Raw genomic sequence first — 57,671 nt, 5'->3', positions numbered from 1 at the left:
TCTTTGATTTCAAGGATACGAGTTGCAAGCGAGTCTACGAATACACGGTCGTGAGATACGAAGAACAATGTGCCTTTGTAGTTCTCAAGAGCCAAGTTAAGCGCTTCGATAGATTCCATATCCATGTGGTTTGTTGGCTCATCCATTAGCAGGATGTTTGGTTTATGCATCATGATCTTACCAAGAAGCATACGACCTTGCTCACCACCAGAGATAACCTTTACAGATTTCTTAATGTCGTCTTGACCAAATAGCATACGACCTAGGAAGCCACGAACAACTTGCTCGTCTTCGCCTTCTTGGCGCCATTGGCTCATCCAATCAAACAAGTTCATGTCTGTCTCGAAATCGTGTGCGTGATCTTGAGCGTAGTAACCGATGTTTGAGTTTTCAGACCACTTGTACTCACCTGTGCGAGGCTCAAGAGCGCCAGCTAGTGTGTTAAGTAGTGTTGTTTTACCCACACCGTTCTCACCGATGATAGCAACACGCTCACCTACTTCGAAAATACCGTCGAACTTGTTGTATAGGTCTTCTTCAAAACCTTGAGATAGGTTTTCAACCACAAGTGCGTTACGGAATAGCTCTTTAGACTGTTCGAAACGGATGAATGGGTTTTGACGGCTAGACGCTTTAACTTCGTCTAGTTGGATCTTATCGATCTGCTTAGCACGTGACGTTGCTTGCTTCGCTTTAGATGCGTTAGCAGAGAAACGAGATACGAACGTTTGAAGTTCAGCAATTTGTGCTTTCTTCTTAGCGTTGTCAGACAGTAGACGCTCACGAGCTTGAGTCGCAGCCGTCATGTACTCATCGTAGTTACCTGGGAATAGACGAAGTTCGCCGTAATCAAGGTCAGCCATGTGTGTACAAACAGAGTTTAGGAAGTGACGGTCGTGCGAAATGATGATCATTGTGCAGTTACGTTGGTTTAGCGTGTCTTCCAACCACTTGATGGTGTCCATGTCCAGGTTGTTCGTTGGTTCGTCAAGAAGCATGATATGCGGGTCTGCAAACAGTACTTGAGACAATAGAACACGAAGTTTCCAACCCGGTGCTACTTCGCTCATCAGACCGAAGTGCATTGATTCTTCAATACCTACCGCTAGAAGAAGCTCACCAGCTTTAGCTTCTGCCATGTAACCGTCCATTTCAGCGAACTGAACTTCAAGGTCAGCCACTTTCATGCCGTCTTCTTCGCTCATTTCTGGCAAAGAGTAAATGCGGTCACGCTCTTGCTTAATAGCCCAAAGCTCTTTGTGACCCATGATAACCGTGTCGATTACCGTGAATTCTTCGTAAGCAAACTGGTCTTGGTTTAGCTTAGCAACGCGCTCGTTTGGATCGTAGCTTACGTTACCAGCACTTGGCTCAAGTTCACCAGATAGGATCTTCATGAACGTCGATTTACCACAGCCATTCGCGCCGATTAAACCGTAGCGGTTGCCTTCGCCGAACTTAACTGAAATATTTTCGAAAAGTGGCTTAGCGCCGAATTGTTGGGTGATATTTGCTGTGGAGATCAATGCCATTACCTTTTTAATGTGAAAAACGCCGCAACGTTACTTGTTCAGGGCTTTAACTGCAAGTATTGATTGCAATTACTGGCCATTAAGTGAGTGATAACCTAGCCAAATCATAGTTTGAACTGACTCACATTTTTGGTTTTCTATTTATCGCCGTAAAACCGTCGATTTTAAGGAAAAACAAAATATCGAACAGCGCACCATAATGGGCGGTATATAACGTCCCAAATCATGCCAACCATTGAATATATCGTATGCTGATTGGTCACATTAAAAGCCAACCCGATCAACGCAACAGAAGACATAATAAAGATGCTCAAATACTAGCCTAATCCCTGACAATTTCATGACAAAATCGCTCGAAACAGGAATAAAGTACTCGCCCCCGACACGGGGTTGGATTTCACAAAGTCAGATTATCTAACTATAGTAATCCTAACCTCATAATTCTAAGAGACTTTTATGCGTTCACTATCGCGCTTCTTAATCCTCACTTTGGCCATTCTCTCTTGGCCTAGTCATGCCAACTTGGAATATGACTTACAATCTCAGCCGCAGGTATCCGATTCTGCTGTTGATCTCGATGATCGAATTGATTCGTTACCCGACCCCCTCTTTATGGAACCGTCGGACAGACGCCAAGTCAATATATTGCTCGCTGAAGTGCTACAAGTTCAAAAGCAGGAAATCAAAACCTTCGAGCAACAGATAAAAGCCTACAGAGCGAACAACGACGCCGATCAATGGTTTGCCGTTCAAACCAGTTACGTCACTTTGAATAGCTTGAATGTGAGCAAGCAACACCTGTTAGAGCAGACGAATTCCGCTAATAAAGAGCGCCTAACGGGTTTTGGCCCCTACGGCGTAACTCAATTTAAGCAAGAGTGGGAATTAACCAAGCTCAACATTGAGTATCTTGTTTACTTCCAAATTCGTAGTTTTAAAGCACTAGTTAAAGACATTTTTATTTCTCCAGTGCCTGTCATTTGGGCTTCTCTAAAGGTGCTGTTCATTTACTTCGGTTTAGTATGGTGGCTTGCCAACAGCACTCGCTTGATTGAGTTGTTTCGAGTTAACTTTCTCGAAGCGAAAACGAACCCTCCTTTTTTGGTTCGTGTGATTTGGTATATCAGCCGTGCTGAGCGTGCGATTGCTTGGTTAATCGCCATCACACTTTCTTTGAGAGTGCTTTCTAGCATCCCTAGCCTGCAGCACCTGATTTTCCTAGAGATATTCACGTGGTGGATTCTAGGCGGTTCGATTGCTATCAGCTTTATTCTTGAATTTGCGTATCGCTTAGGTCGCACATCAAATCAAGAAGTCATCGCGCTGAGACTATCGACTATTCGTCGCTATGTTTGGAGTATTATTGTTGCAGGTCTGACTTTGCAGATATCGAGCATCACACTGGGTAAAGGCACCATTTACAGCTGGATCTACAGTGCGCTGTTTTTCTGGTTTGTGCTGGTCACGATATCGGTACTGAGATTATGGAGAGCGAAAGTCTTCGATACGCTGCAACACATCTCTGATCGTCCGGTGTGGGTTAACTGGGCGGTAAACCGTAAGGAAACCTTCTTACTTAATATACTGGCGACGGCAATTGGAATCGTCTGGTTGAGTGTTTACAACTTCCAACATCGAATCATGGCATTGCTTTCTAGTTACACGTTGTTTAGTCAGGCCTTAGCTTATCTCTTTCGAATCGAAGTGGCTAAACAGTCGGATCTTGATAAAAACCAACAAAACTTGGTTCGAATCAAAGGAGACAAAACCTATGAGTACATTCTGCCGGGTAATATCGATAGCACCTTAATTGATTACGCAGGCGATGAGGTTAAGCAACTCTCTCGTTACTTGATGTCGGACAGCCCTGCTATTTGTATTGTTTCAGGTGAACGTGGTGTGGGCGCGACAACACTGCTCTATACCTTGCTGCATAAAGTATCCAACGCAGAGCCTGTTTACGTAAATTGCCCTTACGCGGGTTACCAAGAGTTGTTAGCGCATCTAGCTGTGAGCATCGGCTTGGAAGAAAAAGCGACTGAGATTCAGATCTTGGCGCACCTTCGTAAAAGCAAGACCACGTACTTGATTGCGATCGACAATGCACAGCGATTGGTTAAGCCAATGGTTGGCGGCCTGTCTGATTTGATCCGTTTAACCAACCTACTGCGTCGCTCTAAAAAGAACCACCGTATCGTGATTTCGATTGCTAAGTCGAGCTGGCGATTTGTCGATCGAGCGCGTGGTGAGCGTCTGCTGTTTGATTTGGTGTGTTTCCTACCTCGTTGGACAGAGAAACAAGTCGGTGAGCTTCTAAATAGCCGTATCAATACCGAACTTGAAAAGCCGTTATCGTTTGATGGTTTAGTTGTCCCTAAGCAGTGGGATCAAGATGACATGAGTGAAGAAGAACGCGCACGCCAAGGCTTCTATCGAATCTTGTGGCACTACTCTGATGGCAACCCTACCGTTGCGCTGCGATTCTTTAGGCTCTCTTTGAACCGCAATAAAGAGACAGATCAAGCCGTGGTACGTTTGTTCCATGTTCCTGAAGCGCAGGAACTCGAGAACATGCCGAAACCTATGTTGGCTGTACTTCGTTCTATCGTGCAATTGGAAATAGCTTCTCCGGAAGTGTTGTCTGAATGTACTCAGCTGAGCATTGCAGAGATAACCGGGATTCTACGTTATTTTGAAAGCCGTGGTTATATTGGTTGGCATGAAGAAAAGGCTCGAATTTCTGAGCACTGGTTCCGCCACATTACAAACGTTCTCGACCGTCAACATCTACTGGTGAAGTAAAATGAAGAAGTTATTTATCCTACTATTTGTTGGCTTGGCAAGTGCTGTCAGTTTCCCGACCTTTGCGACGGAAGAGTTAGCTAACGTAGAAAACATCTCAAAGATTGCGAGTTTGGTGCGTTGGAGCGGTGTGTTCTTCTCCATGATCGTTATTGCCGCAATGTGGTTGTTACTTAAGTTCATCAATTCGTTGGTGACCAGTTTTGGTAGTCAGTTCGTGCAATATCGAATGCTGCTACAGAAACTGCAGTCATTTACTCAGTTCTTTATTTACGTGAGCACCGGCCTTATTGTGTTCATGATGAGTTTTCGAATCAACGATCAAATACTGGCTTTGATTGGTGGTACCCTCGCCGTGTCGGTCGGCTTTGCGCTTAAAGACTTGGCTGCGTCATTCATTGCTGGTATCACGGTGATGATTGATAGACCTTTTCAAGTTGGTGACCGCGTCACGTTCGAAGGTAACTATGGCGACATCATTACCATTGGTTTGCGTTCTGTTCGAATGAGAACCCTGAACGACGACATTATCACGATCCCGAACAACAAGTTCTTAAACGAAGTAACGACCAGTGGTAACTATGGCGCGCTGGATATGCAGGTGGTGATTCCATTTTATGTCGGTATGAATGAAGACATCACCCTAGCCCGTGACTTGATTCAAGAAGCGGCGTCTTCAAGTCGTTACATCCACTTGCCGAAGCCTGTTACGGTTCTAGTCAAACAGACGATTACGGATAATTACTTAGCGATACAGTTAACTTGTAAGGCCTATGTGGTCGACACGGCGTATGAGAAGCTGTTTGAAACCGATATTACCTTGCGTGTGATGAAAGAGTTTAGAAAACACAATATCAACCCTCCGAAGATTTCAGTGACTGCACATTAACAAGATTGGCTTAACGCGCTTCTTTTTCTTAACGCTCTTCTTTTGTTGAGCAAGTTAACAATCCAGTCATCTACAAACAAAAACACCTCCGAACTTGTCTCAAGTGCGGAGGTGTTTTTTTATGAGGTTTTCGCTTAGACCTTAAAGTACTTTAACTGATCAGTAAGGTGTTCTGTAGTGTTGGCCATTTTCTGGCTATCCTCAGCTAACGACTGTGAAGCTTGCAGTACTTCGTTAGCCGCCAGATGAATCCCAGTGACACTTTCACTCATTTCGGTTGCTACCGTGCTTTGTTGCTCCGAGGCGGCGGCGATCTGCGCGACCATGTCGTTAGCGTTGTGAAGCTCATTCACAATCACATCCAGTTGTTGGCGAGTTTCGTTAGACGCGACAACACTGTGATCGACTTTCTCATTGCTGCTTTGCATTGCTTTAAAGGTACGCTCGGCTTGCTGAGTCAGTTTTTCAATCGTCGATTGAACTTCATTGGTTGAGTTTTGGGTGCGGCTTGCGAGGTTACGTACTTCATCTGCGACTACCGCGAACCCTCTTCCTTGCTCTCCTGCTCGGGCTGCTTCTATTGCCGCATTAAGCGCTAACAAGTTAGTTTGCTCAGAGACATCACGTATCACGCTCACCACTTGGCTTATCTCTGTGACACCAGATTGTAAGTCTCTGACGAGATCATTCGCGGTCGAAATGTTTTCTGAAACCTGAGATATGGTTTTAGACGTTACTTGCATGTTCTGGTCGTTCTGGTTTGCGTGTTCGACAACCTTATTGGTGCTAGCTGCAGTATTTTCGGCATTCACAGCGACATCAGAAATGGTGGCGCTCATCTCTGTCATTGCCGTCGATAGCAACTCAAGCTGTGCATGTTGTGAGTTAACACTGGTCGCAGCCTCTTCACTGGCTTGTGCAATGTGACTCGCCATGTTGCTGGATAAACCTGCTGATTCATTCGCTGTACGAAGCGTGCTTTGTAACTTGTTGAGCATGGTATCAATTTGATTACTCATATCGCCCAGTTCATCTTTGCGTGTCATGTTCATGCGTACACGAAGATCCCCATCTGCAATCTTATGGGTGTTGTCGATAAGCTTGTTAAGTGGCACAAGGATATTGTTAGAAATCGCGTAGCCCATAGCAAATAACAGGCCTGATAATACAACCGCGACCAGTCCCTCTTTGAGCGCTAGTGCATAGAAAGCGTCTTGAATATCCGCAACTAAGATTCCCGAGCCAACAATCCAATTCCACTCAGGGAATAGCTGTACATATGAGATCTTGTCTTTGAGTTCACCTTGCGGGCTCATCCATTGATAATCAAGAAACCCTTTCTCCTCTGGGGTACGTGAAATGGTAACCATCTCACGCCAGTGGTGTTTACCTGCACCATCTTTAAAGTTACCTGCGTTCTTGCCATTGAGTTCAGGTTTTAATGGATGGATAACAACGTTGAGTTGTTGGTTTAAGATCCAGAAATAATTGGTGGTGTCGTAACGAAGCGTTTCAATTGCTTGCAGCGCTTGTTTCTTTGCTACTTCTTCACCGAGCACGTTACGTTGGCTGTAATAGTAACTCGCTAAGCTGACCGCGGCTTCGACTTGAGCACTGAGTTTATCTTGGCGCTCTTGCATTGAGCTTTCACGTTGTTGCATTAGGTTGAAAGATGACGCCATTACCAATAGAACAACCGATAAAATGACGATGGAGATAAGTTTTGATTTAATAGAGAGATTACTTAATTTCATAGCTGACTGACTTTATTATATTTTTTGATTATGAATTTGGGGTCAATGTATCAAAAATCCGTACAGTTCAGATGATATGCATCAAGATCAAAAGATATACACTGTGTTACATATTCAAAAAGAGGTACTCGTCAAACAGTCAGAGGTTGAGATTTAGTTGGCGATAGTTTAGTAGTGCAGGATTTTCGTGCTTGGGCTGAAACGTTCATGTAACAGCCCAAGCGCAGTAGAGATATTATCGGGTGATAATATGGTTGGATTCGATTCGAGCTTAAAGCTAAAAAAATTATAGGTTTGAGACCAATAACTGTGGTGTCGCTTTTTGCTGAAGATAGATACTAAAGCGGCTTCCCTTGCCTACTTCTGATTCGACACGTATCTCTCCGCCCGTTTGGCTCAAGATACTTTGAGATACTGACAAGCCTAAGCCTGTACCGTCACGTTTGGTGGTGTAGAACGGTGAAAAGATGCGTTTCAATTGTTCTTCTTTGATACCGCACCCTTCATCTTCAACATGAACGATTGCACCATGAGACACGCCATTCTCTACCCAGTCTTCACTTGAGATAGTTAATGTGCCCTGTCCGTCCATGGCATGAATCGCGTTCATCTGTAGGTTAACCAAAATCTGCAAAAGTTGGTTTCGGTTAACTTCCACAGACGTTTTAGCATGCAGTTGTGAGACGTAGACAATGCCTTTCTTTTTCGCGCCTGTTTTTACGAGCGTAATACTTTCATCCACTATTGGATTGATATGTTGCCACGTAATTTCGTCTTGTACGCCGCCATGACGGCTATATTGAAGCAGGCTTCGTGTGATGTTTCGGATTCGGTCAATCTGCTCCATGATCGCGTGGACTTCTTCGTCTACACGAGCGACTTCGTCACCGAGTTCAAACTTCATCAACTCTACATTGCCAAGAATCACCGCCGTCGGGTTATTAATCTCATGGGCAATGCCCGCTGTTAATTCGCCTAGCGCGGCTAACTTTTCGTTGACCACCAGCTTGTCTCGAGCTTGGTTTAATAGTTTGATATGCAGTTCGAGTTCTTCGGTTTTCTCTTTCAAGCTAGCAGTACGAGAATGAACCTTACATTCGAGTTCAGACGCAGCTTGTTGAATCTCTTGATTACGTTCATGCAGCAAATCTAACATCTTGTCGAATTGCTTAGCGAGCAAAGTGAGTTCGTGTTGATCGTTTAAACCCAGAGTGCCAATTCGCTTGTCTTGCCCCATCTGCACTAGCTTCACCACTTTGTGAATGCGTTCAATTGGGTTAAAAAGATCACGCGCGCCACGGTGAACGATCAAACCAGAAGCCAGTAGCAACAACACAATCGTAATACTGATTTCACCAAGGTTGGTTAAGTATGTTTCCACTAATGGCCAAATCAAATAACCGGTATAGAGCATACCTATGACGTTATCGAATTGGTCATGAATCGGTTGATACGCAGTGATGTACCAAGCGTCGTAAACATACGCTCTATCTAGCCACTCTTTGCCTTCATTCAATACTTTAGAATGAACCTCGTGAGAAACACGAGTACCAATTGCGCGCCCTGCACTTTCTTCGCTGCTCAACGGTACATTAGTGCTGACACGTAGGTCATCAAGAAACACAGTAACGGTGCCAATACGACGATTGAACCCCTCGCGTTGCGGATAAATGAGGTTGCTGATCTGATCAACCAACTGTGTGCTGTTATTTAGGAGTATCCCGCCATCAAGAAAACCAATCACGTGATCATTCTTGTCACGAATCGACACAACGGTACGGCTAACTAAACCCCGAGTTTCAACATTTTGACTATTGAGCATTGGGACTTCGGCTTGCCTGGCAAGGTTTTGGTCTAAATCGTTGAGTTCGTTTTGGCTCAATACACTAAAGAACGATTCTTTGTGTGTCAGGTTGAGGTATTCAAGCTTTTTCTCCATGCTCTCGACGCTGCGCCAGCGTAGAAAATCGAGTTCATAGCGAGATTTGTTTTCAGAAACCCAACGTGTGAGCTCTTCTTTCGAAATATCACTCGTGAGTTTGATTCGGAAGTTGTAAGACTCGGCAAATGCTTGAACGTTATAGGCCTGTTGGTTCTGAATTAGATGGATACTGTTGTCGGCAACATCCAAACGCTCATCGACATCAATCAGAGCACCCTGCCACGTGTAATGTACTGACCAATACAGTGTTATAGCGACAAGCGCACATAAGGTAAGAATGATGGGAGCGGATGTTAGAAATAGCAGGCGATAACGCACCATGGTTTTGAACCGGAACGCCCACTTTGTCCACCAATGACGTCTAATCGGCATATTCAGAGCCTTCTGTGTTCCACTCTTTGTACTTACGCTCTAGTGTTTTACGTGCCACACCGAGATCTCTCGCAGCTGCAGACTTATTGCCATCATGGAAACTCACCAGTTGTTCTATGTGAGATTTTTCTACTTCTTTGAGTGTCCAGGTGTTCGGGTAACCCTCAGCTGCGTCTACATTATTCAAGTTTGGTATTTCTGCTCCATGTGACACCGTCACTGAAATGCTGGTTGGGGCTGGATCACCATTAATTTCGCGCCAATAGTGTGCTGGTGGCTTGTCTAAAAGAATGCATCTTTCGACTAGGTTCTTAAGTTCGCGAATATTTCCCGGCCATTCGTATTCATTCATTGCCAAGATATCTTCATGTGCCCAGTTTGGAACCGGCATACCCAGTTCACTTGATAAAAGACGAGTGAAGTATGGAACAAGCTCTATCAGATCAGACGGTCGTTCTCTCAATGGCACAACATCAATCTTAAGTACATTGAGTCGGTAGAACAGATCGCGACGGAAGTGGCCTTTATCGACCTCTTCTTGAAGGTTTCGGTTTGTTGCTGCGACGACACGTACATCGACAGCGATCTCTTTCTCACTGCCAACTGGACGAATAGTACGTTGCTCTAACACACGTAACAGCGCTGCTTGCATTGGCAGTGGCATTTCACCTATTTCATCAAGGAACAAGGTGCCACCACTTGCGACTCTGAACAGACCTTCACGGTTTTTCTTCGCGCCGGTAAATGCGCCAGAGGTATGCCCGAATAGCTCACTTTCCAGAAGTTCAGGCGCAATCGCTCCACAGTTGATTGGCACGAATGGCCCTGTTCGTTTGCTAGCTTCATGTACACCACGAGCAACTAACTCTTTACCCGTACCTGACTCACCTTCTATAAGAACTGATGCTCTCGACGGTGCAAATTGACTGATCAGCAATTTAAGCTGTTTAGTCTTGTCTGAATTGCCGATCAATTCGGTCTTGATATGACGGCTAACATCACGCTTCAACGCATACTGCATTCTTTGGTCAAGGCGCTTGTCCATACAACGCAGAACCGCTTGTATCATTTGTTCGAGGTTGAATGGCTTAAGAATAAAATCTGAAGCACCAAGCTTAAGCGCAGATATCGTCATCTCTAAATCAGCATAACCTGTCATGAAAATCACATCGGCACGTTTGTCGTTGTCGTTAAACGCCTCTTCCCACTCAATACCAGACCGACCTGGCAGATTGATATCAAGAACAATGAGATCAAAATGCTCGCTCGAACGCAGTATTTCGGCTTCTTCAACCGACCCCGCACTCGATACCTTGCCAAAGAACTTACCCAGTGCTTTCTTTAAGATAGCCTGCATACCCAATTCATCATCGACCACCAAGACGGAAAACGCCTGATACTGAGTCAATGTGTTCGGGTTGAGATTGGATGCAGATGAACTAGGTAAAGACATAATGATTAGCCGGTGAGAAAAGTTGGGACAGAGTGTACCAATTAACCTTTTCTCCAACAGGGACAATGTGCGACATTTTGTCCTAGCTCATGTTTTGATTCATTTTAACGGGGTAAAAGACTCAGTTTTGTCCGAAATAACAGCAATTTAAAGAAATCTGATGCATTATTTGTTGGCATTAAGATTGCTTATAAGGTGTAGATTTCTAATTACAACAATTAGCGTCTTATGCACATGCCCTCTTTGAGCCCTTTAAAATTGAAGGCATGTCATTCATTTATAACAGAATGGACATAATAATAATGAAAGCAATTCCCCTAACTATTGCAGCTCTATCTATCGTCAGTTACACGGCTAGCAGCGCGGAAGACACCACTCATATTAAGTTGGCGACAACCACAAGTACTTATCACTCTGGTCTACTGGACTACTTATTGCCTGAGTTCGAAAAAGATTCTGGTATCAAGGTTGATGTTCTAGCTGCGGGTACCGGTAAATCACTTCGCATGGGCGAAAATGGTGATGTTGATTTGGTAATGACTCACGCACCAAAAGCTGAAGCGAATTTCGTAGAAAAAGGCTACGGCGTTTTACCTCGTAAGCTGATGTACAACGACTTTGTGATTGTGGGCCCTCAAAGTGACCCAGCAAAAATTGAATCTCAAAAAGCAGTGGCAGATGTGTTCAAAGCGATCGCGACTAATAACGTGACGTTTGTGTCTCGTGGCGACGACTCTGGTACTCATAAGAAAGAGATGGGCATTTGGGCGCAAACTAAAATTGAACCAAACTTTGGTGGTTACCGCAGTGTTGGTCAAGGCATGGGCCCTACTCTGAACATGGCGTCAGAGATGCAAGGCTACACCATGACAGACCGTGGTACTTGGTTGGCTTACCAAAATAAACTGGATCTAAAAATCCTTTTCCAAGGTGACAAGAACCTCTTCAACCCTTACCAAGTGATTCTTGTTAACCCAGAACGCTACCCGAGCATCAACTACCAAGCTGCGAAAGTATTCAGTGATTGGCTGGTTAACCCTAAAGGTCAGAAACTGATTAACGACTTTAAACTGCACGGCAAACAGCTGTTTGTTGCGAGCGCAGAATAGTTGGTTGTAAGCGCAGAGTAGTTGGTTGTAAGAAATGAGTCGTTGCTTGTAAGTAAAGCGTAGCGTTGAAGGTGTAGTCAAAACCAACAAGCACTACACTTAGCTAAACAGTTAACGAAACACTCTTAAAAACAATAGCTGGCCAATTCAAGCTCAAATAGTTTGTGTCAGCTATGATTAACATCAGTCATTACCGATAAAGATCTATTATCGATTCACACGAGATACTTCATGACCCTATGGCAAACAACGATTGATGCAATGAACCTACTAGTGAGTTTTGACCACGAATTGTGGAAAATCGTCGCGGTATCCTTCAGCGTATCTTTGTCCGCCATCTCATTAGTGATTGTTCCTGCAATCCTTATGGCTTTCTTATTGGCTTATACTGAGTTCCCCGGGAAGTGGGCATTGTTATCGGTGATCAACACCCTGCAAGCTATCCCAACCGTGGTTATCGGTTTGTTGATGTACATGATGCTCTCTCGTTCTGGCCCACTCGGTGATTGGGAATTACTGTTCACCCAAAAGGCGATGATTCTAGGTCAGATGCTGATCTGTTTCCCAATCCTAGTCGCGATGATGCACGGCGCTCTCCAAGCCAGTGACCGCCGAGCGGTTGAAACGGCGCGCACGCTTGGCGTATCAACGACTCGTGTGGCGTGTACGTTAATTTGGGAAACGCGCTTCCCTCTTTTAGCTGCAACTATCGCTGCCTTCTCTCGTATCGTCACTGAGGTTGGTTGTTCAATGATGGTCGGTGGCAACATTATGGGGATGACAAGAAACATCCCAACAGCTATCGCTATGGAAAGCCACAAAGGCGCATTCGCTCAAGGCGTCGCCCTCGGTATGGTGTTATTAGCATTGGCATTAGCCCTTAACTTTTTCCTTTCCAGTGTGAGAGGAAAAGGCTATTTAAGAACTTAGGAACGCTGTCATGAGTATAAAAATAACAACGCAGCAAATTTCAATGCGCTACAAAGAGCGTGTTTTGTTCCATATTCCCGAATTGTCGATCGGCCCCAACGATGCCATTTATCTCAAAGGAGATAATGGTGTGGGTAAAACGACCCTACTTAAAATATTGTCTGGATTGATTCAGCCAAGCTCTGGCCGCATTCAGTCTCCAACACAAAGCTGGCAGCAGATCTTATTCCCTAGGCTCAAGTTCAAAGACATTATCTACCTGCATCAAACCCCCTATCTTTTTGATGGTTCGGTGTACCAAAATGTCGCTTATGGCATTCGCTTTAACAAAGAGAGCCAAAAAGATAAGCGAGCTCAAATAATTAATGCGCTGAGAATGGTAGGTTTAGAAACCTTGGCAGATGAACACATTTCTGTGTTGTCTGGGGGTGAGCGTCAACGCGTTGCAATGGCACGAGCCTGGATTCTTAAGCCGTCAATCTTGCTTATGGATGAACCAAGTGCCTCTTTAGACAAAGAATCTATTGAAAGATTGGTGATAATGGCCGAAGATCTTCTTCAAAGAGGCGCGAGTTTAGTTATCACGAGTCACCAAACTAACGCGTTAACCGACTTATGTAAGAAGCAATGGTGGATCAAAGACAATACTTTGACCGAATCGCCGCTTCTGCAAGTTATTCAGAAAGATAAAGCACAAGAGAATATTTATGCTGCTTCCAACGCAAACTAGTTGGGTTATTTTGGCTGGCGGACAGGCCAGCCGCATGGGCGGAAAAGATAAAGGACTTGTTGAGCTCAACGGTTCTCCGCTTATTCAATACGTTATAAACAAGCTGTCACAGCAAGATGTCAGCATCACCATCAATGCCAACCGTAACTTAGACAGTTACCAAGCATTTGCTCCGGTTGTTTCCGATTCCTTCCCTGACTATCCAGGTCCATTGGGCGGCATTCATGCTGGCCTTAAAAACGCGAGTACAGACTGGGTCGGCTTTGTCCCTTGCGACAGCCCACAAATCAGTGACGACCTTGTTGAGCGTTTTTGTTCTGCAGTTAAAGAAGACAGCGACATTCTTGTCGCGCATGATGGCGAATTTAAGCAACCTGTATTCACCCTATTCCACAAACGTGTTCTGCCAAAGCTAGAAGCGTTTTTGGAGCGTGGTGATCGTAAAATCATCTTGCTATACAAAGAATGTGTCACGGAATATGTCGATTTTAGCGATTCTCCTAACTGCTTTGTTAATCTGAACACGCCAGAAGAACTCACCCAATTCGGAACGCTTCAATAATGAAAGATTCAAAACAACGCCCTAACCTTCCTTTATTGGGCTTTGCTGCTTATAGCGGTACAGGCAAAACGACCGTACTTGAAGCTCTGCTTCCGCTGTTGACTGATGCGGGTTTAAAAGTGGGTGTTCTTAAACATGCTCACCACGATTTTGATGTCGATAAGCCGGGTAAAGACAGTTACCGCTTACGTAAAGCGGGCGCGAATCAAATGTTGATCGCTTCTCGTAACCGTCACGTGATGATGACAGAAACGCCAGAAGCCGAAGCTGATTTTGATTACCTTCTGACACGTTTCGATACCAACACGCTTGATCTGATTTTGGTCGAAGGCTGCAAGAACATTGCTTTCCCTAAAATTGAATTGCACAGAGATGAAGTCGGTAAACCTTGGTTATACCCGAACGATGACAACATTATTGCCATTGCTGCAGACAGCCAAGTGGAATCCGAGCTGCCACAAATGGCGATCAGTGACTTAGAAGCGATTCGTGATTTCATTATTGAATATGCTCAGTCGTTTGACGGTTCCTCGAAAATAAGCGAAACCGCTTCTTGTTCGTCTTCAAAAGACAACACGCCCGCAGTGTGTTGTGATTCGTTCTCTCCTGCAGGTTTAACCGTTACTCAAGGCCAACAAAAGATTGTTGATAGCATTGACGCGCTCGATCTCACAGAGAGTGTTGAACTATTGCAGGGCTACGGTCGTGTTTTGGCTGAAGATATAATCTCGCCAATCAATGTGCCTCAAAACACCAACTCAGCAATGGACGGCTACGCAATTCGTAGTGAAGATTTAGAACTGGATAGTTACCAACTGGTTGCTGAAGTTATGGCTGGTCACAGCTACGAGCAAACTGTTCAACAAGGTGAAGCCGTTAAGATCATGACGGGTGCACCAATGCCTGAAGGCGTTGATGTTGTTGTGATGCGCGAACAAGCCGTCCAAGATGGCGATAAGGTTAGCTTCCCAGGTGCGAAAATCTCAATTGGACAAAATGTCCGTATGGCTGGTGAAGATTTAGAAATCGGCCAACCTGTCTTTACTCGTGGTACACGCATCGAAGCACCTGAAATGGGCATGATGGCGTCGTTAGGTTTTGGTACCTGCCCTGTCCTGCGTAAAGTTAAAGTGGGTGTGTTCTCCACGGGTGACGAAGTTCAAGCTCCGGGCAGCGAGCAAAAACCAAACTCTATCTACGACTCGAACCGTTTTACTATCATCGGCATGCTTCAAAAGCTGGGCTGTGACATCGTTGATTACGGCATCATTGAAGATGATGAACAGAAGATGATGGATATTCTGCATTCAGCGTCGCTTGAAACCGATATGGTTCTGACTTCTGGTGGCGTGTCTGTCGGTGATGCGGATTACATCAAGCTTGCGTTAGATAAGCTAGGTGAAATCAACTTCTGGCGTATCAATATGCGTCCGGGTCGCCCACTGGCTTACGGCAAAATTGAAAACAAACCTTTCTTCGGTTTACCGGGTAACCCTGTTGCCGTGATGGTGTCGTTTATCAACTTTGTAGAACCAGCGATCCGTAAGCTACAAGGTCAAACCAACTGGACACCAGTTAAAGCGAACGCGGTAGCGACCGAACAATTACGTTCTCGTCAAGGTCGTACTGAGTTCAGCCGTGGTGTGTTCTCAATGAACGAATCAGGCGTACTTGAAGTGAAAACAAGCGGTAAGCAAGGTTCAGGTATTTTACGTTCAATGAGCGAAGCGAACTGCTTAATCGAAATCTCGCCAGCGGTTGATACGGTGAAAGTTGGCGAGACAGTGACGATCATTCCGCTACAAGGTCGCGTTTGATTCAAAGCTCAAACACCTAAATTGACTTGGCCGCTTTTTAATTGACTTAGAAGCTCTTTGCCAAAACATAGATGAAGCCCCTTTTATCGAGCTTTCGATGTTATGGGGCTTTCTTTTCTGTTCGTTTTGTAAAAGACAACCTGTTCGTTCCTTAAAAGACGAAAAGCTTAAATAGCGATAAGCCTGAAGAACGATAATCTTAAGATTTTTTATCATAACCTTGAGCCACGTACTGTTTTTATGTAGAGTGCGCGCAAAGTAATAATTCTATTGGAGAGCATCATGGCTCGTACCATTCTGTACACTTACAAAGACGAAGACAAAGAGTTACTGTTTTCGAAACAAGAACACCGCACGATCCAAGAAGCTGTTGCTGCAGCTGAAGGCATCGATATCTCTGAGTATCTAAAAACTGAGCAACAGCTTGAGTTGATTTCTGATACTAAAGCGGTTCGCAACTACCAAGACAACTACTTCCGCAAGCTTGGCTTTACTAAGCTTACGTTGAAGCAAAAAGACAATCTTGGTGTTGGTAAAAAGAAGAAGTAAGCCCTCTGGCTCTTTTGCTTGATATGTCGCTTCTGGCTTTTCGTTTGTAATTAAGATCTAAGCTCTTAGAGCTAAAGAAACGAAAACACTGAACTATAAAAAATGCCGCAACCTCGAAAGAGATTGCGGCATTTTTATTTATGCTTTTAACTATCTAACCTTAATTAGCTTAACGGTAAGTGACGATTACTTAATGTTAAGGAATGCTGCGCCACGAACGCCGCCTGAATCACCGTGCTTCGCTTTGATGATTTTTGGACATTTCGCTACAGACAATAGGTATTTAGGAACACGCTTTGGCATCTCTTCGTAGATAAGTTCAAAGTTTGAAAGTCCACCACCCAGTGCTACAACATGCGGGTCAAGTGCAGTAAATAGGTTTGCGAAACAGATAGCCAATAGCTCCATGAAACGGTCAACGTGCTCAGCTGCTTTTGCTTCGCCTTCGTTGTACGCTTGGATGATTTCAATCGCTTTCTTTTTCTCACCGAAGTAGTGCTCATAAATCAGTTCAAAGCCGCGACCAGATAGGTAGCTGTCTAAACAACCTTTCTTGCCACAACCACAGCCTAGTAACGGTGCGTTGTCGCCAAGGTGGAACCATGCATCAATAGGAAGACGCATATGGCCGAGCTCGCCAGCAACGTGGTTACGTCCTGAGAATACTTTGCCATCAAAAACCAAACCACCACCAAAACCAGTACCTAAAATTAGGCCCGCTACTGATGGTTCATCTTTCAATTCATCATCCCACGCTTCAGACAGCGCAAAACAGTTCGCATCGTTCTCGATTTTAACACTACGACCAATCAGCGCTTCTAAGTCTTTGCGTAATGGCTTACCTGTTGAAGCCGGTACGTTAACAACGAGCATAGTGCCGTCGTCCGCATCTTCCATACCAGGAAGACCAAGGCCAATTTTGCCTTCGCAAGAGAATTCGCTATCGTATTTTTTTACCAAACCGGCAATCGTATCAAGTAGCAGTTGATAATCTTCAGTAGGCGTTGGTACGCGTTCGGTTGCTACTCGCTCAAGTTTTTCATTGAACGCACCAAACTCAATTTTTGTGCCGCCAACATCAAAGCCGTAATACATGAAATCTCTCCAATTTTTCCCTAAATTCGGGCAAATAAATTTTTTAAATTAAACAACTAGGAAGCATTATCCATAACACTCCCCCTACAAACCGTGATAGATAACAAACTTATCTCGTGTTCGAATCTGTTTGAACAACAAGTCAGCACAAAGCGGTTAAAGGTTAGAGTGACGTCTCATTTTTAGTGTGCTCTATGAAAGCGTTCAGGCTTGGTTTGGTTGGATCGGACTTATAACGCGTCTTACTTAGCATATAGCTTTCGCGAAATGTCTCAAACCATAGCTGTAAAGTCTTAGCGCCCTGCTCTTCACCGGCTTGTTTCAAAACTAAGCTCGCTACTTCTGCAGTCGAGAGATGTTGTTCGTTGTCTGACTTACGCATCATGTATTGCGAAACCGATTCTGGTTCGATCGACAACACCGGTAAGTCTTGCAGATACTCTGAACGACGGAAAATACGTCGTGCTTCACGCCAACTACCATCAATAAAGATCAGCAGCAACGTCTTGTTCGAATCTCGCATTTCAGCAAGATCTGCAACCACACGCGATTTGTCATCGGTATAATCTTCAGGAAAGACCACGACTGGCTGATATTTATCGTCTTTCAGCACATCAAGCATCTCTTGATTCGGTTCAGTGCGGTGCCAAAGGTAGGCATAGCTGTCTTTAACGGTATCAAGGATTAAACGGCCGGTATTACTTGGTTTGAGTATTTCGTTGTCCGATAAGATCAACATGGTCGCGACGTTCGTATTTACGTCTGGTTGATGTTCACAGATACAGCTGTCTTGTTTGATTTTACAGAACTGACATCGAACCACTTTACACCCGCGCGCGTTAAACGGCTTGGTAGAAAGAGACAAACGGTGTTGATATAAACGGTGAAAAGCGTGGATTCTCATGGACAATAACGATAAATCTAGAAAAGTGGCACGATTGTACTTACAGTGTCCCTAGAATGATAGAAGGAATTCCCATGCAAGACCCATCACTGCTCCGCCTTGTTTGTTTTATTGTCGTTTTCGGACTGTGTGCGCTTTGGGAATACCGTTTTCCACGTAAAGCACTGACTCAAAGCAAATGGTTTCGCTGGGGAAACAACTTTGCGTTAGTCGCTTTGAACAGCTTTCTATTGGCCACTATAATTCCTATCGCAGCATTTCAAGCGGCGGTTATCGCACAAGAAAACCAATGGGGTCTGTTCAATACCCTGTCACTTCCGAAAGAATTGACCATTCTGATCTGTGTATTGCTCTTGGATTGTGCCATTTACCTACAGCACTTGGTGTTTCACCGTGTTCCTTGGTTGTGGAAGCTACATCGAGTTCACCATGCGGATCTAGATATCGATGTCACTACCGGAACGCGCTTTCACCCTATTGAGATGATTCTTTCAATGCTCATCAAGGTGAGTTTGGTGATCGCACTTGGTGTGCCTGTCATTGCTGTCGTGATCTTTGAAATTGTTCTTAATGCGAGCGCGATGTTTAACCATAGCAATGCACGTCTTCCGCTATGGTTCGATAAACGATTGAGAAAAGTGATTGTGACACCAGACATGCACCGCGTTCATCACTCAGTCATTGTTAAGGAAACGCACTCAAACTTTGGCTTCTTTTTATCAGTGTGGGACATCTGGTTTAAGACTTACCGCGCCCAACCCAAGCTTGGTCATGACAAGGTGCATATTGGTGTTCCCGAGATTCAAGATGGTAAAGAGCAACGGCTAGATTTAATGTTACGTCAGCCATTTGCACGATTCCCGACAACGAAAGATTAAGTTCGAATTCAGTTGAGTCTCAAGCTTATATTGAGACCAACCTTAGCTTAATACCAAAGTTATCTTAATCCGAAAACAAAACGCCCTTAGATTCTTGTGAGAACTTAAGGGCGCTTCTGTATCGATAGTCGTTATAAGCGTAGTTAATGATTAAGTACTGCTAGTGCTTAAACTCTTTCGCACACTAGCTTAACTATCACGCTCGTCTATTTCAGCACGTACTTATGAAGCATGGCTTGTTGGTGCCCTGCTATCTCTCCGACTTGCTCTGAACTCTCGATCATAGATTCAAGTTGCAGCTTAGTATTCTCGCCCTGCTCAGATACTCGAGTGATTGAATGGGTAACATCGACAGTTGCACGAGCTTGTTCTTCGGTAGCCACCATGATTTGCTCAACACGCCCTTTGATCTGGCTAACCGCAAATTCGATTTTCTCGAAGGCTTGTCTTACATCGCCACTGGTTTCCAGTGCATTGGCCATCTCACTTCTCGATTCCGTTACAGAAGCACGTGAGCGATCGGCTGCCGCTACTAGCTCGTTCATCATGCTACGAATATTGGTGGTTTGCTGGGATGTGCCGCTCGCCAATTTACGCACTTCGTCTGCAACTACCGCAAAACCTCGACCTTGTTCACCTGCTCGCGCTGCTTCTATCGCAGCGTTCAGTGCCAATAAGTTGGTGTTTTCAGCGATTCCGCTGATCATATCGACCATTTCACGAATCTGTTTCACTCGACCATCCAAGTCAGCCATCGACTCTTCACTCATGCTAAGAGATTGCTCAAGCGCTTGTAATCGTTGTTGGTTAAGGCCAACCACTTGGCTGCCACTCACTGACTCATCTTCTGCTATTTGAGCATCGTCGTTCGATGCGTTAGAAATACGAGCAATCTCACCAATCGATGCTTCCAGCTCAGTAATGGTGGTGATCATATTCTGAAGTGATTCGTTCTGTTCGTTCAAGCTCGAATTGGTTTGCTCTGCAGCGTCATGGCTTACTTCAGCCGTTTGATAAAGCGTCTCACAGTTACGCGTTACTAAACGAACCGAGTCCGCGGTGGAATCAACGACCGTATTGAGTTTTGAAGTGATAACTTGAAGCTCTAGCGGCCCAAGCAATTCACTCTGTTTAGAGAAGTCATGATCTGCCAGTGAACTCAACTGTTGAGTTATGTTTTTAAGCCCTTTATTCATCCAACGGCGTAACACGAACCATGAAATCACAATGATTACGGCAATCACTAGCCCGCTGATAAACAACACACGATCAATATTGGTGATGGTTTGATTTACAACCAGTTCACTTTCATCAATCAGGTGGGAAGCGGTGGAAGACAGCTGATTCAATGTGCTAATGACGGTGTTCGCTAAGTTAATGACTTGCGTTAAGTTTTGCTCTTGCTGCTGAACCAGTTCGAGTTTCAAGAGGATTTGTTTGATTACGCCTTCTTCGGTAAAGCCTTCTTTCACCATCTCGTAAGGCGCCGTCAAGCTCGCGAACTCAGCGATATCTGGGTGCCAATCGGCAAAGTCGCTGTAAGCCAAGTTCAGACCAGCGATTCGGTTTCTCAATTGACGGTATTCGTCTTGTGCTTTATCAATGTCAGATTGCATCATCAGCATCAAGAAGGTGTTCGCCATAGCAGACGCGCTGGATGTAAATCGGTTCGCTGCATCGCTCGCTTCTGGGTTGTCTTCAACCAAGAATGAGCTGATTCGATTCATTTCTGGTCCGATAGATCCTACGCCATAACGGAACTCGCCCATTTTACTGTCGATCAGATTTTGCTTACTTTGAATTTCGATCTGCGCCAGCAGTACCGTGTTGGTCATGGTTTGCAGTTGCGCCATGTCATCGACAAGGTTTTGTTGTTGCTCTAAAGAGATTGCATCAGGAAAAGATTGGGAGATAAAAAGGAGTTCCTCTAGCGTGGTATTGCTCTCTGTCGCGAGTTGGTCAATTGAGCCCCTTGTGGCATTCAGTGTATCTAAGTCGGTTGATTGGGTGCTGTAAGTGAGAAGTTTTACTTGTTCTAATACGCTTTGCGTTAATTCGGCATTATGTAGAGCAAGGGGTAATGCTTGTTCCGAGAGTGCATCAAAATGTCCCCCGACCCGTTCAACGCCCCGAATGCTAACCATTGATAAAAAAGTAACAAGTAAAAGAATGGAAATAAATACAGCAGTGACGGTTTGAATGAGCGAGAATGTATAACGTGAGGGTTTTATTGATAAATTTGTGTCGGGCATGTGAAATCCAGTTTGACTACGAAAAGAGATATCCTTAAGTTAGGTCGTATACTAGAAGTCCTTGATGACGTTTTTATTTCAGTTTTTTGTCAGAAGAGTTACATATGAAAATCAGAAAAATGGCTGTAGTTACAATAACTTTAGCAACATTGGCTGCTTGTAGCTCGTCACCTTCGCCTTCTCAGCTTAGTCAAACCGCACAGAAACCCCTATCAAAGTCAGAACAATTGACTACAAACGCTTATATGAGCGTGTATGAACAGTGGAAAGGCGTGCCATACCATTTCGGTGGGACCTCATTTCGAGGTATAGATTGCTCTGCTTTTGTTCAAATCGCCGTGCAAAATGCGACTCAACAAGCTCTACCAAGAACCACAAAAGACCAGAGTAAAAAGGGAAAAGAAATTGCGTATGGGCAGGCAACAAGCGGTGACTTGGTGTTTTTCAAGACTTCGATGACGGTGCGACATGTAGGCGTTTATTTAGGAAACAACCAATTTCTACATGCCTCGACATCGAAAGGTGTCATTATTTCTAGGTTAGATAACCCTTACTGGGCATCCAAGTTTTGGCACTTTAGGCGTTTATAGCGGTTCGAAAGATAAACCGCTGAGCGAGGTAACTCTAGAAAGATACGACTTAAACGCCCGTTGTTATTATGCTGATTAATTACGACGATAAATGAGCAAACAAACCGTTAATCGTATTTAGCAACAGCAGTATCAAACAGGTTCTTCACTAACGCGATGTACTCATCGAGGAATACAATTTGTTCGTTAGTCGCTTTCTTAGCCCACACACCCGCTAATACTTCACCAAGATCCGCTACTACGGCATCTGCTTCTTTCAAAAGTTGAAAACGAACGCTCGAATGCAACTCTGGGTTTTGCTCGAAAATAGCCATGATGTTTGTTGAAATCATGTCGGTAACAATGTCTTCGACACTTTCGTTTCCAGTATCACCATTACTATTGGTAAACACATCAAGGTTGAATGATAGGTGCTCGATTAAAGCCAAATAGCCATCGGTTTCTACAACCACAATAATTCTCCGTTTTAAGCTCTAGAGCAGATTAATACGTACTTGCCTAATACTATGTAAATGAAGCTATTTGTCATCACTTTATTGCCCAAAACTACATTTAAATGATCCTAGTTAGTATTTCAGCTTAAAATTAAATCGATATAGCTTTATGTGGTATACCTGCCTACTTACGACATAAGTAAATTCACGCTAAAGAAGTGTAAGACAAACTTTGAAGCAAAGTATTGCGCCAGTTAACAATAGCCCTTTCAACTTACTCTAAAAGCTCATTTGATTTAGTCGCTAGACAATAACAAGCTCAAACCTCTTTTCCAGTTTGTGGCGTTCAAAACCGTTTCGATTGTGAGACCAGTTCCAAACTATTTCATCACGTCAGGTTTTCAATTTATGTTTGTATTTCAAAGAGCTTGAATCAGTTCGAGTTCACAATTCGGCCAATTGATTCTACGTAAGATGAAGAAGAGCTAAGAACATTGACGAGTGCGTCTATAAATTGTTCAGATTTATCCTAAACTATTGCTATTAAACAAACAGTATTTCTAACCTTCAATCTTTTTAACTTTCAGTCTTTGAGGATTTCCTATGTGGCAGGCCATTTCTCAACAACTTTCAGATACTCTTCTATTTAACTTTCAGATTACTGAACGTACCAAGGTTTCTGGTGGCGACATTAACGATTGCTATATGATCAGCGATGGTAATGAGCGTTACTTTGTGAAAGTGAATCAGCGAGAATTTTTACCTAAGTTTGAAATTGAAGCTGAGAACTTACGCTTGTTAAGAGAAACCTCCACTGTTTACGTTCCTGAGTTGGTGCTTATTGGCAAAACCAAAGAGTGCTCGTTCATTATTCTGAATTACTTGCCGACCAAACCGCTCGAGACGGGCAACAATAGCTTCGATTTCGGCGTTCAGCTTGCGCGGCTTCATCAATGGGGCGAGCAAAAAGAGTTTGGTTGCGACCAAGACAACTATATCGGCAGCACACTTCAACCCAACCCTTGGCATAAGAAATGGGGTCGCTTTTTCTCTGAGCAACGCATTGGTTTCCAACTGCAACTGCTCAAAGAGAAAGGCATCGAGTTTGGTGATATCGATGACATCGTTGATGTGGTGAATATGCGTCTTGCTGGCCACAACCCTCGCCCTTCTTTGCTTCATGGGGATCTTTGGAATGGCAATGTTGCTAACTCTGCGTTTGGCCCAATTTGCTACGACCCTGCTTGTTACTGGGGGGACCATGAGTGTGATTTGGCGTTAACTGAATTGTTTGAAGGTTTCCCTAAAGAGTTTTATGAAGGTTACCAGAGCGTCAATCCACTCGACGTTGGCTATACTGATCGGAAAGACATTTACAACTTGTACCATCTTCTTAACCACTGCAATCAATTTGGCGGCGAATATTTAGCACACACTGAAGCATGCATTCAGAAAATACAGGCCGTTTAATACCAATTACAGCTGTTTATAACCGAATACGATTGGTATCAGTTACAGTGAGGAGAATTTGCCATGCATAAATACACAGAGAAACATGTCTCCTGTCCGCATTGTGGGCACGGTATTAACATCACGCTTGATGCATCTAATGGTAGCCAAGACTTCTATGATGATTGTCCAGCGTGTTGCAATGCCATTCATTTGGATATGCAGGTTGACGAAGTAAGAGACAGAATCAACCTTTCGATTGATGCCGATGATGAACAAGTATTCTGACAATCAGTTTCTCGTTTAAACCATGATCAAAAAAGAGCACCTCACGTGCTCTTTTTTAATTTGGTCATCGGTGTGATTTTATTGCCACCGATTCAATGCGCTTAGTGGCTATTTCTGGTTCGCTAATACACGCTCGACAGTATCAACAATTGCCTGCGTTTGTGGATCGAACTCAATGTTTACTTGGTCGCCTACTTCACGGCCGCCAAACAGAGTACGATTCAGAGTTTCTGGGATCAGGTGAACAGAGAAACGGTTCTCTTCCACTTCACCAATCGTCAATGAACAACCATCAACACCAATGTAACCCTTACTCAATACGTACTTCATCGATTCTTCTGGTAGTTCGAACCAAAGTGTACGGTTGTTTTCTGTTTTAATCACATCGACTAGGTTAGCCATCAGAGTAATGTGGCCAGACATGCTATGCCCGCCAATTTCGTCACCAAACTTTGCTGCACGCTCAACATTGCCTAAATTTGGGTTAATCATGTTAACATGATTAAAAAGATGAGGGATTTATGAGAGCACCGAAGATACACGTCTATGCTCGTGTGAGCACACTAGGACAGGTCGAGTCTGGTTTATCGCTTGGCTTGCAAACTGACGACGACATGATAAACGAATACTGCCAGCGATACGGGGCAGAACTTGGGAAAGTATACTCCGATCACGGTCGGAGTGCTTTTCATCAAAAAAATCTCGCTGGTAAGCTCGGTGACTTCCTGACCGATATGGCTGACAAGAATAATCTCGACGTTCAAGCTGGTGACTATCTACTAGTTCGAGCACTAGATCGTATCTCACGCGCAAACCTAGATGACGCATTCTGGTTATATCTTCAGATCATGCGTAGCGGTGTCTCAATATTAACAACAATGGACAACCGTGAGTACAAACCAAATGATTCTGTTAGCCAGATACTCGCTACTCTTAGCTTCGATCTGGCAGGCGAAGAATCGCGTAAAAAACAAGCCATAACGCTTGCTGCTATGCGTAAGCGTATCAAGCAGTACCAAACTGGTGAACGTGCGTCGTGTGGCAACCCTTACAACGTTTCAACTGGACTCCCCTTCTACGCCTACGCAAAAGACAACGTTTGTTACATCGATGAACAAAAATTTCAATTAGCTAAAAATATTTGTCAAATGGCTTTGGATGGAAAGGGGAACGTTGCTTGTAGAGACTATCTAAGAAAACATGGTGTTGACCTAACCGTTGATTCTGTCGCGAGCATATTTAAAAGCGAATGTCTTTACGGAGACAGACAAATAACATTGCTCGACTTAGATGCTACTAATAGATACCCAGAGAAGAAGAAAATCTACTCTACATTCATATTAAAAGATTATTATCCCGCAGCTTGTACCAAAGATGAGTTTCATCGAATTAGAGCTATTAAAGACAGCTACAAGATTCATGACAACCGTCGTATTAGCTACTCAATACTTGGTGGTATTAGTCGTTTGTATTGCAAAGACACAGTTGCTATTGGGTCTCGTGAAAATGGTGGCATCTATAAATGTTCTTCACCCGAGTGTGCCTGTGGCTTCTATGCAAGGCAGCAGCTTCTAGACCATATTGTACTTTCATGCCTATCTGAACATCAGATAGTACCCGTAGAGCCAGACAAGAAGAAAATTGAATCTATTCAACAACAAATCGGTGCTTATCAACATCAACTTTCAACATTGAAGAAGATAATGTTTGACAACCCACTTGCATTTGATCTAACTGACCAAGACCGACTAAGTGATTTGTCAGTCAAGATTCAAGAGCTGAATGATCAATTGACTATCGAGCAAGAGAACCATGCTCATTCAAATTCATTCATTTCTTTAGACGACGTTAAGAACTGGCGTGAAAAGAAAAAAGTGTACATTAGCGGTTCAGATGAAGACAAATTAGAAGCAAGAGAAGTTGTTCAACGGCTGGTCAAAGAAATTAGAATTGTAGAAGATACCGTGACCATTAAAACCATTGATAACAAAGTACACTGGTACTACATCCCTACTCCGTTAAACCGCAGGAAGAAGGCATATGTAAAGCTATTGGTTACAGAACAAGCTCTAGAGATGCGTTCAATTAACGAAGCCTTGGACAAAGTCTGCTTTACCGAAGAAGATATTAAAAATGGCAAGCATCATTACCCACTTGAAGCATATGCAGCCGATTTGGTAACTGTCGCCATTGAAGCCCTACCAAAAGAGAAAGATGAATTTGAGTTACTGCTAGAGACAATCACCGAACCGTTTGTCTTCAAACGTCGTGTACTTCTTTCTATGGGTTTATCAGCAAATCAATACCAAAGACACGCTTCTTTTGAAAAAGCCATTGAGAATGGCTTTCACGCGGTTTCTGTCGACTACACAAGTAAGAACTACAAATACCCGACTGACATAATCGTATCACCTCGCGAAATAACTAAAGATGATATACAGCGATTACTGAGTATTCGTAAAGTATCGAAAATAGTTGCTCTATAGTAGTCATTCTTGGCAGTATTTTGGTGACTTGTCGCCAATCTTTAACTGGCTGTCAGAGAAGGTCTGGAGTAAAAGCAGTTTGCTAACCACCGACGAGCTAGTGACACAAGCAACTGGCGAAACTCTGAACGGTATTTACTTTAAAGAGCACTTAAAGAGTCGTTACCTCTGATTACTGAGTATGGCAGGTACAACTCAACCTATTGCATTTGTCCTGCCATCACTATCATTTACAGTGAATGCAAGCAAAACTAGCACACTCTAAATAAGGTCGTGGGTCGATATAAATGCCAGCAATAACAATCAACGAAATCAAAGCTGCATTTCTAGCAATAGACAACGTAGAACCCGCAAGTAAACAACTAAAAGCAGTCATCAACGCCAAACTTTAACCCCTCTAGCCCTCGCATCACGTCGAGGGCTTTTTCATGCTCAAAAACCTGATCAGAAACTCTATATAAATACTTGCATATGAGAAATGCATCTTCTCATGCACCCCACGATTCCTGCTAGTTCGCCGTGCTAGTGGTGCACAAAGCGGCAACTCTAATTTTACAAAAGGCAGAAGAAATGAAAAAACACGCAGGTGGTAGACCAGAGCGGTTTGATGAGGCAGCCAGTGCCGAACTGGCTATCTTGTCGTGCTTAGGTCTCAAATCAATTACTTCATTAGCTCGTGAAAACGGTTGTTCACGGAACACAGTACTCAAGTACGTTAATCGTTTTAGAGCACGTTTAGGAGAACTTGGTTATGCAAATTAACTTGAATCATGTTCAACGTGATAGTTCAAACAAGTGGCTTGCTAGTGCTGTTCTTGATGCCATTCAATATCAAGTTCCTGAAGCATTCCAAGCTTCTTGTCGTGTTGCTGGTAGCCTGAATCAATGGCTAGACGATGATGACTTAGAAACGCTTCTATCCGCTCATGAGAGCGAGCTAAAGCGCATTAGGCAACAAGCTGAGAGTGAACAACTTAAAAAGAACAAAGAAGAGTCTCAAGTACTCTATGCCTTCGATAAAACAAGTGAAGATCTTAAATTCGCTGTTGGTCGCACTACCCTAACCCACGAGCAAATGACTTTCACTAGTTCTCAATTCAAGAACTGGGTTCAACGTCAGTTAGATCGTAACGACATTACGGTGTCACAAAGAGAAGATTTATTAGCTGCCAACTACTGGCTAGCGAAAGCCGAAACAATAATTATTAGAAACGGGATTTGAATATGTACTTCCAAGAAATGAAAAAAACTGCATCTGCACTAGATGGTGTATTCTTTTACAGTGTTGTTAGTCGATTGGCGCGACTTGAACAACAATCACCAAACGCTGTTATGGCATATCAAGCAGAATTCGACAACGTATTAAAAGACAAACCAATTGATTACCTTGCAACAGTTGAACCACGACTAGGTACTAGGGGGTCAATGGAAGACTTGGCTGACGACATTACGTACTTGCTTCACGGCAAGTACCTCGGTCAGTTTCTTCGAGAGTGTCGGCACTACTCAAGCATGCCTAATCCCGTAGTTAAAACAGATAGTAACGCTTTCCGTGAATGGCTTCGAATCAATCAACGTAACTTAGTAGTGTAAAAGATGAAAGTATCTAAAGAACAACAACGAATTAAAGAACTAGAAGCCGCTTTATATGCTGCCGAGTTAAAACTAGAACGCTTAGAAGAAGCGGAAGAACAAACTCTCACAACATCAGGAATCACTGTTAAACCAATTGAATTAACGAGCTTTAAACAACATAGCCGCGCTATTGATGATGAAATTGCAAGTAGCAACTACTTATCAACCAGTGTTACCGACGCGCTTACAGAATTAAGATGTATGGTTATTCACTGTAATTCTCTCGCCCAATCAATTGAGTATGAAAAGCAGTTGATGCGATCCAAGGCACCAACGGTTTCAGATACCTATGTTGGACAACTAGCGCGTGATGTCGCCAAGAAATCTGTACTAGGTTCGAAAGTCACTACTCAACTTACTGTTTTTAATGCTTTGTTTGAACTAGATAGAGTTCAAGAAGAAATGGACGTGTCTGACTTTACCGATGATTTGTCAAAGCATGATGCCACTTCAATTCTTAACAGTTCAACTGGCAAGTTGTCTGATTTAGTGGCGTTGAGAAAGGCGCGAATGAATGGATCATTTGAGCAGATAGAACAAGTTATCGATAAGATATTGGGTGAAGAAGATTGAAGCGAGCATTTTTTAACTGTCATTACAGAGGGTTCAAAGAACCCTCTGTAATTCGTTTACTGCGCGGGGTGACAATTATCAGCCAGCTCACCAGTGGACCAAAGACCGCATAGCTTAGAGTGCGTACCATCAGGGTTGTATGTGTAGACCGTATATGAGTCGGTATTTGTGTGAACATGAACCGTTTGTGTTTGACGGCTTTCGTCACCTGTGTACACATTCATAATTCGACGCCAGCCGACAGAACCATAGTCGTCTGTATTTTCGAACGAAGTATCAATGTAATTTAGGCTGTTCAATTCCGAGCCGTCTAAGTTGTCGAGGTTATCTCCCAAACCGATTAAGTGCTCCATGCCAGATGTATCGCCTGGGTCATCGGACACATACGAATGGTGCGACTCTGTATACGGAGTCGTTGTTCCGGGATAATATACTTTAGTAATTAATTCCTGTGAATGATTGTAGGCAACGCGATCCATTGATTGACAGTCTTCCCAAGAGCTAATAGGCATCACATCGTACGCAGTCACATTAGTTGCCTGATTGGCGAATCCGTAGGAGATCTCTGACCTCTGCATGTAACTCTCATTGGCACCACAGTTATATGAAGGGTTTTCGTTAGTCCAGTTTGTATCCCTTGTCATATACATATTGTCTTCGTACTCAATTGTATCCGTCAGCTTAGTTCGTTGCGAATACTGCTCTACAACTGCTAACCGACTGAGTAGGTCATCGGTCATCAGATTAGTTTTTGTATCCCAATTCCCTGTGGATGCTTGTACAAATTCTTTCCGGTACCACTTGTCATCGTAAAGCTCATCAAAATCGAGCATTCCAAGAAAATACTCGACGTACACATAGTCGGCATTTGGATAACTAGCTTCAAGTTCAAGTGTTTCAGCATAAGAAGCTTGCAAGCCCGGAACTAGTGACTGCGCGAAGGTATGTAACTCTGTGTTTCCACTCTCGACATAATCACCGTAAAGTTCTTCAACTGTAATGTTGTATCGAGATGCAAAACGATGCTCTTGCTGTTCTAATCTACCTGAAATGTTAGCACGTAGCTCTTGCTCAGCCACAATAGCGTCACAAGAAAGGGATTGCCCTGCTTCAGCCAGCTCTTTTTCCACTGACGACCAAACTATACTAGTTAGCGGTGTAAGGTTTAAGAGGTCTTCGTTAGTCCCCATAGCAAAGCTAGGAGGTGAAACCATAGTGTAAGCTTCTTCAATAGGTGTGTCGGGATAATCAGAATCTATCGCGCCAACTGGCACTAAAGTAACTGTAGGGACATATTCGGAACATCGTGCAGATGCTCCACTCAATTTTAAATCAAAGTCTCCGTTGATGTCGGTAACGGCACTTGGCTCACCCTCATCAAGCTTGCCATTAAAATTCAAGTCTAGAAATACAGTTGCACCGGAAATATATCCATCGATCACCTTGCCTGAAAGCGTTTGAGCGACGGTCTCATCACTTGAGCCTCCCCCCCCTCCACCACAACCGATTAAAGACAATGTGATGAATGACGCCAATGTTGTTTTAGAAAAGTTAGTCATTATTATCCTTCTTGTTATTAACAATTTTTTACCAACTAAGATGTAAAATTATAACCACTAGGCGTTTACACGGTTCGTGACATTTATCTAAAAAATAGCATGTTAGTCGATATGTTCCTAAACAATCACATCTTCAATGAACCACCAAATCTAAACCCTTCCTTTTCAAAATACGACAGTAGCCAGTCAACTAACTGATATTGGGCGTTAGATACGTGATCGAGCGTCAACTGTGCAACAGTCTCGCCTTGTTCGGCTTTCTTGCGCACTTCAGCAACAGTAAGGTTAACGACCCGCTGACGCGCTTCTGTTGTGTCAGTCTTAAAACGTATGGCTGGTTCATGTGTCGCGGCTCTGATTGATTCAAGAAGCATGTCTACCACCCCCTGAATTCTTTTCTAAACTCACTAGGCGTTGCATCTGCAAGTTCCAGTAGCTCTTCTTGGCTCCATTCTTTGATAGCAGTTAAGAGTCGGTCAAAGTAGCGGCAATCGTTATCAGTTAAACCACTCTTTCTTTTTTGATCAGTTGCGTAGATTTGATCCCAAATGCGTTCAACCAAATAAGAACGGTCGATTTGTTGATTAGAAAGACTAATTTCGGGATCGATATTTTGACTTGATAATAAGCTTGGACAAAGCATTTTGATTCACCTCTCGTTCGTTTGTTGTATTTAACAAACCCAAAAAAGCAGCCGCTGCTGCTTAACAAAACAAGCGAAATTACGATTGAAGTGAATCAACAGGTTCAACCGTATTTATGCAAGGTAAATCCATGTCGAAAGCTGTTTAACGTCTAGAATCGATTCTAAGCGACGTTAAAGACTAATTCGACCAAAGCGTATACTAGCCAGTTGAAACCGTTTGAAATCGCACTGAAGAGCATCTAGCTTGCGCTATACAAGTCAAAGATAACCAACAAGCAATCAAAAGCTAAACTGTCCGGTAGCACGTAGTGCTATCGCAAGACGGTGACTGCGCAGCAGTCTCTTAGTCTACCAATAGAGACTCATCCAAAGAACCGCAAGACCATCTACTTGATGAAAGCGAAGCGTTGAAGCTCCGATACCGACAATTTTTGTCGTTATCTTCATTAGTTTCATTGACTTCATTACTTTCAATACATTCATCAACTTCATTGCTTTCAGTACATTCTTTGTGTTCTTTACGTTCATTTCCTTGCTACTAACAAGTACGACGTAGGTGAATAAAAAGTTGCCTGTTTCTACAACTTTCACCAGATCCCTTTACTCCAGAAATATAAATATATGTGAGAGCGCAAAGAGGTGCGTATGTTTTCAACGTACTACTTCCTTGTCAGGTTTTTGCACTGCGCCAACAGTGCACCTCTTTGCGCTCTTAAGCTTTGGCGAGCTGAAATATATAACTTTGACATAGGAATAACTCATGGAAACATCTATCCCATATATTGAATTCTCCAATTCAAAAACAACTCATCAAGTCATCCGCACCGTTAACCTTTCGGACGATCACGTATCGGGCTTCACTCATTGCCTTTATGACAACCGAAATGCCAAATGTAATACGTCATCCGATTTAACTGTTAAAATTCAAGCACTGTCACTTGATCGCGAATGTATCTCAGAAAAATCAACTCTCTGGCTGAACTTCAATACTAAAGCACCGGATTATCGCGGCATGTCACGAGCAGAAAGAGCACAAAAGCAACATCAAGAATTTTACGCAGAAACACGCCGCTTTTTTGATTCTCTTATTGAGCAAAATCGTGAGCCAGTAATTAGCGCATCAGGTCATAAAAGAACTAAAAAGCCCGATTTCTATACTTGCGGCATCCGATATCCAAAAATACGAAAGAATGCAGAACAAAGTGCAGGGTTACTCATCATGAAAAACGGCAAACCTTACTTGTATGCGGTCTCAATTGGTAAAATTCAATACACATTTTTGGCAACATATGATGCTGATATTCAAGGGGAAGCTTTCGGGCGAGTCACGGTAGAAGATTACGATTTCATCGGCTGTGAGTATGAGTTAGACGAGTGGGATATAGAATGTGAAATGCAGCAACAAACAGTCAACATTCCCATGCCTGAACAACAAGCTGACATAGCAAACAATTCAACTTTATCGACTAATGATTCAGTTACAAATCCATCAGGACTCTGTGCAGACAATAAGGTTGAGCAAGAGCAGCCTATTGAGGCACTAAGATCTAACCCTTGTTCTGCCAATATTGCTGAGGCGTTTAATTATGCAATACAAAATGGTTGTGCGCTTGCAACCATCAAAGATATATGTGGCTATGCACAAATAGAATTGCCAGCGAGTGCTCGATTTAGGCTACAAGCATTTGCCTCAGAAATGAGAGCGCAATTTTCAGATAAAATAGCTGCGTAACCATACACTACAATACACCGCCTACACGTTAACGTGTAGAGCGTGTATAGTATGCATAGTTGCTAAATCACTTTTTACACATCAAAAAAGTAATAATTGCCTGAATTTTTGCGTCGTCGTTCAATCCCGAGCTGTACAACTTGCTTGCCGAATGCAGTACTCGACAAGCTTTTCTCTTTGTTAACTTTACGCCATGAGTCATACAACGCAAAAAGCTCTAACGCTTTATACGATGCTTTAACATTAGTCTCACGAAATTCATCTAGCCAAATCTCAACCGATGAACGACTACGCTGAGTTTCATACTGAATTTGCGTAATGCGCTCTATATTCTTGTCTACGTATAGCGGGCAAACATCACTTTCATCTACGCATCGCCACAAATTTTCAAAATCTACGTGCTCTAGTGCGTCGAAAAGCGGCTTTTTTAAATTCACCTGCCAAATACGGCGTGAGCCGGTTGGATCTTTTAAAATATCACTAACATCGACGTTACTTGACGCTATCGCATTCGTTACTTTTTCAAATTGAAGCATCGTAGACGTGTTCGGATTTCGCATCGCAACTTTATCTGCATAACACCATTCTTTGAACTTTGAGAGCATTGAGTTGTTTATCGAAGAAATTTCATCAAAATCAACAACAAGCAGCTTTCGCCACAAGCCGTTACCGAATGTGTCTTTGATACTAGAAACATCACGTCTCAACGCTAACTCAGCAATAGGTTCGTACAATTTTTGATTGAAAGTACTCTTTCCGAAACGCTGTTCAACAGAGAACAGCAGCGGCATCGGTACTTGCTCTTTCTCTAATTTGTTAATTGTGCGCTTAACATTCCAAATCCAAGATTTGAAAATCAGTATGTCATCATCACTGAATTGTGCATGTTTTTTCAGCTTTACAAACTCATCTGAGAGCGTATCGTCGTATTTTAAGCGCTCTCGTAGCTGATCAATTGTCGCATCGTACATATTCACGTCATATTGAGTTAACGCAGCGTTAACATAGCGTGGCTTGTGAAACGATACATCGACTTTTTTACGCTGCAACCAGAGCTGAATGTCTGCATTAAGCTCACTCGGCGTAAGTGTCATCTTATCTTTCGTGAAGCGGCAGAAGCCCCATTTGATATCAGATTGCTCGAAATATTTCTCTACAAGCTGAAGACTATCAGTGCATTCTGCAATACTTTGTAGCTCTGACTGTTCAATAAAATCATCTAATTTAACAACATTCATGTAGCATCACCTTAATAGCCTGAAGAAATAAGCGGATTTTTGTCAATCTCTCGAGTGAGAAGATACTTCTCTGTGTATGCAAAGACTTTGCGAATATCACCGTTCGAGGCACTGAGAATCATGCAAATAATTTGCATAAACTTGCTATTTAATTGCTTATCTTCGATTTCTTTATCAACAATTTCTGCTACTTTAGCAATTACTAATTCTTCGTTATCTAACTGATTAAAATCTATGCCGTTTACTCGTGACAGTAAGTTAGCGGGAATTTTATCGATAGCGTTTGCTGTCATGATGACTACGCAATTAGTACGCGTTGAGAACTTATTATAAGCTGATGATATTGCTTGCAGTTTTTGCGAACTCAGTTTATCAATTTCGTCAATGACGACGACTGGCGAGCAATTCGATAGATCATTCATCGCTAATTTTCTATCTAAGTTGTCGATCTGCTTAGCTGACTGTGCGCATGAAGCGTCAATAAATAACGCTGAGTCAGAAATAGAATCAGCGACTATTTTTGCTGCAAGCGATTTGCCTGATCCTGTGCTATTACTGTGAATCAGAAAGAAACCTTTCATTTTTGCGATAATCTTTAGCTGTTTCTTATTCGAATCAGAAAGAAGCATATCGTCGAGTGATTGTGCTTGTTTAATATACATTGTTGAACTCTCAAGTTAAGCTATTGTTTAATATACGTTTTCGCACTTCCTTGTGACGTGTATATACCTTAACCTGCCAAAGTAGAGTTCTAAACAAAATAAAGTGAAAAATATTTTTTGTTGTTATTTTTCAAAAGCTTACTGAAAAAATAATTCAAATCATATAATGCAGGTATAATATCAAGCTATTAATGTAGCCTTTGCTCTCTGCACCGTTGATACCCCGACACTTAGCTTCTGAGCAGTTTTGCGAATCGACAACCCACTTTCAAGGCAATCAATGATAGCTTGCTTGTCTACTGTTGCAGTGCGCCCTTTGTACTTACCTGCCGCTTTAGCTTTCGCTATGCCTTCAGCCTGACGCTCAAGTAGCATTTGTCGTTCAAACTGATACACAGAACCGAGCAAATTCAGCAATAGCTCGTTCATCGGGTTGCTCTTGTCAGCACTGAACAACATATTCTCTTTAATGAACTGAACCGCTACCGACTTGGAGTTGAAGAACTCGATTAAGCCAAGTAGATCTTTCATGTCACGAGCAAGACGTGAAATATCATCAACCACAACCGTATCACCTTCACGTACATACTCTTTAAGTCGCTTCAGTTCTTCCCTATCAGTAGTTGAGCCACTGCATTTATCAATAAACACTTTATCGAGTTCAACGCCATCCAATTGTCTGACTGTGTTCTGTTGAACAGTTGAGACTCGAATATAACCTACTTTGCTCATACATCACCTACTGTATTCATTTAGCTCTAGATTCGATTACGATAGGCTGTATTCACGGCAGATAGCAACCTAATTGAATACATTTAGCGTATTCATTCAAGTGTGTTCTTAGACAGTAATCTAATGAATACAAAAAAGCCCCCGTATCTCTACGAGGGCTATGGTTAATCAACAAGTAACTTTTCTAGTGACTCTATTCGCTCACCGTTTTGTATACTTGTTTGCTTAATTGACTCAATATCTTTCAAGAAGACATCCGTTTTCTCTATCATCACACCCTGCTGTACAACTAAGGTATCTAATGTCGAACTCAATTCACCATAGTTGCTTGAGAATGAAATGTTCGAAATTGCCAGTGGCATGATCATTATGATTAGTCCAGCTAGAACTTTATTCATTCGAGCCTCCCAACTGCTTTAGTCTTTCTCGACGAACTCGCTCTTTATCTGATTGCTCAAGTAGTGCTTCTTCTTGAGACACCAATCGAGTTTGTTCATGTTTGCGCATTTTCTTTCTAATACTCTTGAGGCTCTGCTCTGCCGCTTCTTGGTACTGTTCGTCTTTGAGCTTTTCTCGTTGGACTTGATCTAGGCTGCCGACTTCACGAAGAAGCTCAACATGAGTTATTTCACAGTGACTTGATTCTGTGTCTTCGAGTACTTTCTTGATTGGTTTAAGCATTGTGTGACTCCATCAGCTCTTCAAGTTCATTTCTTGAAAGAGTCTTCAAGTAAGCTGCACTGACTAGATCTTCTTCATCGATAGTTTGCTTTAGCAATCGGTCTTTCTGCTTTAGGTGCTGTTGAATAATCAACAACAATACTTGTCTTTGAGTAACTGCACCGTAGTCACCGTTTAGTGCGTTGTTCGTAAGTTCTTCTTTATCAAGTGATGGGTCGATTACAAGTTGCTTCGACTTAGTTCGTTTTGACTTTCGCCCTGCTTCAGACGCTGTTTGTGAGTTGAATAATGCCATTCTTCCGTTATCCCGTTATTTTTAACCGTTATGTATTTGTATTTATGGGATAGCAGATACAAAAATTGCACATTAGTTGTCATTTCAATTGAAAACATAAGAGTTAAACGTAGTTTTAATCTGATATTGAAAGTGAGTTTGGCTCGTATGAACCAGCGAAACTCATCGCAGAATGGTACGATTCTAGTTACTAGTGCCAAACTAGCTATTATACTGCCAAATTAGCATGACAAGAGGACCTGCAATGTTCACGGGAATAATTCAATCAGTAGCCACTATTTCATCAATTCAAGACAAAAATGGCATTAGAACCTTCGATATAGAATTTGAAGCGGGTTTCTGTAAAGACTTAGAAATCGGAGCCAGTGTTGCTGTTGATGGTGTTTGTTTAACTGTCACAAGCTTGGTTACACCGTCACGTGTTAAGTTTGATGTAATGTTTAAAAGTCTTGAAATTACTTCTCTAAGTGAGTACGAAGAGAATCAAAGGGTTAATGTAGAGCGAGCAGCAAAAGATGGAGCTGAAATTGGTGGACACCCTCTATCAGGACACGTAGATTTCAAAACATCTGTACTAGACGTACAGAAAATCGATGATAACTATCGAGTCCGTATTTCTACTCCACAAGAGTGGATTAAGTACATTTTCCCCAAAGGCTACATTGCTCTAAATGGTGCGAGTTTAACTGTATCTGACGTTAATAAAAAAGAAAGATGGTTTGATGTCTGGCTCATTCCAGAAACTCGTAGAATGACGACATTCGAAGAAAAGCAAAGTGGTTCAAATATCAATGTTGAGATTGAGCGTGGCACTCAAGTAGTTGTAGATACTGTACGTCATGCTATCGATGAAAAGATGGGAGCTTTGATGCCATTATTTGAACAGTTTCTAGCTACAAATAATGCAGATATAGATTCTATTGGTCAAGCTGCGCAAAAAGCACTATCTAGCTCTGAAAAATGATAACAGCGTACCACTATGTTGCTGGGGTAATATTGCCCTAGCTTCATCGTTGACTAAACTGATAACAAGAGATATTACTTTTTTAATCACTAAATGATGATTTGAACTTGATAAGGCTTCACTTTGTCACCAGCATTCAGTTGGCCTAAGTTCGTCAATCGCAATGTCGCTTGCATTAACTCAAAAGCAATCTGGTTACCTGAAATTTCCGTTACCGTTAAGCAACAACCGTTATGAGCTACTGAAGCACCAATGGCTAATCCTTCAACCATTTCATCGCTTAGCTCAATGGTATGACTTTGAAACGACTCTTTTTTGTTGATAGCAACCAGTGTTGCCATACCTTGAACGATACCTGTAAACATAAGATTCCTATTTAGCATTCTAGGGCGTGTTGACCTTTCGCGGTTAAATTTTGTTCGGATGGGGACGCCTAGTCAAAAACGTTTTAATCGCGGCGAGGGGGAAGTAGCCTAGCATCCTAAGCAAATCTCCCTCAACAAAGAGTAAAACGCTTTTTGCGGGGGCGCCCAGCTCGAACCCTTCGGGCAGCGTTTGCTGGTCATTTTTACTACGTTATCGGCTTCTCATGTAGGCTAGCTACACATCAAAGCCTCTGCCTTGTAAAAAGGCCCAGCAACTCGCTGCAAAAATCAGCTCGAAAGATCAACACGCCCTAATAACAGTTTTTCATAGCAGTTATTGTGACATTTCTTTATGATTCGTCCAGTGGAAGCTTAAGATCATTGTCTCTGATTCCTTCAGAATGTCCTTTCCTACACTATTATTCTAATTTTCCCTCTTATTTGGAGTTGTTTGTGCATCGTTACAAAGAAGAATCCTCGAATCTAATCAAACTTGCGACCCCAGTATTGATCGCATCCGTTGCACAAACTGGAATGGGTTTTGTTGATACCGTAATGGCCGGTGGCGTAAGTGCTATCGATATGGCGGCGGTTTCTATTGCAGCAAGTATCTGGCTACCATCAATCTTATTTGGTGTCGGTTTATTGATGGCGTTGGTTCCTGTCGTTGCACAGCTGAATGGTTCTGGTCGACAAGTCAAAATTCCATTTGAGATTCAACAAGGCGCATTTTTAGCGCTCGTCATCTCCCTTCCAATCATTGGTGTGCTTTTTCAAACACAATTGATATTGGAGTGGATGGACATTGAACAACTCATGGCGGAAAAGACCATCGGCTATATGAATGCGGTGATGTTTGCTGTACCTGCGTTTTTGTTGTTCCAAACATTGCGAAGCTTTACCGATGGTATGTCTTTAACCAAGCCTGCGATGGTGATTGGTTTTATTGGCTTGCTATTAAACATCCCGCTGAACTGGATGTTCGTATACGGAAAACTTGGTGCTCCTGCTCTGGGTGGTGTTGGCTGTGGCGTTGCAACGGCTATCGTATATTGGGTGATGTTTGCACTACTGTTCGCTTACGTTTTAACATCAAAGCGTTTGGCGAAAATCAACATCTTCGGTACGTTCCATAAGCCGCAACTTAAAGCTCAAATTCGTCTGTTTAGACTTGGTTTCCCTGTGGCGGCCGCTATCTTCTTCGAGGTAACTCTGTTTGCGGTGGTTTCTCTGTTAGTTGCACCATTGGGTTCATTGATTGTTGCCGCGCACCAAGTCGCGATCAACTTCTCTTCGCTGGTCTTCATGATTCCAATGAGTATCGGTGCAGCCGTGAGTATTCGTGTTGGCCATAAGTTGGGCGAAAACAACACCGAAGGTGCGAAGATCGCGACACACGTGGGTATCATTGTTGGTTTAGTGACAGCCCTTATGACAGCGGCGTTAACGATTCTGTTTAGAGAACAGGTTGCATTACTTTACACAGAGAACACGGCAGTAATTATGGTTGCAATGCAGTTGCTGTTGTTCGCGGCGGTTTATCAATGTACTGACGCCATCCAAGTTATCGCTGCGGGTGCTCTGCGTGGCTACAAAGACATGCGTTCAATCTTCAACATCACCTTTGTGGCTTACTGGTTGCTTGGTCTTCCTATCGGTTACATCTTGGGTATGAAAGATTGGATTGTTGACCCTATGGGTGCGCACGGCTTCTGGATTGGTTTCATCGTCGGTCTAACGTCAGCCGCGATTATGCTGGGTATGCGTCTACACTGGATGCACAAGCAGGACGATGACGTTCAGTTAGAATTTAGTTCTCGCTAGATTCGTACTCGCTAAGTCGGTCTATCTGATTTCGAATAAAAAAAGAGCTCTGATTTTCAGGGCTCTTTTTCGTTTAATGGTCAGGTAGATCGTATCTGCCTTAATATTCACTCTTCTCTCGAACAAAGCGCGCAAACTTGGGTTTTCCGTTTTCAGTAAAACCATTGTAACGAAAGGTAATACGGCTGCCGATCTCTGGCGGTGCGAGTCTCATTTGGTCACTGAACCCGCTGCCTATATAAAATTCCACACCCTCTTCTGTGTGAACCAAGATTGAACCCATCATCCCTTTATACTTCCCTGTCCCACCCTTGTAGCCAATAACTGTGGCTTCGGCATCATGATGCCTTTTCAGTTTTAACAAATCATTACTTCGGCCTGCTTGATAACGACTGGTGATTTTTCTAAGCATCAAACCTTCGCCATTACGCTCATCGACATTATCAAGTTGATGAAACAAAGCCTCTTCACTGTGAATTGGTACATGTTCTATGTAGCTGACATGAGATTCTCCAATCACGCTAACCCAATGCAAAATGTTGTAATAGCGCTTTTGATAATCTCCCGCAGCGCCTGGCATATCAAACAGCATGAAATCGATTTGGCGCCATGCTGTGTCACTCGGCGTATGATCGAGAACGGTAGATTGAACAAGGTGGAACTTGCCCCTTCCTGCCCACAACTCTCCTTCGAGATGGACCTTAGGCAAGTTTTCAGTAAACCACTTGGGTGAGTAAATGCGATTACCATTGCGTGTATAAAGATGTTGTCCGTCCCAAAGAGCCCGAATCCCATCAAGCTTTTCACTCTTCCAGTATTCAGAAACATCAATGCCTTGTTGGTATGTATTGGCCAGTACCAAATGGTCGGGAGGTAAATAGGATGAATGAGAAGAAAGCGAACACGCCCATAGAGTTGCTATCGCCAATTTAGTTAATCTCATCATCTGCTCCGTATTGATATCTGTAGTAGTCAACAAACGCCTTTAATCCTAAGCGTTCTGACACGTAGGTAGACAACCTTTGCTAGAAGATGCGATCCACTCATCAACCTTATCTAACCTTTTCATTTATTCATTAAATTAATGATCTATAACTCTCATATATTCCGCCGTTTTTAGTTCTCATATTGAGAAACGTCTTTTCTCAATTTGAGATAGGAATTCGTACTAAACATAAATTATTGAAAAATAACAACATAAAAGTTGGCACATTCAGTGCAGTTGTCCATACATACTTAAAAGGAGATATCGCTATGGAACTACGTAAGACTGATTTAAACACAACGACACTGACACTTTCTATTTTCGGTGATCTGGATGCAGCAGGCAGTCGTGATGCACAAACCGACATCGATGATGTGATTTCTAACGATGGTCACCCTGAAATCGAAGTTGATTTTAGCCAGGTGGAGTTTTTAGATTCATCTGGTGTTGGCGCGATTGTTTATATGTTCAAACGTCTGACTGAGCGCGAACGCAACATGCGACTTGAAAATGTGACTGGTCAGCCTCTTGAAATTATGAACCTACTACGTATTGGCCACGCTATCCCAGTAAATTCAAAAAATCCTGCAAATTCATGAAGACCCACTAAGCTAGAAGTAACAAAAAATAATAAGAAAAATTAGAAACATAGGACGTTGGCATGAAAATACTGAAAAACTACATAGCCCTTTCTCTGTCCGCTCTCGTTCTGGGTGGCTGCACTAGCTATCCTGAACAAGGCACAGGGGGTTTGGCTGAAAGTTACGATTCTATTAACTATCAAAACTCAGACTTCTCTCCTGTCATGCCAGACGAGCCTCTTGGTCCAGAACATGGATTACGCTTTGATTGGCAGCTCGCTAAATTGCACCTTGATGCTTTGATCCAAGAAGGTGCTCGTTGGTGTTTCCCAGCTGCTGTTGTTCAAGCAATCGAAAAGCAAAATCGTATTGCTCGTGAACTTCAAGGCGGTCTACTACTGGATGCAGCCAACGACTTAGTGATCCAAAGAAAACGCCTAAATGAACTTGAAGTCCAACTGGATTACGTAACCTCTCAAGCCCGCTGTGAGCCACCACAAAATGAAAATCAATTTAGAATGCAACTGTCGGTTATTGAACAGTTGTATGACCTACTTAATGTTGACAACCAATTTGCGGAAAACTCGACTGAAGTAAATCCTAAATATATGGGAAGACTGGCCGAGGCGACCACTTTACTTAAAGAACACAAATCCCTAGACCTTGTTGTTACCGGCCATGCTGATGCAACGGGTGCCGAAGAATACAACGACAAGTTAGCACTTGGACGAGCGAAACAAGTCGAACGCTACCTGACTATTTTTGGACTAGGCGCTCAACGAATCAAAGCCGTCTCTGTTGGCGAAACCGTCCCTCTTTTTGAAGGTGAATCCGACGGCACGCGTTTAACGAACCGCCGAGTAAGTATTGAAATTGTCTCGCCTAAGAATGCCGAGAAAATGGGAGGTGGATTATGAAATCCTTGATCGCTTTTATCATCACCCTATCGTTATGCTTTGCGAATGTCGTCAATGCTAACGATGAGTTTTCAGACGCGGTTCAAGTCGGTGATCTAATCCAAGTTAACGTACCCGGTGAAAGTACCTTAAACACGGGGTTCCAAGTGGATAAGCGTGGCCGTATTACTCTTCCAGAAGTAGGCGCTGTGTTTGTTGCGGGTTACGACAGCGAACAGCTTAACAAAGTCGTTCTAGAGTCGCTGGCAACCGCTTACAAAGATCTTTCGAACGCTTCAGTGTATGTAAAAGAGCAGCAAATCATCATCTACGTGCAAGGTTATGTAGAACAGCCTGGCGAATACACGCTCTCATTAGGTTCTAGCATCCAAATGGCACTTTACGCTGCGGGTGGTTTACGCCCGGGCGCGCAACTGGATAAGCTGATTCTTAAGCGAGGCGCAGATAAGAAAGAGTTTAACTACAAACGATTCCTTGATTCAGGAGACGAGTCAGCATTACCTACTCTTCAATCACTGGATTCACTATTCGTTCCAGCTTCTCCATTAGTCGGTAACATCGAGCAAGAGTTTGACGCAGCAAAGCTTGCTAACTCAGGTGACAGTGCTGATTCTCGTAACTCCATCAAAGTGTTTGGTGAGGTGAACGCGCCGGGTTCGTTCACTTACAAAGAGAACACCGACCTTGTCGACGTACTTATGCGTTCGGGCGGCGTAACTCGTTATGCCAGTGTTGAGCAAATCCGAGTGATTTCGAACAACACCCCAACGCTATTCAACCTAAAACGTTACTTAGATTCTGGTGACGAAAGTCTGCTTCCAATTTTACGCCCGGGTGCGACCATTTTCGTTCCCAAGCAAGAAGAAGAGATCAAATCCGGCGCCAACATGGTTTACGTAATGGGCGAAGTCGCAGCCCCTGGTGCTTTTGAAGGCAAAAGAGACGCGACCTTTATGGATATCTTGGCGAATGCGGGCGGCCCAACTCGATTTGCAGAGTCACGACAAATCCGTGTTATCAAAGCAGATGGCAGAGTGCTTAAATTCGATTTGGCGGCTTACACTGAAGGCTTACCTAACTCTAACCCTCCTAGCATCAAAGCTGGTGACGCGATTTTCGTTCCCGAGAAAACCGACATGAACGAGAAGTCTTGGTTGAAAATCACGCCAGACAGAGCAGTTAACGTGATTGGTGAGGTGAATCGACCTGGTCGTATTGAATGGTCAGATGAAATGAATTTCATGGGATTATTGGCACACGTCGGTGGCCCTACGCTACGCGCTGACACATCGAAAATCGAAGTTGTTACTGGTAGAAAGCTAGTTGTGTTTAACCTTGATGATTTTATTCGAAATGGTGCGCCACGTGACCAAATGCCACAAATTCGAGCGGGCTCTATCGTGCGTGTTCACGACTTGCCACAAGATCCTTCAGACAATAAATCACAATGGGTTCGTCAAAGCTCTGATGCTTCGATCTACATCTTTGGACAAGTGAATGCGCCTGGTCGTTACCGCTTCACCAAAGACATGCACTTCCTTGATATCTTGTCAGCGGCTGATGGCCCAACAAAGGATGCCGACATCCACAATGTTCGAGTAACGCATCGTGACAAAACCTATTCGCAAGTAAGCAAACTTAACTTATCACTGTACTTCGAAACCGGTGACGAATCGTTACTGCCAAACGTAACCACTGGCGACACGATTTACATCCCAGAGAAAGGCAAAAACTGGTTAGATACACCGAAAGAAGAAACCGTTCGTGTGCTTGGTGCGATTAACAACCCAGGGCGTTATGTATTCAACGACAACATGACCATTCTAGATATTCTGGCAGAAGCTGCAGGCCCTACCGACAATGCTTACGTAGAGAAAATTACCATCGTCAATATGTCTTGTTGCCAAGGTCAGGCTCGTACTTTTGACCTTGTTGAATTCAGCAAAACGGCGAACATTTACAACCTGCCGGTGCTGCGCGCCGGTGACACGATTTACATTCCAGACCGTCGCGAAAGTTTTATTGAGAAAGCACGAGTCGGACTTGATGACATACTGCGTATCACCACGACCATCGTATTAATAGGAGCTTTATAATGACTATTTCAGCGACCCATGCCGAAGTCGAGCAACTGTATTTAGCTTCTGAACTTAACGGCCAAAAATCAATATGCGTCACCGCCTGCCATTCAGGTGACGGCGTAACATCTATTGCAACCGCATTAGCCGAGCGTTTTCTTCTTGCGGGTCATTCTACGCTTTATGTTGATCTCAACTTATTCAACCCTGCTTTCAAAGATTTGAATATGCTAGAAGATAATCAGCAAGGTCAATTGATTGAACATGTTGAATCTCAGCGTACATTTATCGGTGTCCCTGCTCCACAAGTTGCTTCAACGCAATTGGCTTATAAAGATCCGACAACGTTACAAAAAGTGGTCAACAAATGGTTAGAGAAATACGACAGAGTCATCATTGATACCTCACCGCTTCTCAACATAAACAAAGGAAACATTCCGGCGCAGTCTGTGGCGAGTGCTTGTGAAAGCACACTAATGGTTGTCGCTTATGGTGAAACGTCGAGTCACCACCTAGAACAAGCGAAAAAGCTGCTTGATGCACAAAGTATCAATCTAATGGGCTGCGTGATGAACATGAAACAAAAACCTAGCTTTGCACAAGAGTTGGTCAGACAAATCAATCGAATGAAATTCATCCCCGCTAAGTTTCGCGATAGCTTGGCAAACAAGCTGTATCAAAATGAGTTTTTGAACCTTCCGATGTAACTTTCTTTTGCTACTTTCTGGCTGTCATTAAACCATGACAGCCACCTATCTTATTAGACTTCAAGCTCCAACAGTTCTGAATAAATAAAAACCAAATTGAGTGTTTTTGGCGAAAATATGACTAAAAATACGATTTTAAAAACTATTCAACGCATTTCACTCACGCAAGTTGTGGTCTTACCACCTTTAAACTCATCCAAAAATCAACAGCCCCACACCTAACTTTAGCGGTAATGTGACACAGGCGGTTAAAGTGCCATGTAAATCGCATCAAAGATGGAATTCGTACGATTATTCCCTAAGATTATAAATAGAGGTGGTTTTTGACGAATTTGTAATAGTTTGACAAAGTTATCCGATGGCTGTTGAAACACAGTGGATGAATTGGCAAATCACACTTCACTGACTTTGGACGTTTATCTATTCAAACTTCACCCATCCCTCCTTCTGCTCAAATGGTTCAAATACACGGAAAGGATCACCATCGAGCAATTTAGATAATCAATTTACCTTGGTTACCTTAGTTGTATTATTAAAGAGAAAGGAAACTCAATATGAAATACAAGTTAAGCTCCGTATTTTTGTTAGTAGCAGCAGCCAGCGGTAATGCTAACGCTGGAGAATGTGGCAGCGTAACAATCGCAGATATGAACTGGAACTCTGCAACACTGATCGCCAATATCGACCAATTCATCCTTGAACATGGTTATGGGTGTGATGCTGAACTTATCCCTGGCGACACTATGCCAACAGGCACGTCTATGATCGAAAAAGGCCAGCCTGATGTTGCACCTGAACTTTGGAGCAACAGCTTAAAAGACGCATTAGATAAAGGTGTTGAAGAAAAACGTCTTCGCTACGCAGGTAAAGCACTTGTGAACGGCGGCGAAGAAGGCTTTTGGGTTCCAGCTTACCTAGTAAAACAGTACCCTGAAATGGCAACCATCGAAGGCGTACGCAAAAACGCAAGCTTATTCAAACACCCTGAAGACCCAGATACATCTGCATTCTACAGCTGCCCTGCAGGCTGGAACTGTCAGATCAGCGCCGGAAACTTGTTTAATGCTCTTGAGCTAGAAAACAGCGGTTTCACGATTGTTGATCCAGGCTCGAGTGCCGGCTTATCTGGCTCTATCGCAAAAGCTTATGAACGTGAAGAAGCTTGGTTTGGTTACTACTGGGCACCGACCGCTGTTCTAGGTAAATACGACATGGTTAAAGTCGACTTTGGCAGTGGCGTTAATGAGGAAGAGTTCCTTAACTGTACCACCAAAGAAGATTGTGAATCGCCAAAAGCGACCATGTACCCGCCTTCACCTGTTCACACGATTACCACTGAAAGTTTTGCGTCACGTGCTCCTGAAGCGTACGACTACTTTACTAAACGTGGTTTCACGAACGACAAAATGAACTCGCTACTTGCTTGGATGGAAGACAACCAAGCTGATGGCGAAGAAGCGAGTCTGCATTTCTTAAGTGAATTCCCAGAAGTATGGCACCCATGGGTTTCTGAAGAAGTGGCTAAGAAAGTTGAAGCAGAGCTGTAAGAGCTTGATTTAATAACAAGTAATTACGCTTCAACAATAAAACAGAAATAACGTCGCTATACTTGATGTTATTCATGATTCGGAGCCCTTTTCATTAGCGATTTTCTTATCGCATGGACAAGTGGCTCCGAACTATAAGGATATAAAATGGCTGACAGCAATTGGTTATCAAGCTTTCCAGAGATGGAACGCGGTGATTTACGAACCATAAAAAAGACGCTAGATGGCGCATACCGTGAATTTTCCCGTGAATACGGCGAAATGATTGAATCTCTCTTTGACCCTCTTCTTTCATTCCTCGTTTGGTTTGAAAAACTCCTTATCTCAACACCTTGGATTATAGTCCTGGCTGTGTGTACCAGCCTTGTCTACGCAGCAAGCCGTTCTTGGAAACTGGCTCTAGGCTGTGTTGCTTCTCTACTTCTCATTGGTTACTTTGGAATGTGGGAAGACACCATGCGGACGCTCAGTATCATCACTGTATGTACCTTGGTTTCAATATTCTTGGGCATTCCGATTGGTATTGCGATGGCTCGTTCAAATCGAGCTCAGTCAATTGTTACGCCGATGCTCGATATCATGCAAACCATGCCTGCGTTCGTTTATTTGATTCCAGTGGTAATGCTACTGGGCATCGGTAAGATTCCAGGGCTAATCGCCGTGGTTATCTACGCGATTCCACCTGTAATTCGTCTAACTAACCTAGGCATACGCTTAGTTGATAAAGAAGTCCTTGAAGCCGCTACCGCTTTCGGTGCGAGCAAAAAGCAACGCTTATGGGGTGTTCAACTTCCTCTAGCAATGCCAACGATCATGGCGGGTATTAACCAAACCATCATGATGGCACTGTCTATGGTTGTTATCGCATCCATGATTGGTGTGAAAGGCCTAGGACAACCGGTTCTCAAATCGATTACTAACCAGTACTTCACATTAGGCTTGATGAATGGTTTCGCCATCGTTGCCCTCGCAATCCTTTTTGACCGCGCTTCACAAGCGTACGCAAGAAGAACTAATGCGCATTTAGGAGGATTCAAGCATGACTAAACCATTGATTGAAATTAGTGGTCTGTACAAGGTGTTTGGACCGAAACCAATGTCTGTTATGAACCGAGTTCAAAACGGCGAACACAAAGATCAGATTCTTGCGGATACGGGTCATACCGTTGGTTTGAAAGAGATCAACCTTGAGATTAACCGTGGTGAAATCTTCGTTATCATGGGGCTTTCTGGCTCGGGTAAATCGACGCTGATTCGCCACTTCAACCGTTTGATTGACCCGACTCAAGGTAAAATCATGGTTGAAGGCATTGATGTGATGAGCCTCAACACTAAACAGCTAGAAGAGTTCCGTCGTCATAAAATGTCGATGGTATTCCAACGCTTTGGCTTAATGCCTCATCGCACTGTGGTTGAAAACGTTGCGTACGGGTTGGAAGTACAAGGCATCAAAAAAGAAGACCGTTTAGCGAAAGCCAACGAATGGTTAGAAACGGTGGGCTTAAAAGGTTACGGCAAGCAATACCCAGCGCAACTTTCAGGTGGTCAGCAACAACGTGTTGGGCTTTCGCGCGCTCTGTGTACTAACGCTGAAATCTTGTTAATGGATGAAGCCTTTTCGGCACTCGACCCTTTGATTCGAAGTGAAATGCAAGACCAGCTTATTGAACTTCAAGAGAAGCTTCATAAGACGATTGTTTTCATCACACATGATCTGGACGAAGCACTCCGCCTAGGCGATAGAATCGCAATTTTGAAAGACGGCGAGTTAGTACAACAAGGCACACCACATGAGATTCTGCTAAATCCAGCCGATGATTACGTGGAAGCGTTCGTGAAAGACGTAAACCGTGCTCGTGCACTGACCGTTGAAACCGTTATGCAGCCTCCTCTGTATCGAATCACATCAGAAACAATTGAAGGTGCTTTGGCACAAATGAAGATGCTTAAAAACGATTACGCTTATCACGTAACAGATGACGGCTATCAAGGCCTAGTCACACAAGAAAGTCTACAAGACGCCGTTGAAGATTCATCGGTACATGATTTTAGTGATGAGATATACGAAGAAGTCCCTGCCATCTTACCAGATGCGGTGATTGAAGAAGTGCTACCGGACACTATGTCTTGTGACTACTCTCTTCCAGTTGTTGATGAAGACGGTAATCTAAAAGGTGAACTCGAGAGAAGCGCTGTTGCTGATATCTTCTCAGAAAGTAGCGAGGAAGAAGTAGAAGCCGACCCAAAGCCAAAAATTGATAAAGCTTCGTAGTCCTACTTTTCGTGATTTAAAGCACGGCTGTTTAAATTATCATTGTTTGGGTTATCGTTATTTGAGTTATTGCTATTTAGATTAGCCTAAACTACATAAACCGCTCTAAGACCACTGTTGTTATTTCACTGCGGTGGTCTTTTTTATTTGTATCGGGCTCGTTTTCTTCTGAGATCTACCCGCACCTTAGGCTTTATAGGCACCTAAGTTTATATTTCATAAGAGAAAACAAAATAAAATCAGTCCGTTAGGTTTGTCACAAACCCAATAGCAAGATGAGTGAGATGCCAATTAAATGCTCTATTTGTACGGCAACCAGTTGAAATTATTCTAGAAAATGACTAAAACTTAATAGTATTAACAGATATTAAGCTCAATAAAAGGACTTAGTTTGATGAATTCTACTTTAGCGTCAGACGCAGCTACAAATCTAAACTCACAACAAGTGAGCAAGCTTGTCGATGAAAGCGTTCTGGAGCAAATGATTCGCGATACAAGTGCGGACATTATCCCTATCTTGATCGACCATTATGTCGAAGAATCACAAACACGCTTGGTCGCCATAAAAGAGGCTGTCACGCAGAAAGACGCTCAAACACTTGAGTTCGAGGTCCACACTCTCGGCAGCACAGCGCTTTCGTTAGGTAATCGCCCTTTGGGTGAATTAGCTCGAGCTTTAGAAAAGCTATGTTTAGAACAGAGTCATGATGCGGCATTTCGACAAGTTGACGAATTACTAGAGCTCGCAGAGCGTTCAATAAAAGCCTTGCTTGAAAGGAAAGAGGCAGGCTTCAGCTAGCTTTGCATGTTCATTATCGGTATCAGATTAAAAACTCAAAACAGTCGTTATTAATATAGTCGCCATAAGATGGGCTCCATCATGAACAGCAATGCGAGAAGTTATACAGGCCGCTTCTTAAAAGATTGCATGTGGTAGATAACAAATACACAAGACTCGTATTGATGGTTACATATCACTATGTTATTGATTGGTTAGGATAAAGTTTCAAAAGGAATACACAATGCGCCCTAAGGTATTGTTAGTTGAAGACTCCACCTCACTCGCCGTACTCTACAAGCAGTACGTAAAAGACGAGCCCTATGATATTTTCCACGTCGAAACCGGCGCGGAAGCTAAGACCTTCATTGAAAGGCACTCTCCACAGCTTGTGATTCTCGACCTTAAGCTTCCTGACATGCCAGGCGAAGAAGTCTTAGATTGGATTACTGCTAACGAAATACCGACCGCTGTCATCATCGCGACAGCGCATGGTTCAGTAAACATCGCGGTAGACCTTATCCAACGCGGTGCAGAAGACTTCTTAGAGAAACCCATTCAAGCCGATCGACTCAAGACCTCTGTTAGCTTGCATCTAAAAAGAGCGAAACTCGAAAACCTCGTCGATAACATGCAAAGCAAATTCGATCGTGATCGTTTTCATAATTTCATTGGCTCTTGCCTACCCATGCAGGCGGTTTACAAGATCATTGATTCGGTAGCACCAACCACTGCCAGCGTGTTTATTAACGGCGAAAGTGGTACAGGTAAAGAAGTGTGTGCGGAAGCGATTCACCAAGAGAGTCAGCGTAATGGTAAACCCTTCGTGGCCATTAACTGCGGCGCTATCCCTCGAGACCTAATGGAGAGTGAAATCTTCGGTCACGTTAAAGGTGCGTTTACCGGTGCGACAACCGACCGGAAAGGTGCAGCAATGCAAGCGCATGGCGGTACCCTATTTCTCGATGAGCTTTGTGAAATGGAACTGGAGATGCAGAAGAAGCTCCTCAGATTTTTGCAAACTGGTACGTTTACTCCACTCGGTGGCAACCGCGAGATTAAAGTGGATGTCAGAATTATCTGTGCGACCAACCGCGATCCACTGGTTGAAGTAGAAGAAGGACGTTTTAGAGAAGACCTTTACTATCGTGTTCACGTTGTGCCTATCGAAATGCCACCGCTTCGCGAGCGAGGGAGTGACATTGTCACTCTTTGCAATCATTTCTTGAAGCTGTACGCGAAGCAAGACAAGAAGAAGTTTAAATCAATAGACAAAGAAACGCAGAATCTACTTAAACGTTATGCGTGGCCAGGCAATGTGCGTCAGTTGCAAAACATCATCCGTAACATAGTGGTGTTGAACAATGAAACGAGCGTGACTAAAGACATGTTACCGCCTCCGATTAATAAAGTAGATGCCGCTCCATCATCTAAATCAGTGACACCAATTCGAGTAACTGCGCCTCAACCTGCAGTTGTTGAAGCACCAGAAGCTAAGTTGCCACCGATTACTCCGGAAGAGTTGGAACAATCGTCAGTTGCTCAAGCTCACAACGAGCCGATGACGCCTGCATTTACCACAAGCGAAGGTGCTATTCGTCCAATGTGGCAAATAGAACGTGAAGCCATTCAACATGCCATCAATCATTGCGATGGGAATGTGTTAAACGCTGCTGTGCTGTTAGAACTTAGCCCTTCTACTGTTTATCGTAAGAAACAGGCTTGGGAATCGGAAGATGAGTACAATCAAGCCTAACCAAGGTATACTCGACATAAACCTTCATGAGGTTTGGCTGTTGATCGACAGCCAAACTTTTGGAGGCATAGAAACGCATGTTTTAGAATTAGCACAAGGCCTGATATCGGAAAGCGCTCAGTATTCAGAGGCTGTTCGTATCGTTCTTTTGACTAAGTTTAATCCTGAAGCGATCATCGTTGAAAAGTTGAATGCGCTGAACATCCCTTTTAGTTACCTCTCCGATTTAGCCTCATGTTCTGTAGATTCAAATGGCAATAGCGCGACACAGCTGAAACGTGCAGTTCAACATTATCAACCAAGGCTTATCCATGCTCATGGTTACAAAGCCAGTTTGGTCAGCAAGTTAATCAAGCTTCCGCCTCGTTTCAACAACACAAAGCAAATCACCACTTATCACGCAGGTGAAACCCCAACAGGCAAAGTATGGCTTTATGATTGGCTCGACCGTTACAGCAGTTTTCTTTCTGATCAGTCGCTCGTGGTCAGTGAAAAGATTAAAGCGAAAGTGCCGAGTCAAACCCATCAATTGAATAACTTTGTTAAAATGCCAACCGGGTTAACAAGCTCCCCTTCATCAAGCCCATTCCATGTTGGTTTTGTGGGGCGATTGAGCCATGAAAAAGCGCCTGATCGATTTGTTGCATTAGCCAAACAGTTTCCTGATGTTCGGTTTGAGCTTTTTGGTGACGGGCCAGAAATGGACATCTTAGTTAAATCGCAGCCTGATAATGTGACCTTTCATGGGCATCAGACCAATATGGACGACGTCTGGAGCCAAATCGATCTGTTAATCATCCCTTCTCGCTTTGAAGGCTTACCTATGGCGGCATTAGAAGCCATGATTCGTGGCATTCCCGTTCTCGCCACCTCAGTTGGTAACTTGCCTCAACTCATCGAGCATCAAGTTAACGGCTACCTTGCAAATTCAGAAGCTGAGCTAGAACAGTTTTTATCTTTGTGGATGTCATTGACGAACGAGCAACGTGACTCTCTCAAGAGTCACGCGATAGAAACCGTGAAAAACCAATACTCTCCACAAGCCGTTGTCCCGCAGTTGTTGGAAATCTATCAACTCGACCGTTAATTCTAGCCTTAGTCGATAACTGGTTATTTGGGCTTGATGATTTAAGTACTTTAGTCAGTTTTATACTGATTCTCAAAATGACAAAACTCACCTCAAGGCTACGCCCTCACTTAATAATCCAACATTAAATCAGTAAGTTAAATAAAATGCATAACTGGCACTTACTTTGCAATCTTTAACATCAGGCGTAACTACGTCTTAAAAAGATTACGAGCCGAGTCCTAAAGAGTTTATTTGCCAATAGAGGTCACAATGGTCAACCCTGAAGCCAATAGATTGCCAGTCATCATCACGATCAGCACCTTGTGTGTTGGGCTTGGTGTTGTTTGGTACTTTGTGCCTCACCCTGCTGTCATTGTGGCGCTCGCTCTTGTGCCATTGGCCGGGTTATTCGTGTTAAACAAAACATTCTGGTTAGTTCTATTGTTCGTTGTCTTTTCATTTTTCCGAATTCACGAAGCTATACCTCAGCTCTATTCGCTAAAAATACCGCTGATGCTTTCATTAGGCGCTCTGTCGGCTCTTCTATGGCATGCATTAATCAGTAAAGAACTTAAAATCTTCTGGCACCCTTGTTTAAATTGGCTCGCCATATTTTGGGTATTGGTTTTCATTGGTATTATCTTCGCGTCCAACAGGCCAATAGCACTAGCAGAATTCAAGGGCGTTTATTGGAAAATTATAGTGATGACGCTTGCGATTACTTGGCTAGTAAACACCACGGAAAATCTCGCAAAAACCGCGATGACGATTATCTACGCTGGCGCTTTAGTCAGCTCTATTGCCGTGTACAACTCAGTAAATGGTATTGGGCTTGTCGAGGGCTCACGCGTGACTATTGGCCGCGATTTTGGCTCTATGTTAGGTGACCCGAACGACCTAGCACTGGTACTGATGTTCCCACTCGCCTTTACAATAAGCCAAGCCACCACGACTGGCATCTCACGATCCAAACGTTTAATCAGTGCCTTAGTTTGTCTGTTACTGCTCGCCGCCATTATTGCCACTCAAAGCCGTGGCGGACTACTGGGGTGTATTGCGGTGATTGGTATTTTTGCGTGGAAGCTAGTGCGCTCTAAAGTTCTCTTAATCTCAGTGGGAACTGTCGCGGCCGTGGTGCTCTATTTAGTTGCTGGTATCTCAGACAGATCTTCTGGTGGTGCCGCTGAACAAGGTATCGATGAATCTGCAATGGGTCGAATCTATGCTTGGGAAGCAGCAATAAAGATGGCAGTTGAGAATCCACTGACCGGCGTAGGGTTGAACAACTTCTTCTCGAACTACTTCTTTTACAGTTCGCATTGGGACGGACTGAATCACGCCGTTCACAGTACCTGGTTTGGTGTGTTGGCAGAAACAGGCTTTATTGGTCTGATCATTTTTGTCTGCCTTATCGTTGCTTTGATCAAAACCTCTCGCTCTACGCTAACGAGGTTAAAAAACTCGGCCACAGAAATCGCCCCCGAACTCAATGCGGTCGCCTATGCGATCTATGCAGGTCTGATTGGAACAATCGTGTCGGGTACATTTTTGACTCAAGGCTTCAACTGGCCGATTTATATCCTCGCAGCACTCACAGTTTGCGTCTCAAATGTATCTCAAACTGCCTGTCAAAATGAGAAAACCTAAAAGACACATTTTAACCTATTGAAAATATTACATTTATTAGATGGCACAATATATGAAAGTACTTCTATATAACAAAAAAGAGGATTTTCATTATGACGTCAGTATCTATACATCAATTCAAACATTGGCTTAAGTTTCATCCTAATTCTCGAATTAGAAATGTGTTTTTCATTTTGAAAAACATCAGAAGCGCAGAGCTACCTACCCCTAAACTATTTAATCGCTGTCTATATCAAGCGCACAAGCTAGTGGTGAATCTGGTTTCTGGCTTTACGCGATTCTTCTACTGGACTCCGGCTTTCAAAGGTCGTGTGGCTCAATGTGGCAAACGCCTGTATTTGTATGGTGGACTGCCTTTCGTCAGCGGTCCGGTGCAAATTACAATTGGCGACAACTGCCGTATCTCTGGCCACACGACATTCTCTGGTTGTACTCAACAACTTGAAGGCTTGGAACACCCACTATTGTCGATTGGCAATAACGTCGACATTGGTTGGCAGTCGACTATCGCTGTTGGAGGTAAAGTGGTTATCTCTGACAACGTACGAATCGCAGGCGGCGCTTTTCTATTTGGATACTCTGGACACCCGCTTGATGCAAAACGCCGAGCGCTAGGTGAAGGTGACGACCCTCAGCAAATCGGTGACATCATTCTTGAACCCGATGTTTGGTTAGGCACGAATGTGACGGTTAAAGGTGGCGTAACCATCGGCGAAGGTGCCGTAATAGCCGCAGGCAGCGTAGTAACAAAGAACATCCCGGCTTTTGCAATCGCAGGCGGTAACCCAGCTCGAGTTGTCGGTCACATTAAACCCGTTGAAGTGACAGAATCCGATATGTTCGATTCGTTAGAGACTCATGGAGGTGACCATGCGTGATTTAATCGTATTTGGTGAAGACTTTGGTGGCCTACCTTCATCGACTCAACATTTAGTTCGTCACCTTGCTAAGCAACACAAAGTCTTATGGGTCAACTCTATTGGCTTAAGACAACCGAAGCTGTCCGCTAAAGATGCCAGCCGAGCGTTCAACAAGTTGTTTGGTAAAACCAAAGCCGTTACTCAAAACATGCTCGACTCTGAGGGACACGACAACATTACTATCGTTAACTTAAAGACAATCCCTGCGCCTGCTTCTAAATTTTCTAGAAAGTTGGCTCAGCAAATGATGTTGCACCAACTAAAACCGATTATTGCGGAGCTTAATCTGAACGCGCCTATCCTATGGACCTCTCTTCCAACCGCTGTTGATTTGTGCGGACACTTAGGCGAGTCATCTGTGGTTTATTACTGCGGTGATGATTTTAGCGCGCTGGCTGGTGTTGATCATGACACCGTTGCACAGCACGAATCAGAGTTAATCGATAAAGCGACGCTTATATTCGCGGCTAGCAAAAAATTGATGGATAAATTTCCAAAGCATAAAGCGCACTTGCTACCACATGGTGTCGACGTAGACCTATTTTCAACACCCGCACCAAGAGCAAAAGATTTACCAAGCAACCACCGCCCTATTGCTGGTTTTTATGGCAGCCTTTCTAAGTGGCTTGATTATGAAATGATTGATCATGTTGCGAATGCGATGCCGGAATGGGACTTTGTTTTCATAGGTCCAAACGAGCTTGATACGCTCATGCTGCCTAAGTTGAGTAACGTTCATTACCTTGGCCCTCGTCCACACCACACACTACCAAGCTATTCTCAACACTGGGATGTGAGCTTGTTGCCGTTTGTTGATAATGAGCAGATCCGAGCTTGTAGCCCTCTCAAACTTATGGAATACCTTGCGGCGGGCACACCAATTATCACAACACCGTTCCCTGCTTTGGTTCCATACCAAGAGCACGTGACCACGGTTGGCAGTGCGAACCAAATGATTTGGGCGCTTGATCATGCGCGCCAACTAAGCAATTCACCTATCTCTGTCGTCGAACAAGAGAGCTGGGAGAACCGTGGTAACTTTGTACATTGGATGTTGGAGCTATTATGAATAATCTGAAATTGCGGTTATTAGTCATCATCAATGCGATGTGGCGCCAACGCTACGTTATCGTTCTGCCAATGCTTATTTTGCCCTTTGTAGGTTTTGGTGTGAGCAAGTTGGCTCCAACTAAATATGACGCGCATACCAGTATGTTGATTCAAGAAACGGCCAAGATGAATCCATTCTTGGAAGACATTGCCGTTTCGACGATGCTCAAAGATCGACTTAACGCATTAAGAACACTGCTTCACAGTCGACATGTGCTTTACTCGGTCGCTGATGAACTGCAATTAACCACGCCAGATATGCCTGAAATTGAGAAACAAGAGATCATTACTGACCTGTCTCAACGTCTAACGGTGACTCAGCTTGGAAAAGATTTTCTAAAGATAAGTCTAACGTCGAACACACCAAATGGAATGGAAGCGACGCTGCGCTCGGTAAGTGAACATTTCATTGAACAGTTACTCGCACCGGAACGTTCATCGATTGAAGATTCAAGTAACTTCTTGAAAATCCATATCGACAAACGTAGCGCAGAGCTTGCAGAAGCAGAAGAAGCGCTAGCTGCATACATGAATGAGAATGTTCATTCGACGCCTGAGGTACGGAGCCAAAGTTTGAATCGCTTAGCTTCACTCAAACAAACATTGGCAGAAAAAGAGGCCGAGTTATCGGGTGTCGAAAAAAGTTTAGGGTCAATCGACCAACAACTTTCAAGAACCAACCCTGTGATCGGTAAATTAGAAGACCAGATCATCGACATTCGTAGCGACCTTACCTTGTTACAAGCTAAATACACGGACAAGCACAGTGCTGTGCAAGCTAAAGTGCGTGAGCTAGACAGACTAGAGAATGAACGTAAGAGTTTGCTCGAGGTAACCCAGCCAACGATGAACAGCGACCAGCTTTGGGACATCGCAAGTAGTACGACACTGAACAAACTTTCTGATACCCAACCTCTTCTGGTCACTCAATTACACAGCCTACAGCTGGTTCGTGCTCGCTTTGAGTCTTTAACTGAAGAGACCAAAAGCCTTCGAACTATGATTTTCGAATTAGAACACAAGGCCAATAACTTCGGCGAAAATGCAAAAGAGATGTACCGCCTTAAACGTCAAGTTGAAATCAAACGTCAACTATATGATGAACTGACAGAGCGTTATGAAATGGCTCAACTAACGGGTTCGCTTGGTGTATTCGAGCAAAACAAACGTGTGAAGATTATCGATTTGCCTTTCACACCGAGTATCAAATCTAACATGCCGACTTTTGTTTTTATTCTGGCTGGATTCGTTGCAGGTATCGGTTTGGGTATTGGTTTAGCGGTATTGTTTGAACTGTTTGATTCTTCAATCAAACGCAAAGACGAAATCGAAGATATCTTGGGTGTCCCTGTGATAACGGTGATCCCTAAAATGAGCTAGTCAGCCTCAAAGCCATTTTTGACTTGCTAGATTCACAGCTTTCTAATTTCCTAGCTTCGTGCTTCCTAGCTTTCTAGTTTCCAAGCTTCGTGCATCCTAGAGCAAAACGCCAACACTCGGTTGGCGTTTTGTTTATTTAGAGCCCCAAGTTCTAATGCTACTTTCGATTTACCCAAGCCCAGCGTTGTTGATCAAATCAGC

At 43.4% G+C, this 57,671-nt stretch carries 53 protein-coding genes and 3 pseudogenes (1 of these 56 running past the window's edge); 35 read left to right on the top strand and 21 right to left on the bottom strand.

The genetic code is table 11. The annotated features are described in order from the left end of the window. Positions 1–1,526, bottom strand: partial view of an ABC-F family ATPase gene (locus AB4138_RS14605; protein ID WP_009846736.1) — the 5' portion only. The gene continues 58 nt to the left of window position 1, outside the view; 1,526 of the gene's 1,584 nt are visible here — the first part of the coding sequence; it begins with the start codon at positions 1,524–1,526; its stop codon lies beyond the left edge, outside the window. Positions 1,527–1,988: 462 nt separating this feature from the next. On the opposite strand from AB4138_RS14605, the gene AB4138_RS14600 reads away from it, so the two are divergent. Both AB4138_RS14600 and AB4138_RS14595 read left to right on the top strand, forming a co-directional pair. Beyond that, a complete protein-coding gene (locus tag AB4138_RS14600; RefSeq protein WP_372306557.1) occupies positions 1,989–4,334 on the top strand; it encodes an ATP-binding protein in 2,346 nt (781 codons plus the stop codon). A gap of 1 nt (position 4,335) precedes the next feature. Further along, on the top strand, positions 4,336–5,223 hold the full coding sequence (locus AB4138_RS14595; RefSeq protein ID WP_004733762.1) for a mechanosensitive ion channel family protein: 888 nt from the start codon (positions 4,336–4,338) through the stop codon (positions 5,221–5,223). Between the two features lie 134 nt (positions 5,224–5,357). On the opposite strand, the gene AB4138_RS14590 is transcribed toward AB4138_RS14595, so the two are convergent. The 3 genes from AB4138_RS14590 to AB4138_RS14580 form a co-directional block, all read right to left on the bottom strand. Next, complete coding sequence (locus tag AB4138_RS14590; RefSeq protein ID WP_372306554.1) at positions 5,358–6,977, bottom strand: methyl-accepting chemotaxis protein; 1,620 nt, start codon at positions 6,975–6,977, stop codon at positions 5,358–5,360. Between the two features lie 286 nt (positions 6,978–7,263). Beyond that, complete coding sequence (locus AB4138_RS14585) at positions 7,264–9,291, bottom strand: cache domain-containing protein (protein ID WP_017083659.1); 2,028 nt, start codon at positions 9,289–9,291, stop codon at positions 7,264–7,266. Next, a complete protein-coding gene (locus AB4138_RS14580) occupies positions 9,281–10,744 on the bottom strand; it encodes a sigma-54-dependent transcriptional regulator (RefSeq protein WP_372306551.1) in 1,464 nt (487 codons plus the stop codon). Before AB4138_RS14580 ends, AB4138_RS14585 begins: the two co-directional genes overlap by 11 nt. 302 nt (positions 10,745–11,046) lie before the next feature. Here AB4138_RS14580 and AB4138_RS14575 point away from each other — a divergent pair, with 302 nt between their 5' ends. From AB4138_RS14575 to AB4138_RS14550, 6 genes are all read left to right on the top strand, one after another. After that, a complete protein-coding gene (locus tag AB4138_RS14575; protein WP_017059611.1) occupies positions 11,047–11,853 on the top strand; it encodes a substrate-binding domain-containing protein in 807 nt (268 codons plus the stop codon). 231 nt (positions 11,854–12,084) lie between these two features. Further along, positions 12,085–12,783, top strand: a complete 699-nt coding sequence (locus AB4138_RS14570; RefSeq protein WP_017068184.1) for an ABC transporter permease — start codon at positions 12,085–12,087, stop codon at positions 12,781–12,783. A 10-nt stretch (positions 12,784–12,793) separates the two neighbouring features. Then, complete coding sequence (locus AB4138_RS14565) at positions 12,794–13,513, top strand: energy-coupling factor ABC transporter ATP-binding protein (RefSeq protein WP_004733775.1); 720 nt, start codon at positions 12,794–12,796, stop codon at positions 13,511–13,513. After that, positions 13,491–14,075, top strand: coding sequence for a molybdenum cofactor guanylyltransferase MobA (mobA, locus tag AB4138_RS14560; RefSeq protein ID WP_004733776.1), 585 nt, complete (start codon positions 13,491–13,493; stop codon positions 14,073–14,075). The genes AB4138_RS14565 and mobA overlap by 23 nt, the downstream gene beginning before the upstream one ends. Next, positions 14,075–15,892 carry a bifunctional molybdopterin-guanine dinucleotide biosynthesis adaptor protein MobB/molybdopterin molybdotransferase MoeA gene (locus AB4138_RS14555; protein WP_372306547.1) on the top strand — a complete coding sequence of 606 codons (1,818 nt, stop codon included), beginning with the start codon at positions 14,075–14,077 and terminating at the stop codon, positions 15,890–15,892. Before mobA ends, AB4138_RS14555 begins: the two co-directional genes overlap by 1 nt. A 282-nt stretch (positions 15,893–16,174) precedes the next feature. After that, positions 16,175–16,441 carry a DUF2960 family protein gene (locus AB4138_RS14550; protein ID WP_017063882.1) on the top strand — a complete coding sequence of 89 codons (267 nt, stop codon included), beginning with the start codon at positions 16,175–16,177 and terminating at the stop codon, positions 16,439–16,441. Positions 16,442–16,627: 186 nt separating this feature from the next. Here the strand turns inward: AB4138_RS14550 and nagK are convergent, their stop codons facing one another. Together nagK and AB4138_RS14540 are read right to left on the bottom strand one after the other, a co-directional pair. Beyond that, the gene (nagK, locus tag AB4138_RS14545) at positions 16,628–17,536 is read right to left on the bottom strand and encodes an N-acetylglucosamine kinase (RefSeq protein WP_004733781.1); all 909 of its coding nucleotides are present in this window, start codon (positions 17,534–17,536) and stop codon (positions 16,628–16,630) included. 163 nt (positions 17,537–17,699) lie between these two features. After that, on the bottom strand, positions 17,700–18,446 hold the full coding sequence (locus AB4138_RS14540) for a tRNA-uridine aminocarboxypropyltransferase (RefSeq protein WP_080582212.1): 747 nt from the start codon (positions 18,444–18,446) through the stop codon (positions 17,700–17,702). Positions 18,447–18,514: 68 nt separating this feature from the next. Here AB4138_RS14540 and AB4138_RS14535 point away from each other — a divergent pair, with 68 nt between their 5' ends. Beyond that, complete coding sequence (locus AB4138_RS14535; protein WP_102320209.1) at positions 18,515–19,318, top strand: sterol desaturase family protein; 804 nt, start codon at positions 18,515–18,517, stop codon at positions 19,316–19,318. 206 nt (positions 19,319–19,524) lie between these two features. On the opposite strand, the gene AB4138_RS14530 is transcribed toward AB4138_RS14535, so the two are convergent. Beyond that, positions 19,525–21,570 carry a methyl-accepting chemotaxis protein gene (locus AB4138_RS14530; protein ID WP_372164005.1) on the bottom strand — a complete coding sequence of 682 codons (2,046 nt, stop codon included), beginning with the start codon at positions 21,568–21,570 and terminating at the stop codon, positions 19,525–19,527. Between the two features lie 104 nt (positions 21,571–21,674). On the opposite strand from AB4138_RS14530, the gene AB4138_RS14525 reads away from it, so the two are divergent. After that, entirely contained in the window at positions 21,675–22,160 is a 486-nt protein-coding gene (locus tag AB4138_RS14525; protein ID WP_017059602.1) for a C40 family peptidase, read from the top strand. 107 nt (positions 22,161–22,267) lie between these two features. On the opposite strand, the gene AB4138_RS14520 is transcribed toward AB4138_RS14525, so the two are convergent. After that, positions 22,268–22,612 carry a DUF3802 family protein gene (locus tag AB4138_RS14520; RefSeq protein WP_010440912.1) on the bottom strand — a complete coding sequence of 115 codons (345 nt, stop codon included), beginning with the start codon at positions 22,610–22,612 and terminating at the stop codon, positions 22,268–22,270. A gap of 585 nt (positions 22,613–23,197) precedes the next feature. Between AB4138_RS14520 and AB4138_RS14515 the strand changes: the two genes are divergently transcribed. After that, on the top strand, positions 23,198–24,064 hold the full coding sequence (locus AB4138_RS14515; RefSeq protein ID WP_017059601.1) for a fructosamine kinase family protein: 867 nt from the start codon (positions 23,198–23,200) through the stop codon (positions 24,062–24,064). Positions 24,065–24,127: 63 nt separating this feature from the next. Further along, a complete protein-coding gene (locus AB4138_RS14510) occupies positions 24,128–24,331 on the top strand; it encodes a CPXCG motif-containing cysteine-rich protein (protein WP_017059600.1) in 204 nt (67 codons plus the stop codon). 108 nt (positions 24,332–24,439) lie between these two features. On the opposite strand, the pseudogene AB4138_RS14505 reads toward AB4138_RS14510, so the two are convergent. Next, positions 24,440–24,802: pseudogene (locus tag AB4138_RS14505) on the bottom strand (riboflavin synthase subunit alpha); the annotation flags it as partial. 50 nt (positions 24,803–24,852) lie between these two features. On the opposite strand from AB4138_RS14505, the gene AB4138_RS14500 reads away from it, so the two are divergent. The 6 genes and pseudogenes from AB4138_RS14500 (at position 24,853) to AB4138_RS14475 (ending at position 29,025) form a co-directional block, all read left to right on the top strand. Then, positions 24,853–26,817 carry a recombinase family protein gene (locus tag AB4138_RS14500; RefSeq protein ID WP_102494151.1) on the top strand — a complete coding sequence of 655 codons (1,965 nt, stop codon included), beginning with the start codon at positions 24,853–24,855 and terminating at the stop codon, positions 26,815–26,817. Between the two features lie 22 nt (positions 26,818–26,839). Continuing rightward, positions 26,840–26,989: pseudogene (locus AB4138_RS14495) on the top strand (carboxypeptidase); the annotation flags it as partial. 398 nt (positions 26,990–27,387) lie between these two features. Continuing rightward, on the top strand, positions 27,388–27,579 hold the full coding sequence (locus AB4138_RS14490; RefSeq protein WP_102494153.1) for a hypothetical protein: 192 nt from the start codon (positions 27,388–27,390) through the stop codon (positions 27,577–27,579). Beyond that, positions 27,569–28,039 (top strand): hypothetical protein, encoded by a 471-nt coding sequence (locus AB4138_RS14485; protein WP_102494154.1) that lies wholly within the window; start codon positions 27,569–27,571, stop codon positions 28,037–28,039. The genes AB4138_RS14490 and AB4138_RS14485 overlap by 11 nt, the downstream gene beginning before the upstream one ends. Before the next feature lie 2 nt (positions 28,040–28,041). After that, a complete protein-coding gene (locus tag AB4138_RS14480; RefSeq protein WP_102494155.1) occupies positions 28,042–28,410 on the top strand; it encodes a hypothetical protein in 369 nt (122 codons plus the stop codon). A gap of 3 nt (positions 28,411–28,413) precedes the next feature. Then, entirely contained in the window at positions 28,414–29,025 is a 612-nt protein-coding gene (locus AB4138_RS14475) for a hypothetical protein (RefSeq protein WP_372306543.1), read from the top strand. A gap of 56 nt (positions 29,026–29,081) precedes the next feature. Here the strand turns inward: AB4138_RS14475 and AB4138_RS14470 are convergent, their stop codons facing one another. The 4 genes from AB4138_RS14470 to AB4138_RS14455 all read right to left on the bottom strand — a co-directional run bounded on the left by AB4138_RS14470 (position 29,082) and on the right by AB4138_RS14455 (position 31,758). Further along, positions 29,082–30,584: a hypothetical protein gene (locus tag AB4138_RS14470; protein ID WP_102494157.1), complete on the bottom strand. Its 1,503-nt coding sequence runs from the start codon at positions 30,582–30,584 to the stop codon at positions 29,082–29,084. 125 nt (positions 30,585–30,709) lie between these two features. Next, positions 30,710–30,958: a hypothetical protein gene (locus AB4138_RS14465; protein ID WP_372306540.1), complete on the bottom strand. Its 249-nt coding sequence runs from the start codon at positions 30,956–30,958 to the stop codon at positions 30,710–30,712. 2 nt (positions 30,959–30,960) lie between these two features. Beyond that, positions 30,961–31,227, bottom strand: a complete 267-nt coding sequence (locus AB4138_RS14460; protein ID WP_102494159.1) for a hypothetical protein — start codon at positions 31,225–31,227, stop codon at positions 30,961–30,963. 351 nt (positions 31,228–31,578) lie between these two features. Continuing rightward, positions 31,579–31,758: a hypothetical protein gene (locus AB4138_RS14455; RefSeq protein ID WP_133153342.1), complete on the bottom strand. Its 180-nt coding sequence runs from the start codon at positions 31,756–31,758 to the stop codon at positions 31,579–31,581. A gap of 232 nt (positions 31,759–31,990) precedes the next feature. Between AB4138_RS14455 and AB4138_RS14450 the strand changes: the two genes are divergently transcribed. Beyond that, complete coding sequence (locus tag AB4138_RS14450; protein WP_372306537.1) at positions 31,991–32,962, top strand: hypothetical protein; 972 nt, start codon at positions 31,991–31,993, stop codon at positions 32,960–32,962. Between the two features lie 74 nt (positions 32,963–33,036). Here AB4138_RS14450 and AB4138_RS14445 read toward each other — a convergent pair whose 3' ends face one another. The 6 genes from AB4138_RS14445 to AB4138_RS14420 form a co-directional block, all read right to left on the bottom strand. Beyond that, complete coding sequence (locus AB4138_RS14445; protein WP_102494162.1) at positions 33,037–34,200, bottom strand: VapE domain-containing protein; 1,164 nt, start codon at positions 34,198–34,200, stop codon at positions 33,037–33,039. 11 nt (positions 34,201–34,211) lie between these two features. Then, positions 34,212–34,862 (bottom strand): AAA family ATPase, encoded by a 651-nt coding sequence (locus AB4138_RS14440; protein WP_372306534.1) that lies wholly within the window; start codon positions 34,860–34,862, stop codon positions 34,212–34,214. A 180-nt stretch (positions 34,863–35,042) separates the two neighbouring features. Next, a complete protein-coding gene (locus AB4138_RS14435; RefSeq protein ID WP_102494164.1) occupies positions 35,043–35,594 on the bottom strand; it encodes a recombinase family protein in 552 nt (183 codons plus the stop codon). 164 nt (positions 35,595–35,758) lie between these two features. Next, a complete protein-coding gene (locus AB4138_RS14430) occupies positions 35,759–35,992 on the bottom strand; it encodes a hypothetical protein (RefSeq protein WP_102494165.1) in 234 nt (77 codons plus the stop codon). Then, positions 35,985–36,275, bottom strand: a complete 291-nt coding sequence (locus AB4138_RS14425; RefSeq protein WP_102494166.1) for a hypothetical protein — start codon at positions 36,273–36,275, stop codon at positions 35,985–35,987. Before AB4138_RS14425 ends, AB4138_RS14430 begins: the two co-directional genes overlap by 8 nt. Beyond that, entirely contained in the window at positions 36,268–36,570 is a 303-nt protein-coding gene (locus AB4138_RS14420; protein ID WP_102494167.1) for a hypothetical protein, read from the bottom strand. The genes AB4138_RS14425 and AB4138_RS14420 overlap by 8 nt, the downstream gene beginning before the upstream one ends. Before the next feature lie 244 nt (positions 36,571–36,814). Between AB4138_RS14420 and AB4138_RS14415 the strand changes: the two genes are divergently transcribed. Continuing rightward, a complete protein-coding gene (locus AB4138_RS14415) occupies positions 36,815–37,534 on the top strand; it encodes a riboflavin synthase subunit alpha (protein WP_102494168.1) in 720 nt (239 codons plus the stop codon). Positions 37,535–37,653: 119 nt separating this feature from the next. Here AB4138_RS14415 and AB4138_RS14410 read toward each other — a convergent pair. Next, a pseudogene (locus AB4138_RS14410) lies at positions 37,654–37,899 on the bottom strand (riboflavin synthase); the annotation flags it as partial. Between the two features lie 453 nt (positions 37,900–38,352). Between AB4138_RS14410 and AB4138_RS14405 the strand changes: the two are divergent. Continuing rightward, positions 38,353–39,723 (top strand): MATE family efflux transporter, encoded by a 1,371-nt coding sequence (locus AB4138_RS14405; protein ID WP_017063888.1) that lies wholly within the window; start codon positions 38,353–38,355, stop codon positions 39,721–39,723. 100 nt (positions 39,724–39,823) lie between these two features. Here the strand turns inward: AB4138_RS14405 and AB4138_RS14400 are convergent, their stop codons facing one another. Then, on the bottom strand, positions 39,824–40,666 hold the full coding sequence (locus AB4138_RS14400; RefSeq protein WP_372117850.1) for a DNA ligase: 843 nt from the start codon (positions 40,664–40,666) through the stop codon (positions 39,824–39,826). 311 nt (positions 40,667–40,977) lie between these two features. Here AB4138_RS14400 and AB4138_RS14395 point away from each other — a divergent pair, with 311 nt between their 5' ends. The 14 genes from AB4138_RS14395 to AB4138_RS14330 all read left to right on the top strand — a co-directional run bounded on the left by AB4138_RS14395 (position 40,978) and on the right by AB4138_RS14330 (position 57,470). Further along, complete coding sequence (locus AB4138_RS14395) at positions 40,978–41,307, top strand: STAS domain-containing protein (RefSeq protein ID WP_017059596.1); 330 nt, start codon at positions 40,978–40,980, stop codon at positions 41,305–41,307. 62 nt (positions 41,308–41,369) lie between these two features. Continuing rightward, entirely contained in the window at positions 41,370–42,206 is an 837-nt protein-coding gene (locus AB4138_RS14390; RefSeq protein WP_372117838.1) for an OmpA family protein, read from the top strand. Further along, entirely contained in the window at positions 42,203–44,302 is a 2,100-nt protein-coding gene (locus AB4138_RS14385; RefSeq protein WP_017067079.1) for an SLBB domain-containing protein, read from the top strand. Before AB4138_RS14390 ends, AB4138_RS14385 begins: the two co-directional genes overlap by 4 nt. Further along, positions 44,302–44,991, top strand: coding sequence for a tyrosine-protein kinase family protein (locus tag AB4138_RS14380; protein WP_065677467.1), 690 nt, complete (start codon positions 44,302–44,304; stop codon positions 44,989–44,991). The genes AB4138_RS14385 and AB4138_RS14380 overlap by 1 nt, the downstream gene beginning before the upstream one ends. A gap of 554 nt (positions 44,992–45,545) precedes the next feature. Beyond that, positions 45,546–46,538, top strand: a complete 993-nt coding sequence (locus AB4138_RS14375) for an ABC transporter substrate-binding protein (protein ID WP_017063893.1) — start codon at positions 45,546–45,548, stop codon at positions 46,536–46,538. Positions 46,539–46,685: 147 nt separating this feature from the next. Next, positions 46,686–47,585: a proline/glycine betaine ABC transporter permease gene (locus tag AB4138_RS14370; protein ID WP_017059591.1), complete on the top strand. Its 900-nt coding sequence runs from the start codon at positions 46,686–46,688 to the stop codon at positions 47,583–47,585. Beyond that, positions 47,578–48,810 (top strand): glycine betaine/L-proline ABC transporter ATP-binding protein, encoded by a 1,233-nt coding sequence (locus tag AB4138_RS14365; RefSeq protein ID WP_017059590.1) that lies wholly within the window; start codon positions 47,578–47,580, stop codon positions 48,808–48,810. Before AB4138_RS14370 ends, AB4138_RS14365 begins: the two co-directional genes overlap by 8 nt. Positions 48,811–49,204: 394 nt before the next feature. Beyond that, positions 49,205–49,609: an Hpt domain-containing protein gene (locus AB4138_RS14360; protein ID WP_017066737.1), complete on the top strand. Its 405-nt coding sequence runs from the start codon at positions 49,205–49,207 to the stop codon at positions 49,607–49,609. Between the two features lie 223 nt (positions 49,610–49,832). Next, positions 49,833–51,344, top strand: a complete 1,512-nt coding sequence (locus AB4138_RS14355) for a sigma-54 dependent transcriptional regulator (RefSeq protein ID WP_136978470.1) — start codon at positions 49,833–49,835, stop codon at positions 51,342–51,344. Continuing rightward, positions 51,325–52,431, top strand: coding sequence for a glycosyltransferase family 4 protein (locus tag AB4138_RS14350; protein WP_372306528.1), 1,107 nt, complete (start codon positions 51,325–51,327; stop codon positions 52,429–52,431). Before AB4138_RS14355 ends, AB4138_RS14350 begins: the two co-directional genes overlap by 20 nt. 252 nt (positions 52,432–52,683) lie before the next feature. Continuing rightward, a complete protein-coding gene (locus AB4138_RS14345; protein WP_136982666.1) occupies positions 52,684–54,060 on the top strand; it encodes an O-antigen ligase family protein in 1,377 nt (458 codons plus the stop codon). Positions 54,061–54,152: 92 nt separating this feature from the next. Beyond that, positions 54,153–54,938, top strand: coding sequence for a DapH/DapD/GlmU-related protein (locus AB4138_RS14340; protein WP_017059585.1), 786 nt, complete (start codon positions 54,153–54,155; stop codon positions 54,936–54,938). Beyond that, positions 54,931–56,049 (top strand): glycosyltransferase, encoded by a 1,119-nt coding sequence (locus AB4138_RS14335; protein ID WP_372306525.1) that lies wholly within the window; start codon positions 54,931–54,933, stop codon positions 56,047–56,049. Before AB4138_RS14340 ends, AB4138_RS14335 begins: the two co-directional genes overlap by 8 nt. Next, positions 56,046–57,470: a GumC family protein gene (locus tag AB4138_RS14330; protein ID WP_372306523.1), complete on the top strand. Its 1,425-nt coding sequence runs from the start codon at positions 56,046–56,048 to the stop codon at positions 57,468–57,470. Before AB4138_RS14335 ends, AB4138_RS14330 begins: the two co-directional genes overlap by 4 nt. Positions 57,471–57,671: the final 201 nt, after the last annotated feature.

Source organism: Vibrio sp. 10N.286.52.C3, from assembly GCF_041468865.1.
Classification (GTDB): Bacteria; Pseudomonadota; Gammaproteobacteria; order Enterobacterales; family Vibrionaceae; genus Vibrio; species Vibrio crassostreae_C.
Note: the sequence above shows the minus strand (reverse complement) of the source record. Positions and strands in the feature narration are given on the sequence as shown.

Excerpts from the sequence above, each read along its gene's own strand:
- AB4138_RS14600 (WP_372306557.1), top strand. The coding sequence starts at position 1,989 with ATGCGTTCACTATCGCGCTTCTTAATCCTCACTTTGGCCATTCTCTCT.
- AB4138_RS14595 (WP_004733762.1), top strand. The coding sequence starts at position 4,336 with ATGAAGAAGTTATTTATCCTACTATTTGTTGGCTTGGCAAGTGCTGTC.
- AB4138_RS14590 (WP_372306554.1), bottom strand. The coding sequence starts at position 6,977 with ATGAAATTAAGTAATCTCTCTATTAAATCAAAACTTATCTCCATCGTC.
- AB4138_RS14585 (WP_017083659.1), bottom strand. The coding sequence starts at position 9,291 with ATGCCGATTAGACGTCATTGGTGGACAAAGTGGGCGTTCCGGTTCAAA.
- AB4138_RS14580 (WP_372306551.1), bottom strand. The coding sequence starts at position 10,744 with ATGTCTTTACCTAGTTCATCTGCATCCAATCTCAACCCGAACACATTG.
- AB4138_RS14575 (WP_017059611.1), top strand. The coding sequence starts at position 11,047 with ATGAAAGCAATTCCCCTAACTATTGCAGCTCTATCTATCGTCAGTTAC.
- AB4138_RS14570 (WP_017068184.1), top strand. The coding sequence starts at position 12,085 with ATGACCCTATGGCAAACAACGATTGATGCAATGAACCTACTAGTGAGT.
- AB4138_RS14565 (WP_004733775.1), top strand. The coding sequence starts at position 12,794 with ATGAGTATAAAAATAACAACGCAGCAAATTTCAATGCGCTACAAAGAG.
- mobA (WP_004733776.1), top strand. The coding sequence starts at position 13,491 with ATGCTGCTTCCAACGCAAACTAGTTGGGTTATTTTGGCTGGCGGACAG.
- AB4138_RS14555 (WP_372306547.1), top strand. The coding sequence starts at position 14,075 with ATGAAAGATTCAAAACAACGCCCTAACCTTCCTTTATTGGGCTTTGCT.
- AB4138_RS14550 (WP_017063882.1), top strand. The coding sequence starts at position 16,175 with ATGGCTCGTACCATTCTGTACACTTACAAAGACGAAGACAAAGAGTTA.
- nagK (WP_004733781.1), bottom strand. The coding sequence starts at position 17,536 with ATGTATTACGGCTTTGATGTTGGCGGCACAAAAATTGAGTTTGGTGCG.
- AB4138_RS14535 (WP_102320209.1), top strand. The coding sequence starts at position 18,515 with ATGCAAGACCCATCACTGCTCCGCCTTGTTTGTTTTATTGTCGTTTTC.
- AB4138_RS14530 (WP_372164005.1), bottom strand. The coding sequence starts at position 21,570 with ATGCCCGACACAAATTTATCAATAAAACCCTCACGTTATACATTCTCG.
- AB4138_RS14525 (WP_017059602.1), top strand. The coding sequence starts at position 21,675 with ATGAAAATCAGAAAAATGGCTGTAGTTACAATAACTTTAGCAACATTG.
- AB4138_RS14515 (WP_017059601.1), top strand. The coding sequence starts at position 23,198 with ATGTGGCAGGCCATTTCTCAACAACTTTCAGATACTCTTCTATTTAAC.
- AB4138_RS14510 (WP_017059600.1), top strand. The coding sequence starts at position 24,128 with ATGCATAAATACACAGAGAAACATGTCTCCTGTCCGCATTGTGGGCAC.
- AB4138_RS14500 (WP_102494151.1), top strand. The coding sequence starts at position 24,853 with ATGAGAGCACCGAAGATACACGTCTATGCTCGTGTGAGCACACTAGGA.
- AB4138_RS14490 (WP_102494153.1), top strand. The coding sequence starts at position 27,388 with ATGAAAAAACACGCAGGTGGTAGACCAGAGCGGTTTGATGAGGCAGCC.
- AB4138_RS14485 (WP_102494154.1), top strand. The coding sequence starts at position 27,569 with ATGCAAATTAACTTGAATCATGTTCAACGTGATAGTTCAAACAAGTGG.
- AB4138_RS14480 (WP_102494155.1), top strand. The coding sequence starts at position 28,042 with ATGTACTTCCAAGAAATGAAAAAAACTGCATCTGCACTAGATGGTGTA.
- AB4138_RS14475 (WP_372306543.1), top strand. The coding sequence starts at position 28,414 with ATGAAAGTATCTAAAGAACAACAACGAATTAAAGAACTAGAAGCCGCT.
- AB4138_RS14470 (WP_102494157.1), bottom strand. The coding sequence starts at position 30,584 with ATGACTAACTTTTCTAAAACAACATTGGCGTCATTCATCACATTGTCT.
- AB4138_RS14465 (WP_372306540.1), bottom strand. The coding sequence starts at position 30,958 with ATGCTTCTTGAATCAATCAGAGCCGCGACACATGAACCAGCCATACGT.
- AB4138_RS14460 (WP_102494159.1), bottom strand. The coding sequence starts at position 31,227 with ATGCTTTGTCCAAGCTTATTATCAAGTCAAAATATCGATCCCGAAATT.
- AB4138_RS14455 (WP_133153342.1), bottom strand. The coding sequence starts at position 31,758 with ATGAACGTAAAGAACACAAAGAATGTACTGAAAGCAATGAAGTTGATG.
- AB4138_RS14450 (WP_372306537.1), top strand. The coding sequence starts at position 31,991 with ATGGAAACATCTATCCCATATATTGAATTCTCCAATTCAAAAACAACT.
- AB4138_RS14445 (WP_102494162.1), bottom strand. The coding sequence starts at position 34,200 with ATGAATGTTGTTAAATTAGATGATTTTATTGAACAGTCAGAGCTACAA.
- AB4138_RS14440 (WP_372306534.1), bottom strand. The coding sequence starts at position 34,862 with ATGTATATTAAACAAGCACAATCACTCGACGATATGCTTCTTTCTGAT.
- AB4138_RS14435 (WP_102494164.1), bottom strand. The coding sequence starts at position 35,594 with ATGAGCAAAGTAGGTTATATTCGAGTCTCAACTGTTCAACAGAACACA.
- AB4138_RS14430 (WP_102494165.1), bottom strand. The coding sequence starts at position 35,992 with ATGAATAAAGTTCTAGCTGGACTAATCATAATGATCATGCCACTGGCA.
- AB4138_RS14425 (WP_102494166.1), bottom strand. The coding sequence starts at position 36,275 with ATGCTTAAACCAATCAAGAAAGTACTCGAAGACACAGAATCAAGTCAC.
- AB4138_RS14420 (WP_102494167.1), bottom strand. The coding sequence starts at position 36,570 with ATGGCATTATTCAACTCACAAACAGCGTCTGAAGCAGGGCGAAAGTCA.
- AB4138_RS14415 (WP_102494168.1), top strand. The coding sequence starts at position 36,815 with ATGTTCACGGGAATAATTCAATCAGTAGCCACTATTTCATCAATTCAA.
- AB4138_RS14400 (WP_372117850.1), bottom strand. The coding sequence starts at position 40,666 with ATGAGATTAACTAAATTGGCGATAGCAACTCTATGGGCGTGTTCGCTT.
- AB4138_RS14395 (WP_017059596.1), top strand. The coding sequence starts at position 40,978 with ATGGAACTACGTAAGACTGATTTAAACACAACGACACTGACACTTTCT.
- AB4138_RS14390 (WP_372117838.1), top strand. The coding sequence starts at position 41,370 with ATGAAAATACTGAAAAACTACATAGCCCTTTCTCTGTCCGCTCTCGTT.
- AB4138_RS14385 (WP_017067079.1), top strand. The coding sequence starts at position 42,203 with ATGAAATCCTTGATCGCTTTTATCATCACCCTATCGTTATGCTTTGCG.
- AB4138_RS14380 (WP_065677467.1), top strand. The coding sequence starts at position 44,302 with ATGACTATTTCAGCGACCCATGCCGAAGTCGAGCAACTGTATTTAGCT.
- AB4138_RS14375 (WP_017063893.1), top strand. The coding sequence starts at position 45,546 with ATGAAATACAAGTTAAGCTCCGTATTTTTGTTAGTAGCAGCAGCCAGC.
- AB4138_RS14370 (WP_017059591.1), top strand. The coding sequence starts at position 46,686 with ATGGCTGACAGCAATTGGTTATCAAGCTTTCCAGAGATGGAACGCGGT.
- AB4138_RS14365 (WP_017059590.1), top strand. The coding sequence starts at position 47,578 with ATGACTAAACCATTGATTGAAATTAGTGGTCTGTACAAGGTGTTTGGA.
- AB4138_RS14360 (WP_017066737.1), top strand. The coding sequence starts at position 49,205 with ATGAATTCTACTTTAGCGTCAGACGCAGCTACAAATCTAAACTCACAA.
- AB4138_RS14355 (WP_136978470.1), top strand. The coding sequence starts at position 49,833 with ATGCGCCCTAAGGTATTGTTAGTTGAAGACTCCACCTCACTCGCCGTA.
- AB4138_RS14350 (WP_372306528.1), top strand. The coding sequence starts at position 51,325 with ATGAGTACAATCAAGCCTAACCAAGGTATACTCGACATAAACCTTCAT.
- AB4138_RS14345 (WP_136982666.1), top strand. The coding sequence starts at position 52,684 with ATGGTCAACCCTGAAGCCAATAGATTGCCAGTCATCATCACGATCAGC.
- AB4138_RS14340 (WP_017059585.1), top strand. The coding sequence starts at position 54,153 with ATGACGTCAGTATCTATACATCAATTCAAACATTGGCTTAAGTTTCAT.
- AB4138_RS14335 (WP_372306525.1), top strand. The coding sequence starts at position 54,931 with ATGCGTGATTTAATCGTATTTGGTGAAGACTTTGGTGGCCTACCTTCA.
- AB4138_RS14330 (WP_372306523.1), top strand. The coding sequence starts at position 56,046 with ATGAATAATCTGAAATTGCGGTTATTAGTCATCATCAATGCGATGTGG.